Consider the following 56056-nt stretch of genomic DNA (forward strand, 5'->3'; position numbering starts at 1 on the left):
AGCCTGGAGGAGGAGGCCGAGGAGGGGCCGGGCGCCTGCATGGTCGCCTGCCGGGTCCGGGCCTCCGACGGGACGTGGCGGCCCGCCGAGTCGGTGGCGACCCGGCACGTGCGCGGCGACGACCTGCTCCTCGTCACCACCCGCGACATCAGCGACCAGGAGGCCCTGCGCAGCCAGGTCGCCCACCTCACCTTCCACGACGGCATCACCGGCCTGCCCAACCGGGCCTACTTCGAGGAGCGCACCCGGGAGGTGCTGGCCCGTCCCGGCGCGAGCAACGTCGCCGTGGTCTTCCTGGACCTGGACGGCTTCACCGCGGTGAACGACTCGGTCGGCCACGCCAGCGGCGACTACCTGCTCGGTCAGGCGGCCCGCAGGCTCCGCGCCGCCGTACGGGCCGACGACACCCTGGCGCGCTGGGGCGGCGACGAGTTCGCGGTGCTGCTCGAGGCGCCGGTCGACGCCCAGACAGCGGTCGACCTGGCCGAGCTGCTGGTCCGTACGGTCTCGTCCGAGCCGTTCCGGGTCGCCGACCGCGACGTCGCGCTCACCGCGAGCGTCGGGGTGGCCTTCTCCACCGCGGACGTCTCCTCCGCCGACCTGATCCGCAACGCCGACGTGGCGATGGCGAGGGCGAAGGAGCTGGGCGGGCGCAGGGTCGAGGTGTTCGCCGCGCACATGCACGCCGACGTGGTACGACGCCTGGAGCTCGCCGCCGACCTGCAGCGGGCGCTGCTGGAGAACCAGTTCGCGATCGAGTACCAGCCGGTGGTCGATCTGGCCACCTCGCGCGTCACCGCCGTCGAGGCGCTGGTGCGCTGGTGCCGGGGCGGCGAGTTCGTCCCGCCCGAGCAGTTCCTCGGCCCGGCGGAGGACACCGGCCTGATCGTGCCGCTGAGCGAGTGGATCCTGCGCGAGTCCTGCAGGGAGGTGGCCGCCTGGCGTGCCTCCTCCTGGGAGATCGGGCTCTCGCTGAACCTCTCGGCCCGGCAGATCATGGCGCCGCGCTTCGTGGAGACCGTCGAGGCGGTCCTGGCCGAGAGCGAGCTGCCGCCCAGTGCGCTCACCCTGGAGGTCATCGAGGAGATGCTGGTCGAGGACGCGGAGGAGACCATCACCCGGCTCTCCGAGCTGCGTGCCCTCGGCGTCCGGCTCGCCATCGATGACTTCGGCACCGGATACGCCTCGCTGGCGTTCCTGCGGCAGCTCCCGGTCGACATGATCAAGATCGACCCGTCCTTCGTGTCCGGGCTCGGCCGTGACGAGACGCTCACCCTGCTCACCCGCACGATCGTGCGGCTGGGGCACGACCTGGGGCTGATCGTGGTCGCCGAGGGCATCGAGCGGCCCGAGCAGCTGGAGTTGCTGCGCGAGATGGGCTGCACCCGCGGCCAGGGGTTCCTGGTGGCGCGCCCGATGGCCGCGCGCGGCGTCGACTCGCTGATCCGCACCAGCCTCTCCAGCCTCGGGTCTCCCGCGTGACCTCGCATCTCGGACTCTGAGATATGTGTCCCATGAATTTGACGCGGGGGTACTCCGTCGGCCATGGTGGAGCCATGCAGCTTCACCGTGGGATTCTCGTAGTACTTCGCCGGCGCGCGGGCCGATAGCGAATCACTACGACCTGCGCGCCGCCCCAGCTCCGCCGACCAGGCGGGATGGGGCATTTTTTATGCCATTAAGCATGTTCAGCCACAAGGAACGAGCCGATGACCGAACAGATGACAGGAGCCCAGGCCCTCGTGAGGGCGCTGGAGCTCGTCGGGGTCGACACCGTGTTCGGGATCCCGGGCGGCGCGATTCTCCCCGCCTACGATCCTCTCTACGACTCGACCAAGGTCCGGCACGTGCTAGTACGGCACGAGCAGGGTGCGGGGCATGCGGCTCAGGGCTACGCGCAGGCCACCGGCAAGGTCGGGGTGTGCATGGCCACGAGCGGCCCCGGCGCCACCAACCTGGTCACCCCGATCGCCGACGCCTACATGGACTCGGTCCCGATGGTCGCGATCACCGGTCAGGTGGCCAGCGCAGCCATTGGCACGGACGCCTTCCAGGAAGCCGACATCTCCGGCATCACCATGCCGATCACGAAGCACAACTTCCTGGTCATCGACCCGAACGAGATTCCCAGGACGATCGTGGAGGCCTTCCACATCGCCTCGACGGGGCGTCCCGGGCCGGTGCTGGTCGACATCGCCAAGGACACGCTCCAGGCGAAGATGACCTTCGAGTGGCCGGTCGCGATGCAGCTGCCCGGCTACCGTCCGGTGACACGGCCGCACTCCAAGCAGATCCGCGAGGCGGCGAAGCTGATCGCCGAGGCGAGGCGGCCCGTCCTCTACGTGGGCGGCGGCGTGCACCGGGCCGGGGCGTCGGGGGAGTTGCTGGAGTTCGCCGAGCTGACCGGCATCCCGGTGGTCACCACCCTGATGGCGCGGGGCACCTTCCCCGACAGCCACCCGCAGCACATGGGCATGCCCGGCATGCACGGCTCGGTCTCGGCGGTCGGCGCGCTGCAGAGGTCCGATCTGATCATCGGGCTCGGTGTCCGCTTCGACGACCGGGTCACCGGCCAGCTGTCCAGCTTCGCGCCGCACGCGAAGGTCGTCCACGCGGACATCGACCCGGCGGAGATCTCCAAGAACCGGCACGCGGACGTCCCGATCGTGGGCGACTGCAAGGAGGTCATCTCCGACCTGATCGCCGCGGTGCGCGGTGAGGGGCGCAAGGGCGACTACGCCGACTGGTGGACGGCGCTCAACGCCTACAAGGCGACCTATCCGCTGGGCTACACCGAGTTCGAGGACGGCTCCCTCGCCCCGCAGTACGTCATGGAGCGGCTGGGCGCGCTCGTCGGCCCGGACGCGATCTACACCGCGGGTGTCGGACAGCACCAGATGTGGGCCGCGCAGTTCATCGGCTACGAGAACCCCGGCACGTTCATCAACTCCGGCGGCGCGGGCACGATGGGCTTCGCCGTCCCGGCGGCGATGGGGGCCAAGATGGGCCGCCCCGACACCACGGTGTGGGCGATCGACGGCGACGGCTGCTTCCAGATGACCAACCAGGAGCTCGCCACCTGCACGATCGAGGGTGTGCCGATCAAGGTCGCGATCATCAACAACGGTAACCTTGGCATGGTCCGGCAGTGGCAGACGCTGTTCTACAACCAGCGTTACTCCAACACCGACCTGCAGACGGTCCGCCGCATCCCCGACTTCGTCAAGCTCGCCGAGGCCTACGGTTGCGTGGGGCTGCGGTGCGAACGCCCCGAGGACGTGGACGCGACGATCAAGAAGGCCATGGAGATCAACGACGTGCCGGTGGTCGTCGACTTCGTGGTGCACCAGGACGCCATGGTGTGGCCGATGGTCGCGGCAGGGACCAGCAACGATGACATCAAGTTCGCGCGCGACATGGCGCCGGTCTGGGACAGCGAGGACTAGGCATGAGCAGGCACACGCTCTCCGTGCTGGTGGAGAACAAGCCCGGCGTGCTCGCGCGCGTCGCGGCGCTGTTCAGCCGCAGGGGGTTCAACATCGACTCGCTCGCGGTCGGCCCGACCGAGCACGCGGACATCTCCAGGATGACCATCGTGGTCAACGTCGCCGACCTGCCGCTGGAACAGGTCACCAAGCAGCTCAACAAGCTCGTCAACGTGCTGAAGATCGTGGAGCTCGATCCGGCGCAGTCGGTGCAGCGCGAGCTCACGCTGATCAAGGTGCGGGCCGACGCCGACAACAGGTCCAGCGTGCTGGAGCTGGTCAACCTGTTCCGGGCACGCTGTGTCGACGTTTCCTCCGACGCGGTGACCATCGAGGTCACCGGCACTCCGGACAAGCTGCAGGCCTTCATCAAGGTCCTGGAGCCGTTCGGCATCAAGGAGCTCGTCCAGTCGGGCATGGTGGCCATCGGCCGCGGTGCCCGTTCCATCACCGACCGTTCTCTCCGGGCCCTGGACCGGACCGCGTAACGCGTACGAGAAACCCGAAAGGTTAAGCAAGTGACTGAGATCTTCTACGACGACCAGGCCGACCTGTCGATCATCCAGGGCCGGCACGTCGCCGTTCTGGGATACGGCAGCCAGGGCCACGCCCACGCGCTCTCGCTGCGCGACTCCGGCGTGGACGTGCGGGTCGGCCTGCCCGAGGGCTCCAAGAGCAAGGAGAAGGCGGAGGCCGACGGCCTGCGCGTTCTCACTCCCTCGGAGGCCGTCGAAGAGGCCGACCTGACCATGATCCTCGCGCCGGACCACATCCAGCGCCACCTGTACGCCGACCACGTGGCCCCGAACCTCGTCGAGGGCGACGCGCTCTTCTTCGGGCACGGCCTCAACATCCGCTACGGCCTCATCGAGGCGCCCGAGGGCGTGGACGTGGCCATGGTCGCTCCCAAGGGCCCCGGCCACCTCGTACGCCGCCAGTACACGGCGGGCCGCGGCGTGCCGTGTCTCGTCGCGGTCGAGAAGGACGCGAGCGGCAACGCCCTGGACCTCGCCCTGTCGTACGCCAAGGGCATCGGCGGCACCCGCGCCGGCGCGCTGAAGACGACCTTCAAGGAGGAGACCGAGACCGACCTGTTCGGTGAGCAGGCCGTGCTGTGCGGCGGCGTCTCCGAGCTGATCAAGGTCGGTTTCGAGACCCTGATCGAGGCGGGCTACCAGCCCGAGGTCGCCTACTTCGAGTGCCTGCACGAGATGAAGCTGATCGTCGACCTGATGTACGAGGGCGGCATCCACAAGATGTACTGGTCGGTCTCCGACACCGCCGAGTACGGCGGCTACTCCCGCGGCCCGCGCATCGTGACGCAGGAGACGAAGAAGGAGATGCAGCGCATCCTCGCCGAGATCCAGTCCGGCGAGTTCACCAAGGAGCTGGTGGACGAGTTCGACGGCGGCCAGAAGAAGTTCACCGCCTACCGCGACGAGCTGGCCGAGCACCCGATCGAGAAGACCGGCGCCAAGCTCCGTCCGATGATGAGCTGGCTCAAGTAGAGGTTCGGGTGACGGCGTTCATGTGACGGCGTTCATGTGACGGCGCCGAGCCGAAAGCAGCGGCCCGTGCCCCTGGTGACGAGAACTCGTCACCAGGGGCACGGGCCGTTTCACACCGGGTGCCTCGCGGTCCGGTTGTGCCTGATTCCTAGTGCTTGGCGAAGTTCTGGGTCCAGTAGATGCCCCGGGAGCTGTTCGCCACGCCCACGCCGAGGTGGGTGTAGGCGCAGTTCATGATGTTGGCCCGGTGCCCGGAGCTGTTCATCCAGGCGGTGACCACGTCGGCCGGGGTGCGCTGGCCCATCGCGATGTTCTCGGCCCAGGCGCGCATCGGGCTGAACCCGCTCGCCTTGATCCGGGCGGTCATGTCACGGCCGTCCTGCGAGGTGTGGCTGAAGTAGTTCTTGGCCGCCATGTCGTCCGAGTGGCCCTGCGCGGCCGAACGCAGCTGCGGGTCGGAGATGAGCGGGCCACAGCCGCCCTTCTGCCGCTCGACGTTGGTGAGGCGCACCACTTCCTCCGACAGGGAGGATCCCGGTGCGGAGCTGGGAGTGGAGCTGGGGGTGGGGGTGGGCTTGGTGGGGGTGGCGCTGGCCGACGGGGTCGGGGTCGGCCTGGGGGTGGTGGTAGTGGTCGGCGCGGGGGTGGGGGCCGGGGTGTCGGTGGGGGAGCAGCCGAGCCTGACGGGCTTGGAGCGGCCGCTGTTTCCCCGGTAGTCGGTGACGACGGCGTAGTAGACGCCGGGAGCGCAGCGCAGTCTCACCGTCACCCGTCCGTTGGTGCCCTTCCGGGACGCGCTCTTCACGATCGGGTCGGCCCCGGGAACGGCGCGCTTGACGCGGATGCGGACCAGGGCGGTGTCGTCGCAGCCGAGCCGCGCGGCGGAGGCCTGGATCCGTCCCGCCGCGGTGACGTACGGCTTGGCGGCGTACACACGGCACTCGGCCTGCGGAGCGGACGCGGCGTGAGCCGTGGCGATCGGCGTGCTGATGGCCGCCAGACTCCCGAGGCAGAGCAGTGCCGCCCCTAGCGGTCTGCGCATGTCGGTTCCTCCGGTTGGTTAGACGCTGGATGGCCCCCGCATTCTGTCGGTGACAGATCCGTCTTGTCAGCAAATTCCGGACATTTACTGTGAGTCCCAGGTAAACCAGAGTGATCGCATAGGCGTCTGGGGCCGATGGTGCTCCGGTCGGCGTCAGGGATGCCCGAGAGATGAAATTTCCCTCTATGGGCCACTTGAGCTGGATATATGCCGCATGAAGGGAGGTGGTCCCGCGGGGGTCATCCGGGCCGGACGGCGGTTTCGTCGCCGGGCTCTCCCGGACCGACAGGAGCCGAAATATTCTCGTCTTCCGGCGATCACGAGGTTCCGGGGCCTACCGGACGCACACTCGCTGCGATTGAATGTGGCATGGTCTCCCCGGCGCCCTCACCGGCCGTCGTCACCGTGTCGCGCGGCGTGCGCGTCGGCTACGGTGTCGGCTCGATCTGCACCGCGACCTTCTCCACGGTCCCCGGATTGCTGCTGCTGTTCTACATGACGAACGTGCTCGCGGTTCCCGCGTGGATCGCCGGCATCGTGGTCTTCCTGCCCAAGCTCTGGGACATGTTCATCAACCCCTGGGTGGGCCAGCGCTCCGACCGGACGGTCTCCCGCTTCGGCGCCCGCCGTCCCTGGCTGCTCATGGGCGCGGTCACCCTGCCGGTGACGTTCGCCCTCACCTTCGCGGGCCCCCCGCTCACCGGCCTCTCCGCCGCCCTGTACGTCGCCTTCTTCTACTTCCTCACCGCGACGGCCTACGCCTTCTACGAGGTCCCCTACAAGGCGATGCCCGCGGAGATGACCGACGACTACCACGAGCGTTCCTCGCTGCTGCAGTGGAAGATGGTCTTCGTCGGCCTGGGGATCCTGCTCTCCGGGGCGGTCGCGCCGGTGATCGCGGGCACCGAGGCCGCCGGCTACCGGACCATGGGGCTGGTCATCGGTGCCGTGCTGCTGCTGTCGATGCTCGGCGCCTTCTTCGGCACGGCCCGGGCCCCGATGGTCGCGCGGGCCGAGACGGAGCCGTCGATCGCCGCCCAGTTCGCCGCCGCCCGCTCGAACACGACGTTCATGGTGCTGCTCGGTCTGAGCTGCGCCCAGATGTTCGCCGCCGGAGCCATGCTCGCCGGAGCGCCGTACTTCGCTACCTACACGCTGGGCGACCCGGCGGCGACCACCACGCTCTTCCTGGGCATCGTCGGTCCGTTGCTGATCACCATGCCGCTCTGGGTCCGGCTGTCCAAGCGCTACGACAAGCGCGGCGCGATGATCCTGGCGTCGGCGCTGTTCATGGTGGGCGCCGTCGGGATGGCCTTCGCCGGTCCGCTCGGCTGGGCGTACGCGCACGCGTGCGTGTTCCTCGTCGGCGTCGGCTACGCCGGGTTGCAGCTGCTGCAGTTCTCGATGCTTTCCGACGTGATCGTCCACGACGCCCTGGTCACCGGCAAGCGCAGGGCCGGGGTGTTCACCGGGCTCTGGACGGCCGCCGAGACCGTGGTCTTCGCGTTCGGCGCGCTCGTGCTCGGCTGGTTGCTGGGCGCGACCGGATTCGTTGAGTCCGACCCCTCCACGCCGGTCGCCCAGCCCGAGTCGGCGACCACGGCGGCACTGTACGGCTCGACGCTGCTGCCCGCGATCCTGATGGGGCTCAGCATCCTGCTGACCATGCGCTACACCCTGACGGCGGCGAAGATCAAGGAAGCCCAGGAAGCCGGAGCGGCCAGGGGCCAGGAGGGTTGAGAGGATCCCCCTGCCTCTAGGGCGTGATCATCAGGAAGCCGCAGTCGCCGAAGGAGACGACGTCGCCCGGCCGGACCTTGGCCGGGCCGACCAGGCGCCAGTCGTTCAGGCGGGTGCCGTTCAGTGAGCCGAGGTCGACGAGGACCCAGCCCTCCTCGTCGCGGCGGAGCTCGGCGTGCACCCGGGAGACGGTCAGGTCGGCGAGGACCAGATCGCAGGACGACCCCCGGCCCACCACGTAGCGGGTCCTGCCGTCGCCAGGCAGCGCGAGCCGGGGCAGCCGTGGGCGCCGCCAGGCCGACTCCACCCGCTTGGTGAAGTCGGAGGCCGAGGCGACGGCCTCGGTGACCATGCGGCGAAACCGGCCGCGTTGCGGCAGATCGGCGACCAGATTGTCGAGCTCGCCCTGATTGCGTGCGCGCAGAGCCATGTCGACGCGGCCGAGGAAGGTGTCGTGCGACAGATGCCCCTCGACGGCACGGTCGCGCAGCTCGTTGATCGCGCGATCACGGTCCCCGTCGGAGGCACGGGCCGGGGGATGCGTCGAGCTCATCCTCCGAGTATCGGCCCCGAGGGCGGAGCCTGTCCAGAATATGCAGATCTCTTGCGCCATGAATACTGCGTATGCATACTCGGTATTCATGGCGATCCGACAGGGGCTTCTCGCCCTGCTGAGTCAGGGGCCTCGTTACGGCTACCAGTTGCGTGCCGAGTTCGAGGCGTCCACGGGGGCGACCTGGCCGCTCAACATCGGCCAGGTCTACACAACGCTCTCCCGCCTGGAACGCGACGGCCTGGTGAGCCCCGGCGAGCAGGACGAGCAGGGCCGGGTCGTCTACTCGATCACCGAGGCCGGTCTGGCCGAGATGGGGCGATGGTTCAGCACCCCCGTCGCCCAGTCGGACCGGCCTCGGGACGAGCTGGTCATCAAGCTCGCCCTGGCGGTCACCGCCACCACGGACGTGCGGCCGATCATCCAGGCCCAGCGCACCGCGACCATGCGCACGTTGCAGGCGTTCGTCCAGGCCAGGCGCGTGAGCGTGGAGAACCCCGCACAGCGGCTGGTGCTCGACTCGATGATCTTCCAGGCCGAGGCCGAGCAACGCTGGCTCGACCACTGCGAGGCCGTGCTCACGGCCTCCCCCCGGTCGCGAAGGTCCGCAGCCACGGAAAACCCGGACACGGAACACCCGAACGCAGAGGTCCCGGACGTGGAAGTCCCGGACGCGGGATCCCCACGCGTGTGACCTCCCGACGCGTGATCCCCAGACACAGGACCGAAGCGTGGTCCCCACACACAGGAGACGGACAGTTGACACCCTTACCAGGACCACGACCAGGGACCCGCGCGCCGGGGGTACCCAGATGACCTTCGAACCGGTCGTCCGGCTCGCGGACGTGACCCGCACGCACGGCGACGGGCCACAGAGCGTGACGGCACTGCGCGGGGTGAGCCTCGACGTCGGCGCCGGAGAACTCGTCGCGGTGATGGGCCCCTCGGGGTCAGGTAAGTCCACCCTGCTCAACCTCGCCGGGGGCCTCGACCTGCCCACCTCGGGCTCCGTGGTCGTGGAGGGCACGCCGCTGGCGAGTCTGCGGGCCGGGGAGCTGGCCGGGCTCCGGCGCAGGCACGTGGGTTACGTCTTCCAGGACCTCAACCTGATCCCGTCGCTCACCGCGCTGGAGAACGTGACCCTCCCGCGCGAGCTGGACGGGATCGCTTTCAAAAACGCCCGCCGCGAGGCGATGGAGGTGCTCGCCGAGGTCGGTCTGGGCGAGATCGCCGACCGCTTCCCGGAAGAGATCTCCGGCGGCCAGCGTCAGCGGGTCGCCATCGCCCGCGCGCTGGTGGGGGAGCGGCGGCTGATCCTGGCCGACGAGCCCACCGGCGCGCTCGACACCCCGACCGGCGACGACATCCTCCAGCTCCTGCGCACCCGCTGCGACGCGGGAGCCGCCGCGCTGCTCGTCACCCACGAACCCCGCTACGCCGCCTGGGCCGACCGGGTGGTCTTCCTGCGCGACGGCGAGATCGCCGACTCCACCGAGGTTCCCACGGAGAGCGCTCGATGAGCACGCGAACGGACACCCGGCTGCGCGACGGGAGGAACACGTGAACGCCATGCTCGCCGCGTTACGGATCTCCCGCAGGGACGCCCTGCGGGCCAGAGGCCGCAGCGCGCTGATCATGCTGATGATCGGCCTGCCCGTTCTCGTCCTCACCGGTTTCCTGACCCTGGCCGAGACCGCCGACATCAACCCCCGCGAGGGCCTCGCCGCGGAACTCGGCACGGCCGACGTCCTGATCCGGGCCTCCGGGGTACGAGGGGAGGTGAGGCAGGACATCAGAGGCCGAGCATGGTCGAGCAACGGGTCGCTCGGTGGTCCCACACGGCCCTGGACACAGGCCGAGGTGGGAGAGCTCCTCGAACCCGGAGGTCGGTTCCTCCCGATGAACGAGGGCAGCGTCGACTACCTGGCCGCCGACGGCCGCGACCACGTGGGCGGGCGCGAGGTGGACCTGCGAGACCCTCTGACAGCGGGAATGTACCGCCTGGTCGAGGGCCGCTTCCCGGCCTCCACTCAGGAGATCGCGGTGACTCCGAAGATGCTGGAGCGGGGAGCCCGCCTCGGTGCGAGGCTGGAGGTCACTCGGGCCGGGAAGCCGATGAGGGTCGTCGGCGTGGTCGAGCACCCGCACTGGTCCCGTAGTACGGAGATCGTCGGGCTCCCCGGCACCCTGCTCTTCGCCCAGCCGGGCACCCAGGGCACGAACTGGCTGGTCGACACCCCGGGACCGGTCACCGCGGCCGTCGTCCAGCGGTTGAACGCGGTCGGACTCGTGGTCCAGTCCCGCGCCGTCATCGAGAACCCGCCCGACCGCGACTGGCTCACGCCTTCGGGCAATGAGAACCGGCCCGTGGCGATCGGACTCGCCGGGGTCATGATCGTACTGGAGGTGGTGTTGCTCGCCGGCCCCGCCTTCGCGGTCGGCCTCCGCCGCCGCCGCAGGGAACTCGCGCTGATCGCCGCCCAGGGTGGCTCGCCGAGGCACCTGCGTCTGATCGTTCTCGCCGACGGGGTCGTTCTCGGCGGCGGGGCCGCGGCCCTCGGCCTGGTCCTCGGCGTGGGCCTGGCATCGCTCTCGGCCGCACTGGAGGGCGGTCGGCTGATCGGCGCGGTCGGTCCCCTGGAGATTCCCTGGGCTCCGATCGCGGGCGTCTCCCTGCTCGGCGCGGTAAGCGGGATCGTCGCCGCCCTGGTGCCCGCGGTGCAGGCGGCACGCCAGGACGCGGCGGCTGTGCTCGGCGAGCGCCGGAGCACGGTGCGCGACCGGGTGGGCCGCCCGGTGTTGGGCCTGATACTCCTCGCAGCCGGAGTCATGGCGACCGTCCTGTCCATCAGGTACGACGTGGTCTGGGTCTTCGCCGCCGCGGTCCTCAGCCAGTTGGGGCTGGTCGCGCTGGCGCCGAGGCTGGTCAGGAGCGCCGCCGCCCTGGCCACCCGGCTCCCGTTGCCCTTCCGGCTGGCCGCCCGCGACGCCTCCCGCCACCGTGGCCGCACCGCGTCCGCCGTCGCGGCGGTGATGACCGCCACGGCCACGGTCGTCGCGGCCGGCATCGCGGTGAACAGTGACTTCGCCCAGAGCCGGGACGCCTTCCAGGCGGCCGTTCCGACAGGAACCACGAGGATCGAGGGCAACGACCTCGACGACGATCGCTGGGCGAAGGTGAGGGCCACTGTCGAGCGGATCCTGCCGGGGGTGCCTCTGATCGAGGGCGTCAAGGTCCGGGACGCCGGAAACGTGGCAGGCGACCTGACCCTTCGAGAGACCGATGAGAACCAGAGGACGATCTTCTACGGAGACCTCCCCGTCGGGGACGAGCGGCTGCTGGTCCTCGTGCAGGGACGGCGCGACCCGGTGGCCTCGGCCGCGTTCGCCTCGGGAAAGGCGGTGGTGTTCGATCCGGAGCTGGTGCGGGACGGGAAACTCGTCATGACCCTGTACACCTATCGAGGCCAAGCCCCGGAGCATCGCGAGATCACCGTTCCCGCCGTCCTGGCCGAGGCCGCCGATCCCCGGCACGCCGTCGCGGTGCTGCCGATCATCGCCGTACGGGACGCCGGGCTGAAGACCGAGCCCCGCGTCCTGTACGTCGACCCGGCCGCACGCCGGCTCACCGAACGGCAGGGTGCTCAACTGGAGTGGGAGCTCACCGGGGTGGTGCCCGGGGCTTACCTTCGCATCGCCGTCGAGCGCGGATTCCAAGGCGACGTCGCCCCCTGGATGTGGTTGCTCCTGGGCGCGGCGCTCGTCCTGGTGCTGGGCGGTACGTTCGTCGCCACCGGGCTCGCTGCGGCGGACATGCGGCCTGATCTGACCACGATGGCCGCCGTCGGGGCGCCGCCCGGCACGCGCAGACTGGTTGTCGCGGGGCAGGCCGGATTCATCGCGGGGCTCGGCGCGCTGATCGGTGCGGTGGCCGGTGCCGTGACGGGAGTCGCCGCGACCTGGCCCATGACGACCCCGATGTACGAGGCCTCCCTGAGCCGGGTCGGTGAGTTCCCGTCTCTCCCGCTGGGGACGCCGACGCTCGAGATCCCCTGGCTCCTCCTGACGACCGTGGTGATCGGCTTGCCGGTGCTGGCGGCTCTGCTGGCGGGGGTGTTCACTCGCCCGAGGGTGACCCTGACTCGCAGGACCGGCTAGCGCCTCCTGTGGTCTCTCGCCGGTCCCGACCCGTGGGACCGGCGAACACGCGGTGTCCCGCGGCTCCGGAGTCAGTCGGTGACGTCGGCGCAGACCACGTGGGCGCCCAGCTCGACCATCCGCTGCTCGCTGCGCGCGTCGGCGACCCTCGCCATCAGGATCGGCGCCTCGCTCGCGGCGAGCTGTGGCAACCTGGCGCGCACCCCGCGATGGATGTCCCTGACCACGTCCTCGGCCGCCGACATGTGGACCTTCACATGCAGCATGATCCCCGGGGCGCCCGAGGAGGTACTGGCCTCGGAGATCCACACGTGGTGGACGAGCGGGTAGTCGACGAGCAGGTGTGAGATCGCGGCACGCAGCGCGGGCAGGATCGGGTGGTCGCATCGGCGGTATCCCGGGTCCACCATCTGCATCGGGCCCGACAGGTGCGGGCGAGGTGCCGGGATCCACGGCTGGGAGGGCGCTGCCGGCACCGGCGTTCTCTGCGGGCGCGCGGGCGCGGGACGCGAGACCGTGGCCATCGCCCCGGTCGCGTACGCCGTCGGCGCCGCGCTCGACAGCGCGGGCGTGGGGCCGCTGCGCGTCGAGAGCAGGTAGCGCTGGAGGTCCTCGATCGGCACGGCCGCGGCCGCCGGACCCGCCGCGTCGATCACGATCTCCCGCACGCCGGTGACGCGCTGGATGTCGAGGATGGTGTCGGCGTCGCACGCCGACAGCGAGTGGCTGCCGCGGTGCCGCGCGTAGGTGTCCGCCGAGGTGTATCCGAGCAGGACACGATCACCGGCCTGGGTCGTGCCGAGCACGACGGAGCGGTCGGGTCGCACGGCAACCAGGAGTCCCCATTCGGCCAGCGCCGCGAGCAGCCGGTGCGGGTCGCCGTGCTGCGCGAGTACGTTGCCGAGAGCGGGGTTCCCGATGCTCATATGAGGAACGATAGGTAGTGGACCACGGCTTATCAGGGTAATAGCGAAGTTTTCTTGGGATCAAGACCAACTTGAATTTTGGTGCATGAGATCTGTCAAGGACGGGTAATCGCCTCGTGGGTCGCGAGATCCCCTCACGTCCCACCCGTCTCCGGAGCCTCTCCGAGGGGTTTCCCGGTGGCGCGAAGCGTCTCGGATCGCGGGACACTCGTGAACGCGTTCACAAGCGCCGATAGACTACGTGAGGTCCGTGCACCCCTCACCGTCTAGTAAGGATCCAGCCTGTGAACAAGCCCGTCGTACTGGTCGCTGAGGAACTTTCCGAGGCTGGTCTCGCGGTTCTGGGCGCGGACTTCGAAGTCCGCCACACCGACGGCGCCGACCGCGCCCAGTTCCTGCCCGCCCTCGCCGACGTGGACGCGCTCATCGTGCGCAGCGCCACGCAGGTCGACGCCGAGGCGATCGCCAACGCTCCCAGGCTCCGCGTCGTCGCCCGCGCGGGCGTCGGCCTGGACAACGTCGATGTGGAGGCCGCCACCAAGGCCGGTGTCATGGTCGTCAACGCGCCGACCTCCAATATCACCAGCGCCGCCGAGCACACCGTCGCCCTCATCCTCGCCTCCGCCCGCAACGTCGCCCAGGCGCACTCCGCGCTCAAGGGCGGCGAGTGGAAGCGCTCGAAGTACACCGGGGTGGAGCTCGACGAGAAGGTCGTCGCGATCCTCGGCCTCGGCAAGATCGGCCAGCTGGTCGCGCAGCGCCTCCAGCCGTTCGGCGTCGAACTGATCGCCTACGACCCCTACCTGCAGCCGGCCCGCGCCGCGCAGATGGGCGTCCGGCTGGTCTCGCTCGAGGAGGCCCTGAGCGAGGCCGACTTCATCACGGTGCACCTGCCCAAGTCCAAGGAGACCATCGGTCTCATCGGCGACAGGGAGCTCCACGCGGTCAAGCCGAACGTGCGCCTCATCAACGTCGCCCGGGGCGGCATCATCGACGAGAACGCCCTCTACTCCGCGATCAAGGAGGGCCGCGTCGCCGGCGCCGGCATCGACGTGTTCCCCAAGGAGCCGGTCACCGACAGCCCGCTCTTCGAGCTCGACCAGGTCGTCGTCACCCCGCACCTGGGCGCCTCCACCCACGAGGCCCAGGAGAAGGCGGGCACCCAGGTCGCGCGCAGCGTGAAGCTCGCCCTCGCCGGGGAGTTCGTGCCGGACGCGGTCAACGTCCAGGGCGGTGCCGTCGCCGAGGACGTCAAGCCGGGCCTGCCGCTCGCCGAGAAGCTCGGCCGGGTGTTCACCGCCCTCGCGGGCGAGGTCGCCACCAAGCTCGACGTCGAGGTGCGCGGTGAGATCGCCTCCCACGACGTCCGCGTGCTGGAGCTGGCCGCGCTCAAGGGCGTCTTCACCGACGTGGTCGAGGACTCGGTCACCTACGTCAACGCCCCGCTGCTGGCCAAGGACCGGGGGGTGTCGGTCGAGCTGGTCACCAGCTCCGAGAGCCCCGACTGGCGCAACGTCGTGACGGTCCGCGGCGTCCTCGCCGACGGCCGCACGGTCTCGGTCTCCGGCACCCTGTCCGGGCCGAGGCAGATCACGAAGATCGTCGAGGTCAACGGCTACCAGATGGAGATCGAGCCCACCGACCACCTGTCGTTCTTCACCTACACCGACCGTCCCGGCATCGTCGGCGTGGTCGGCCGTATCCTCGGCGACCACTCGATCAACATCGCCTCGATGCAGGTGGCCCGGGACGCCAAGGGCGGCAAGGCGCTGATCGCCCTCACCGTCGACACCGCGATCCCGGCAGAGGTGATCGACCAGATCGGCGCGGAGATCGGCGCCGACAGCGGCCGCTCGGCCGACCTGGCCGACTAGCCCCGTTTCCCGCGCGTGCCGCGTCGTCGCGGGTCGGTGGCCCTTCCCGATCCAGGACGACATGCGATCACCCAGGACCGATCGGGGGACGTACGGGAAACACGACCGTGGTCCACCGATGTGGCCGCCGCCCCGATGATCGGGGCGGCGGCCACATCTCGTCTCAGCATATGAGAAGTGTGTACGCCGGGCGAGACGGCGTTTCCGTGGGCAGGTAACCTGGAATGAAATGCGCCAGGTTCTCGTAATTCCTACCTGCCGCGGCGAGGCCTGACAGGGGCAGGCCGGCGACTCGCCGCGGTGTCGTGGCGCTTGCCGGCTCCAAGCCCCCGTCGCCGGTCCGTGATCCGGACCCTCGACATCAGGCCTGGTCGGAGTCCCGACCGGAGACTTGACCACCTTCCTTGCTCGCGTGCGACCGAGACGAGATTCGCCATGTACGACATGTATCCCTGGAACCGTCCCGAGGAGACAGAGGACGAGGCCACCGACGCGCTCCAGACCGCTCTGGACCGCAGGGACAACGGTGGTGCCCCCACCCGCTGAACCCGTTCTCGCCGTCACCGGGGCCTCCACGGCCTCCCGGCGGCGATCCGCCGGCGTGTCTCATCCGCCGGGCACGACTTCGGTCGCGAGCTCGACCCGCTTGGCGAGCTGGACCCCCTGCGGGTCGGGGCGGACCGCGCCGACGAAGGAGGCGCGGCGCCAGGAGCTGAGTTTCTCCTCCTTGACGACGTCGCCGCTCTGCGGGGCGTGAACCATGTAGCCGGGCTTTGTGATCATGCCGACATGGCCGAGACCGCTGAAGAAGGCCAGGTCACCGGGCCTGAGATCCTTCCAGGCGATCTTCTTGGAGAAGGCGGCGTACTGGTCGTAGGTGACGCGGGGAAGTTTGATCCCGGCGGCGCCGTAGGCGCGGAGCATCAGGCCGGAGCAGTCGAAGCCGCCGTTGCCGGTGCCGCCCCAGACGTAGGGCGTTCCGCGCTTGGACATGGCCCACTGCACGGCCTTCTGCCAGGCGGGCCTGACGGCCATGGCCTTCAGTGTTTCCTTCAGCGTGGGGGTTTTGAGCGCCGCTGGCCCGGGGGCGGGGGGCGGGGAGGCGGCCAGCGCGGCGGTCGAGGTCGCGCACACCGCGGCGCCGGCGAGGATCAGGGAGGCGGAGATGGACAGGACGCGGGGGAGAACTGTGCCGGACAGGATGATTCCTTCCATAAGGCCGGCCGGGTGAGCTGTCGGGCTCGGGCCTGGAGGTCGCCCTACGACGCGAGAACGCGCTGATTCGCCCCAAGGGATCCGCCTGATGACGACCGGGGACGCGCTCCGGGGGAGGAGCGGTGTTCCCGGGGGTGCGGTAGATCCCGTAAAGAGTGGTTCCCCGGCTCCGTGCGGGCCCGGTAAGGGGATGGCCCGTACGGATTAGGCGGTGATGTGAATGGGAGGACCATAACGAAACCTCCCGAAACGGTCAATAGGGAGCAAAAAAGGACAAAACGATCAGAGGGTCTGTCGTGCGAACACGTCCGCAGAATGAGACCGGTGTTCAATCGCCGAGACGGACCGGTAAGGTGCCTGCATGGATTCGCGTAACATTCGCCTGGCGGTCATCCCCGGGGACGGAATCGGAGTCGAGGTCGTCGCCGAAGGGCTGAAGGTCCTCGAAGCGGTCGGCACGAAGGTGGAGACCACCACCTACGACCTCGGCGCCAAGCGCTACCACGAAACCGGCGAGACCCTGCCGGACCCGGTCCTCGACGAACTGCGCGGATACGACGCGATCCTGCTCGGCGCGGTCGGCGACCCCAGCGTGCCCCCGGGCATCCTGGAGCGCGACCTGCTCCTCAAGCTCCGCTTTCAGCTCGACCACTACGTGAACCTGCGCCCGGTCAAGCTCTTTCCCGGCGTCGAGACGCCGCTGGGCAGGTCCCGCCCCGAGGACATCGACATGATCGTCGTCCGTGAGGGCACCGAGGGGCCGTACGCCGGAGCGGGTGGCGTCATGCGCAGGGGCACGGCGCACGAGATCGCCACCCAGGAGTCGCTGAACACCGCCTACGGCGTCGAGCGCGTCGTGCGTTACGCCTTCGACAAGGCGCTCGGCCGCCCCCGCAAAAAGCTGACGCTGGTCCACAAGACCAACGTGCTCACCTACGCCGGCGACCTCTGGGCCCGCACCTTCGACCGCGTCGGCCTGGAATACCCCGAGGTCCAGACCGACTACTGCCACGTCGACGCGGCCTCGATGTTCTTCGTCAGCCAGCCGGAGCGCTTCGACGTGATCGTCACCGACAACCTCTTCGGTGACATCCTCACCGACATCGGCGCGGCGATCGCCGGCGGCATCGGCCTGGCGGCGAGCGGCAACGTCAACCCCGACCGCACCGCGCCGAGCATGTTCGAGCCGGTTCACGGCAGCGCCCCCGACATCGCGGGCCAGGGCAAGGCCGACCCGACCGCCACGATCCTGTCGGTCGCCATGCTCCTCGACCACCTCGGCATGACCGCCGAGGCCACCAGGGTCGAGCAGGCCGTCGCCGACGACCTGGTCGAGCGGACGGCCGGCCGGGCCGGCCGGACCACCCACGAGATCGGCGACGACATCACCGCCCGAGTAGCCGGCTGAGGAAGCCGCCTCCCTCGACCCCGACGCGCCTGGCGGCTCACCTGAGCCGCCAGGCGCGTTTTTGTTTCTCCAGCACTGCCGGTTTTCGGCATGGATGGAGTAGTTTCCCGTTACCCGGTCCGACGCAGAATGGACCCCAAGGGTAAGCCAGACCTCAAGAGAAGGATCCGTGCGATGACCACCGCTCAGAAGCTCAGCTTCGACGTGCAGCTCTCCGACCACGCTCGCACCGCGGCAGAGCGCGAGCAGGTAATGGCGAGCCCCGGGTTCGGTCAGGTCTTCACCGACCACATGATCTCGATCGACTACACCGAGGGGGAGGGCTGGCACGACGCCAGGCTCATGCCGTACGGCCCGCTCAGCCTCGACCCCGCGACGTCGGTCTTCCACTACGCGCAGGAGCTTTTCGAAGGGCTCAAGGCCTACCGCCAGGAGAACGGCGCGATCGTGACCTTCCGGCCGGAGGCGAACGCCGCCCGCTTCAACAGCTCCGCGCTGCGGATGGCCATGCCCGAACTGCCCGAGGAGACGTTCGTCGAGTCGCTGGAGCTGCTCGTCCAGACCGACCGCGAGTGGGTCCCGACCACGCCGGGGCACAGCCTCTATCTGCGCCCCTTCATGATCGCCACGCAGCCGGCGCTCGGTGTCAACTACCCGTCCAGGAGCTACAAGTACATGGTCATCGCCTCTCCGGCGGCGGCCTACTTCGGAGGCGGGCAGGCCGTGACGGTCTGGCTCTCCACCGAGTACACCCGCGCGGCCCCCGGCGGCACCGGCTTCGCCAAGTGCGGCGGCAACTACGCGGCGGCCTTCGTCGCCCAGCGCCAGGCCGTCGAGCAGGGCTGTGACCAGGTGGTCTGGCTGGATGCGGGCGAGCACCGCTACGTCGAGGAGATGGGCGGGATGAACCTGTTCTTCGTCTACGGAGACCGCCTGCTCACCCCGGCGCTCACCGGCACCCTCCTGCCCGGCATCACCCGTGACTCGATCCTCTCCCTCGCCTCCGACCTCGGCCTCCAGGCCGAGGAGGGGCGCCTGTCGGTCGAGGAGTGGCAGCAGGGCTGCGAGACGGGCGAGCTCACCGAGGTCTTCGCCTGCGGCACCGCCGCGGTCGTCACCCCGGTCGGCTCGGTCAAGGGCGCCGACCGCGCCTGGACGATCGGCGACGGCACCCAGGGGCCCGTCACCTCGAAGATCCGCGAGGAGCTCGTGGGGATCCAGTACGGGACCCGTCCCGACCCGCACAGCTGGGTCCACAAGATCTGCTGACCGCCTTCCACCGCCGTCGAGGGCGACGGAGCGTATGGCTGGGTCCACACGATCCGTTGCCCCCGTTTTCCACACGCGTCGTGTCGTCGCGGGTCAGCGGCCGTGTCCGATCCGGTGCGACGAGTGATCACTTCAGGTTGATCGAGGTCGCGCGCGGAGTGCAGGGCCGATCCCGTGCGGGAGAGGCCCGGTCGAGGCGTCCGGGGATCCCCGCTCGGCGGGGGCTCCGGCCTCCCGCCCCGGCCGGGCCTCCCGCCGAGTGGGCCTACCCTTCGGTCAGCTTGCCGGTGTCGATCGTGAGGTTCCAGGGAGCGGGGAGCTCAAGGGGCTCTCCAAGGGTCACCTGGTGTTGCCGCTGGTAGCCCCTCTCCCCGGGATGGCTGAGGAGCCGGGCGAGATTCTGGGTGGCGTCGATCACCAGATAGAGCGGAACCCCGGCGATCGCGCAGTTTTCCGGTTTGGTGACGTGGTCGTCGCTCCGACTACTGGGGGAGACCACCTCCACGACGAGCAGCGTCTCCTCCGCATAGACGTTCTCCTCGTCCCACATGCGGGGAGACTTCGGCAGGACAAGGAGATCGGGCCGATAACGATCTTTCTGGACGCCCAGGAAGAGCTTGACGTCGTATACGGGATGCCAGCCCTGTTCCGTGGCGAACGGGATGAGCTGGATCAACAACTGCAGGATGCTCTTGGCGTGGTTGAGTGTGGGCAACTCCCTCACCACGATCCGGCCGTTGATGATCTCGACCTTACGGTCGGGCCACTGGTCGCAGGTCCTCTGGTAGTGCGCTTCGAGCTCCTGATGGTTGGTGGACACGAGCTTCGCCTCGCGGCGTTCCAGGGTCTTGGCCATGAGGTCATCCTTCCCTCCGCGCGGGTGGGCGCAACGTGTTTGTCACATCACTTAAGGTAATCGGAAGAGTTTTCCTCCGCCCACGGTTCGGGAAAGTTTTCGTCAGTGCTTTCGAATCATGGTGAGGCCGTCGGCGATGGGAAGCATGATCGAGGTGACCCGCTCGTCGGCGCTCACCATGTCGTTGAACTCGCGGATGTGCCGCACGGTCTCGTCGTCCCTGGTGGGGTCGGCGACGTGCCCGCTCCACAGGGTGTTGTCGACGAGGATCACCCCGCCGGGGGCCAGGCGCGACATGAGGATCTCGTAGTAGACGGGATAGTTGACCTTGTCGGCGTCGATGAACGCCAGGTCGACGGCCGGGTGTTCGGGAAGCTCGCGCAGCCGCTCGGCCGCGGGCCCGATCCTCAGCTCGATGCGGTCGGCGACCTGTGCCTTCTCCCAGTGACTCCGGGCGACCGCCGTCCACTCCTCGCTCACGTCGAAGCAGGTGAGCCCGCCGCCGGGAGCGAGCCCTCTGGCGAGGCAGATGGAGGAGTAGCCGGTGAAGGTGCCCACCTCCACCGCGTTCCTGGCGCCGCAGAGCTGGGCGATCATGGTAAGGAAACGCCCCTGGTCGGGGGAGATCTGCATGGACGCGTTGTCGCCGGTCAGCTCGCGGGTCTCGACGGCGAGGGCGTCGAGGACGTCGTCGGGCTGGCTGGTGTGCGCGAGCAGATACTGCCCCACGGTGGGGTCGAGGTAAGTCGCCTTCATGGGGCCCATTCTCGCCGGTGCCGGACGGCGACGGGGGTGATTCCAGGCCGTGTCCCGGGCCGTTCGGGCACGCCGTAGGTCTCGGATCCTGAGATCAATGTGTCAGATGGTGTCGGCGTGTGGCAGACTCCGAAGCATCATGTTCTACGCTCTGCTCATTATCGGCAGGCGCGCCGGCTGAAAAGGGACACCGCCGGCGCGCAGACCTCTCACGTCCGTGAGGGGTCATTTTTGTTTCCAGAAGCCGAACGAGCGCGCGGCGAATCATCGAACCCGCGAAGGAGATTGACATGGCCGACGATCGTTTCCACGTGTACGACACCACTCTTCGTGACGGTGCCCAGCAGGAAGGGCTCAACCTCACGGTGGCCGACAAACTGGCCATCGCGCGTCACCTGGACGGTCTGGGCGTCGGCTTCATCGAGGGAGGCTGGCCGGGAGCCAACCCCAAGGACACGGAATTCTTCAGGCGCGCTCAAACAGAGCTCGACCTGAAGCACGCGCAGCTCGCCGCGTTCGGCGCGACCCGCCGGGCAGGTGTGAAGGCAGCCGACGACCCATTGGTGGCCGCGCTGCGCGAATCCGGCGCGCCGGTCGTAACCCTTGTCGCCAAGAGTCACGACCGGCACGTGGAGCTGGCCCTCCGCACGACCCTTCAGGAGAACCTCGCGATGATCCGCGACACGGTCTCCCACCTTCGTGCGGAGGGCCAGAGGGTCTTCCTCGACGCGGAACACTTCTTCGACGGTTACAAGTCCAACCCCGACTACGCGCTGGAGGTCCTGCGCACCGCCGCCGAGGCGGGAGCCTCTGTCATCGCGCTGTGCGACACCAACGGGGGCATGCTCCCCGACGAGCTGGCCGAGGTGGTGCACGCGGCCGTCGGGACGTCGGCGAGGATCGGCATCCACTGCCACGACGACACCGGCTGCGCGGTCGCCAACTCGCTGGCCGCGGTCAAGGCGGGCGCCACCCACGTGCAGGGCTGCGCCAACGGCTACGGCGAGCGGTCGGGCAACGCCAACCTCTTCACCGTGGTGGCGAACCTGCAGCTCAAGCGGGGATTCGACCTCGTGCCGAAGGAGGCGTTGGCCGACATGACCAGGATCGCCCACGCGATCACCGAGGTCACCAACGTCACCCCCAACTCCCACGCTCCCTACGTGGGCGTCTCCGCCTTCGCGCACAAGGCCGGGCTGCACGCCAGCGCGATCAAGGTCGATCCCAACCTCTACCAGCACATCGACCCCGCCGAGGTCGGCAACGACATGCGCATGCTCGTCTCCGACATGGCCGGGCGCGCCTCGGTCGAGCTCAAGGGGCGCGAGCTGGGTTACGAGCTGTCCTCCGACACCTCACGGGAGCTGGTGAACCGGGTCAAGGAGATGGAGTCGAAGGGCTACACCTTCGAGGCCGCCGACGCCTCCTTCGAGCTCCTGTTGCGCGACACCGTCGCGGGCGAGAGCAGGCGCCACTTCCAGGTCGAGTCCTGGAGGGTGATCGTCGAGCGGGCGCGAGGCGGCGAGGTCGTGAGCGAGGCCACCGTGAAGCTGCACGCCAAGGGGGAGCGGATCATCGCCACCGGCGAGGGCAACGGCCCGGTCAACGCCCTCGACCGGGCCGTGCGGCTGGGCCTGGAGCGGCTCTACCCCGAGCTGGCGGGGGTCGAGCTGATCGACTTCAAGGTGCGGATCCTGGAGGGTACGCACGGCACCGACGCCGTCACGCGCGTGCTGGTCACCTCCAGCGACGCGGCCGGGGAATGGTCCACGGTCGGCGTCGACGAGAACATCATCGAGGCCTCCTGGCAGGCGCTTGAGCAGGCGGTGACCTTCGGGCTCCTGCGCGCGGGCCACGCCGTCTGACAGCCGCCCCGCCACAGCCCTCGGGGGTGGCGGGCGCTGTCGGGAAAGGGCCGCCGGGAGACCTCCTCACGGTGAACGGGCGGGTGCCGGGAGGCACCCGCCCGTGTCGTCTCCGGCGAGGAGAGCCGTCAGGCTCGGCGGGAAGGCCGCCGGAGAGGACTCTTCTCGGGCGGGGGAGACCGTCAGGAGAGGTCGGCGCCGCGCACGCGGAAGCTCACCTGGCCCTCAGAGGTCTCCAGGCTGACCTTGCCGCCCGAGCAGGAGAGCGACGGACTGCCGGTGCCGGGCACCACCACGGTCAGCACGGCGTCGCCCGAGGCGGGCGAGACGACCGCGGGGGCGGGGTGCTTCAGCAGGTAGGAGGAGGAGACCCAGCCCTGGTAGGGGTTCTTCTGACCCTGGACCACCTTCAGTCCCGAGACCGGCTTGCAGGACGGCATCGAGACCTGGACGAGCGTCGCCTTCCAGCCCGTCTTGTCCTTCACCACGACCTGGCCGCCGCTGCTGGAGACGGTGGACAGTTCGTGGGAGAAGTGCCAGAGGTTGCGGACCTTCGAGCCCTTGGGAACCGTGTCCAGCACGGCCATCACGTCCTCGCGGTGGTTGACGAGCACCGAGCGGGTCCTGGGCACGCCGTAGGCCCTGTCGGTGAGCCGGTAACTCTGCCGGTCGGAGCCGATCGAGGACCTGCTCAGCGCGGTGGCGGTCTTGCCGCGGAATCTCGCCCCGGCCACCATCGAGGTGTTGTGGGCCTCGGGGGACATCGTCCAGTGGCGGTAGCCGCTGTTCTCGTAGGAGTCGAAGCCGGCGTCGACCAGGACGTTACGGCCCTGGGCGTAGTAGGTCACTCCCAGGTGGTCCTCGTGGCCGTGATACTTCATGCCGGGCCCGAAGCGGATGGAGTAGAACGCCGACTCGGGCTTGTCCCAGGCGGTGCGCCCGTAGACGTAGCCGCCCCGGAACACCCGTACGGCCTGCTTCGGGTGGCTGTAGCCGACCGGCCGCACGTCCGCGCCACCGTCACCGATCGGGACCATGAACCCGTCGGGCTGGGTGGAGTGGGAGATGAAGTCCTCCAGCGACTTCCAGCGCCTGGAGATGTCGGCGGGCACCTTCCGCTTGCAGGCCCTGATGTCGTCCATCGCGACCTTCAGGCGGTCGTAGACGTAGAGCGCGTAGCGCGGGGCTTGCTCGCGCAGCGCGCCCTGGGAGTCGACGTCGAGCTTCACGGTCTCGGTGAGCCGCCTGATCGCGAGGCTGGACCACTGGTCGCGGCCGTAGCGGCAGCCGATGCCGAGCAGCGCGATGTCCTGGTCGATCCCGTGGTTGTGGCCCTTCTCGTACAGCCTGGGGTCGGAGAGCATCTTCGCGTGCTCGGCCAGGCTGCCGGAGAGCCACGACCCGCCGACGTGCTTGCTGAGGCAGACCAGGGCGGGGGCGCGCAGCGCGATCGGGTGCTCCTGCCAGGCGTACGGGCTGGTCTTCGCGCCGCCGCGGGGGTTGTCCGCCACCCAGTCCTTCGCGATCTCGACGGCCCGCGCCAGGTAGGCCTCGTTGCCGTTCGTCTCGTAGTCGGCGACGAGACGGCCCATCCAGCGCAGCGAGTGGAAGACCATGCTCCACGAGCGGTTGCGGTAGGGATCGGTACGCCAGTTGACGTCCTTGCCGATCTTCACCGGGTCCAGGGCGAGAAAGGCGAGCTCGCCGTTCATGATGTCCGCCCCCGTCGGGGTGGCGGGGAGCCAGTCGCCCTGGCACTCGGTGGTGCGTTTCGCCTCCCTCGCCTCCGCGGTACCGGCTGTGACGCCGCAGGTCATCAGGAGGATGAGGGAGAGAGCGAGTGCTTGTGTGCGGCGGCGCACGCCAGTTCCTTCCGGGCCGAACGGGGGAGGTGGATCATGCTTCCGAATCCCACCAAACCGGTCAAGCTGGGGTGGTCGCTTCCGGAACATCGTTAGCAACTAGATGCGGGTCTCCCAGTTTCCTCACAGCCGTCACGCGATTCACAGAGGTCACAGCGTTGGCCGGTCGGTGCGGTCGGTGCGGTCGGTGCCGCTCGTGTCGCCGCGCCGCGTCCGGTGTCGCCTGCGCCGCTCTTCACCCTCACGGTGCGGTCGGTGAACCCGCGCTCGTACCGTGGCGTGATTCCATCGGTCGATGGCCCTGCGACCACTCGCGCGGGTCCTCGCGTTTCGGCAGGCTCGGGGCATGAGACTCGCCGACATCGTCATCCCCGGCACACCGGCCGCACGTGGCGCGCTGGAGGTGGCGACCGCCTACTGTTCGCCCGCCCTGCTCAACCACTCCGTCCGCGCCTACCTGTGGGCGGCGGCCTACGGCGCGATGAACGGCATCGCCTTCGACGACGAGCTGCTGTACGTCGCCTCGATGATGCACGACATCGGCCTCGTGAGGGAGTTCGACAGCCACACCGTGCCGTTCGAGGAGGCGGGGGGCCACGTCGCGTGGGTCTTCGCCGCCGGGGCCGGGTGGCCCGTGGAGCGCCGCGTGCGCGCGTCGGAGATCGTCGTACGCCACATGTGGGACAAGGTCGACCCCGAGCAGGACCCCGAGGGACATCTTCTCGAACTGTCCACCGGGCTCGACATCTCCGGGCGGGGAGTGGAGAACTTCCCCGCGGAGCTCCGCGCCGAGGTGCTGGAACGCCACCCTCGGCTGGGCCTCGGCCCGGAGTTCACCGCGTGCTTCGTCGACCAGGCCGCGCGCAAGCCGGACAGCCTGGCCGGGCGGTTCGTCCGCGCGGGGGTCGCCGAGCGCATCGCCGCCAACCCCCTTGACCACTGAGGACTCCCCGCCGGTCCCCTGAGTACCGCCGTCCGAGCCGCTGAAGAACTTCCGGTTCAAGGGCGGCCGGAGGGCTTCTTCGCCAACCGCTGAGGTGCTCCGGACTCGGGCCGGTCAGGGGTGCCCCGAACCGTCCGAGGGGACCGCTGAGGACTCCCCGCCGGGAGTCCTCCTCGCCCCCGTCAGGCTCCCGATGCGGGACCGGTGCTCTGGACGACCTCGAAGGACCACAGCTCGGCTCCGGTGGCGGCCGGCCCCTGCCCGTGGCCGTGTCCCTGGGCCGGACCCGCGCCCTGGCCGTGCCCGTGTCCCTGGGCCGTGCCGGGGGCGTCGCCCTGCCCCGGCCCCTCACCGGCCTCGGCGGCTGCCTGGGCGTGGCCCCGCTGGAAGGCCTGGCTCTCGGTCCAGCGTTTGAAGTCCTCCTCGGAGCGCCAGCGGGTGTAGACCAGGTACCGGTCGCCGCCGTCCACGGGGCGAAGCAGCTCGAACCACTCGAATCCGTCCGCGGACTCGACGATCCCCGCCCGCCCGGAGAAGCGGCGTTCCAGCTGCTCGCGCATCTCCTCGGGCACCGTCAGCACGTTTATCTTCACGACCGAAGGCACATCGTCTCCTCGAAGCGTTGGTTTCGCCGATCACTCTATGATCGGCGCTCCGTCACGTGGGTCAGACGACGGTCCTTGAGCGGCGCGGCGCGTTCTCCAGGCTCACCCGGGCGACGGTGGGCATGTGCTCGGTCTCCAGGGCCTGGCGCATGTGCGGGATGACCACCCCGCCCAGCTGCTCGCGGACCGCGCTCATCGGCGCGTCCTCGGCGACCGTCATCCGCATCCGTACGGCCGGGTGCTCGCTCGTACCGACCATGGCGGCGGTGGCGTTGATGATCGCGGGGTGCGTGCCCGCCTCGGCGGCCGCCGCGTCGGTCACGCTGCCCGTGTCGACCTCGGTCACCCCGCCGGGACCGCCATCCAGCCGCATGCCGCCCAGCTTCCCGCGGCGTCCCTGCGCGAACAGCCAGTGCAGGCCGAACAGCGCGAGCACGATGCCCGCCGCCGCGATCAGCCACCACATCCACGGGTCGTAGGTGGCGAACGGCTGGCGTACCAGGCTGTCCACGAGCGGGCTGTCCGCGGGGGCCACCGTCCGCGGAAACGCTCCCGCGCCCCGTGCGATCGCGAGGGCACTGAGGACCATCAGCGCCAGTCCCACGATCAGCAGTCCCAACCGGTTACCCCGGGCGGTCTTGTCGTCCATGAGGCTCACTTCTCTCGCAGATGCACGTGGACGGGATACTTCCAGACGGGGGAGAGCGCGGTGATCCGCATGTTCACGGCCTCCCGTACGGCGTCGGCCAGCCCGCGGGTGTCCCGCATGCCGCTGTCGGCCGCGACGTGCACGGCCTTCCCGTGCAGCCGTACCCGGGCGTGCTCGACCCCCTGCACCTGTTCGGCCGCGTGAGCCAGCGACCGGGCGAAGCCCCGGCGCCGCATGCCGATGACCAGATCCTTGTCCCCGGTCCTCACCGGGATCAGCGTGGGCCTCCCGGGGATGATCGCGAGCAGCACCAGCAGCAGGCCGAGCAGGCCGACCAGGCCCGCGCCCGCCATCATTCGCGGGTCGCTCCACGGTGTCGACGTCGCCCAGGCCAGGATCCGGTCGTACGGCACCAGGCGGAGTGGGCGGCCCAGCAGCGCGGAGACGACCTCCAGCGCGAGGAGGAGGCCGATCACGGTCATCAGGACGGCCGTGATGACCGAGGGGAGCACCCGGCGCGGGCGGAAGGCCCTGATCGCCGCGCGGTCCGCGGAGGAGTTCTTCGCCACCGTGCCGTACGTCGGAGGCGCAGGTTCCGTCGCGCCGTACATCGGCGCGGTCGGCATGGTGGTGCCGTACGCCGGCGTGGTGGGTTCGGTGGTGCCGTATGTCGGTGATGTGGTGGGTTCCGCGTCGCCGTACGCCCGTGGTGTGCCGGTGTCGTACTCCGGCGGTACGGCCGGTCGCGCATGGGGCGGGGGCGTCTCGCCGGTCGGTTCCGCGCCTGGGACCGGCTCCGCCGGGTCGGGTACCTGCCTGGCCATCATCGCTCCTCACGTAGCGGGACGATGTCCTCGGTGTTCGAGGTGGGGTCGTCGGCGGGCGTCGCGGCCCCTCCCGAAGGGCCGGCGACGGCCTGCCCGGTGTCGCGCGCCGGGTTCGCCGGGTTCTCCGCCGAGCGTTCCAGCGGTGGCTCCTGCGGGTTCTCCGGGGTCCCCAGGTTCTCCGGCGAGCGTTCCGGTGAGCGCTCCCGCGGGTTCTCTCCGGCCGGTACGGCGTCCGGGACCCGCGAGGTCTCGCGGTCGCCGCGGGCGGGAGCCACGCCGGTGACGTTGACGTCGATGTGGCCGACGTCCTTGCCGGTGAGGGTCATGACCCGTTCGGCGACGTGACGCCTGACCTCCTCGGCCACCTCACGGATCGGGGCCGGATACTCGACCGTCACGTCGATCTGGAGCGTCGCGAGTTCGGCGTCGAGGGTGGCGTGGGTGCCGCCGCGAAAGAACAGCGGCTTCCACTCGCCGACCTCCCGTACCCGTGGCACCTCTCCGGCCGCGTGGGCCGCGATGCGCGACACCACCTGGTCGGATATCTCGGTCCTGCCGCGTCGCTCGGCCGGTACGCCCCGCCATGACGGCTGGGCGGGCACGGCGGGCAGCCCGGACCGCCCGGTTTCGCCGGGAACGGGATCCTCTCGCCCTGCGGGCGGCGCGGTCGTTCCCGAGGACGCGGGCCGGTGCTCGACGGGGGTGTTCATCGCCGTCTCGCCGCCAGCCGGGAGAGGTCGACCTCTCCGGTCTCCACGAAGCGACCGATGAGGAGTCCGACGGCGCCCAGTACGAGCACCAGCAGGAACGCGCCGAGGCCGCCGAAGGCCGCGGCGAAGCCCAGAAGGACACCGACGATCATGCCGACTACGGACCACACTGGGAAACTGCTCATCTCAAACCTCCGATATGGACGTTTACCGGCCGATCGCCCACCATCGGGGCGACCGCCGCTCGCACCGCGTCGGCGATCTCCGGAATCGGGCGCCCCAGCCTGACGACGACCGAGACCTCCACCTCGTTCTCGCGCAGCGCGACACCCGGGAACCGTTCGCCGGGCAGATAGGTCGCCACGGTCCCGAACGGCCCGCCCGACAGATCCGCGACGTCGGGGCAGCGCAGTACGGCCTCGGCGATCCGGTGGGCGAGGCCGGCCGTCTCGCGGGCCGGCGCCTCCTGCTCACGGGTGGCGACCGCCCCGCGCGGCGGGCCCGTGGCCTCCCGGCCCTGACCGGCCGTCTCGCGGGCCGGGGCCTCCTGCCTGCGTGTGGGCGCGGCCTTCTGCCGGGGTATGGCAGGCGGCCTGCGGGACGGATCCTCGGGCCGGTGAGCCGGCATGGCCGTCGCGGGTGTCGGGATGCCAGGCCTTCGCGCCTCCGGTCCGTGTGCCTCTCTGGGTGCCTCCGATTCACGCGCTTCCGGTCCGTGCGCGGGATCCTCCGGCCCGCGCGTGGGCTCTGTCGTTCCTCGTCCGGGTTTCCCGTGCCCGGGCGCGGACGTCTCGCGGCCGGGATCCACCGGTGCCGGGGGCGTGATGATCTCGCGGCCCGGGTCCTTCGGCTCGCGACCCGGTCCCGTCGCACCGCCTTCCGGGCCTCTCACCGGACGCGGGGCTCCGACTCGGACGCCTCCTCCGAGGAGTCCCTGTCCTGGCCGGGCATGCGGACGTCGGAGACCTTGATGTTGACCTCGGTGACCTCGAGGCCGGTCATACGCTCGACCGCCGTGATCACGTTGCGGCGTACGGCGGCGGCCAGGTCGGGGATCGCGATCCCGTACTCGACGACCACTTCCAGGTCGGCGGCGGCCTGCCGCTCGCCCACCTCGACCGATACGCCCTGGGTGGCGCTCCGGTCGGCGCCGACCATGCCGCGTACCGCGCCGAGAGCGCGTGCCGGGCCCGCTCCCATGTTGTGCACGCCAGGGATCTCCCTGGCCGCGAGGCCCGCGATCTTCGCGACGACCCCGCTGTCGATGGTGGTGGTCCCCTTCGGTGTGACCAGGCCACTCTGGGATCCGGGACTGTCGGTGCGTGCCCGGGGCACCGTGGCCTCGTCGCCCTTGGGCCTGTTCACCGTGCTGGCTTCAGTCACGTCCGTTCCTTCCCCCGAGGGAAGACCCTTCTGGCCCCCCGATGCTTCTGTGGCGGTCATACCCCCCGTATAGGCATAAATCAGGACATAGTGTTTCTTGGAGCAAAGATGGCAATATCCGGGAAATCGGATCTACAGGTACATATGGCGTCGGCCTCCGGGTGGTGAGACGGGGCGGCCCCGGTACGGTCCGGCGGGATCCGGAGCCCGACTAGCCTTGTCGTGTGCGTATAGCGAGGTTCTCCACAGGAGACGGTGTCGGGTTCGGGGTGGTCGAAGGCGGCCCAGGGGAGGAGTTCATCTCCGGGATCTCGGGTCACCCGTTCGGGCCGATCCAGTTCACCGGCGAGCGATACTCGCTCTCCCAGGTCAGGCTGGTCGCACCCATGCTGCCCAGCAAGGTCGTCGCGATCGGCAGAAACTACGCCGACCACGCCAAGGAGATGGGCAACGAGGTCCCCGACGAGCCGCTCGTCTTCCTCAAGCCGTCGACCTCGGTGATCGGCTCGGGGGAGGCGATCGCCTATCCGACGACCCTCTCCCAGCGGGTCGACTACGAGGGGGAGCTGGCGGTGGTGATCGGCAGGCTCTGCCGTGAGGTGCCCCGCGAACGGGCGCACGAGGTCATCTTCGGCTACACCTGCGCCAACGACGTCACGGCGAGGGACCTGCAGAAGAAGGACGTCCAGTTCACCCGGGCCAAGGGCTTCGACACCTTCTGTCCCCTCGGCCCGTGGATCCAGACCGAGCTCGACCCGAATGACGTCGGCATCGTCACGTCGGTGAACGGCGAGGTCAAGCAGAGTTCCCGCACCTCCAAGCTCATGTACGACATCCCCGCGCTGATCGCCCACGTGAGCGCGGTCATGACCCTGATCCCCGGTGACGTCATCCTCACCGGGACCCCGGAAGGGGTCGGCCCGCTCAGCGTCGGCGACGAGGTCAGCGTTTTCATCGAAGGAATCGGCACTCTCAGCAACCGGGTGGTCTCCCGTGATTAGGGTTCGTTTCGCCCCCTCGCCGACCGGCATGTTCCATGTCGGCGGCGCCCGCTCCGCGCTGTTCAACTGGGCCCTGGCCGAGCAGACCGGCGGAAAATTCGTGCTGCGCATCGAGGACACCGACGCCGCGCGCAACCGGCCGGAATGGACCGAGGGCATCATCTCGGCGCTCGCCTGGATCGGTGTCAACGACGACAGCCAGGCCTTCGAGGGCCCCTACTTCCAGTCGTCGTACGAGGAGCAGCACCGCGAGGCAGTGGCCAAGCTCGTCGCCGGCGGCCGGGCCTACTACTGCACCTGCACCCGCGACGAGGTGAAGGCGCGCACCGGCTCCGAGCACCAGGGCTACGACGGCTTCTGCCGCGACCGTGGCCTGAGCGAGGGCGCGGTCCGCTTCCGCACCCCCGACGAGGGTGTCACCGTGATCCAGGACCTGGTCCGCGGCACCGTCGAGTTCCCCAACAACGCGATGGAGGACTTCGTCGTCGCGCGTGGCGACGGCTCCCCGCTGTTCGTGCTGGCCAACGTCGTCGACGACGTCGAGATGCGGATCAGCCACGTGGTCCGCGCCGAGGAGCACCTGTCCAACACGCCCAAGCAGCAGCTGCTCTGGGAGGCGCTCGGCGTCGCTCCGCCCACCTGGGCGCACGTGCCGGTCATCGTCAACGAGAAGCGCCAGAAGCTGTCCAAGCGACGTGACAAGGTCGCCCTGGAGTCCTACCGCGAGGAGGGCTACCTGGCCGAGGCGATGGTCAACTACCTGATGCTGCTCGGCTGGGGCCCCGGCGACGACCGGGAGATCATGCCCTGGTCGGAGATGGTGCCGTTGTTCAGGCTGGAGGACGTCAACCCCTCCCCGGCGTTCTTCGACGAGAAGAAGCTCCGCGCGTTCAACGGCGAGTACATCCGGGCGCTGCCTCTGGAGGAGTTCGTCGCCCGATGCGAGCCGTGGCTGGAGCCCGGCTGGGACCGCGAGACCTTCGCCAAGGTCGCCGAGCTCGCCCAGACCCGCATCGCGGTCCTGTCCGAGATCACGGCGAACGTCGACTTCCTCTTCCTCGACGAGCCCGTCTTCGACCAGGCGTCGTGGGACAAGGCGATGAAGAACTCCGCCGCGGAGATCCTCACCGGCTATCTCGCCCGTATGGAGACGGTCGACATGGATCCCGAGTCGCTGAAGACCGCGCTGGAGGAGGTCGGCCTCGAACAGGGCCTCAAGCTCGGCAAGGCCCAGGCTCCCGTACGCGTCGCCGTCACCGGCCGGACCGTGGGCCTGCCGCTGTTCGAGTCGATCGAGGTCCTCGGCCGTGAGCGCTCCATCGAGCGTCTGCGCGCCGCCCTCGCGAGGCTCCAGGCCTGATCGGGCTTCGCGGGCCTCGGACGGGCTTTCACACCCGATCGGATGCCTTGAGGGATCCGGAGGAGAAAGGGGCCCCAGGCCCGGCCGGGCCCGGGGCCCTGGAAAGGCTTCCGGCCTGCAGGGCCTGCAGGGCCCTGCAAAGGCTGACGGCCCGCCCCGGTCTCTGCCCGGGGCGGGCCGTCGCTTTTTCTCGCCGCTTCCCCGTGACCGCGGTCACGGGGAAGGATCTCAGGACGGGGAGCCCGAGGGACGTCCCCGTTCCGTGCCCCGCCCGGCGAGCTCGTCCCAGAAGCCGAGGTTGTGGGCCGAGGCGCGGTCGAAGGGCTTGATACCGCCCCGTCCCGGGGACAGCTCCTGCACGTACGGTGTGCCGTGTCCGGGACGCACGCGCTTCCAGGCGGGCAGTCCCGGTCGGTTCGGGTCGCCGACGGCCGCGAACCGCGACCAGTAGTCGATCATCGTGTCCCCGAGTCGCCGCTGCGCGGGGGTGAGCGGGGCGGACTCCCAGCCGACCCCGAAGAGGAACGACAGCTCGGAGCCGTGCGAGGCGAGCGGCCTGACCCCGTTGGGCAACGGGAAGAGCACGGGCGCCGTACGGTCGGTGAACTCGTAGGAGAAGGTCGGCACGTGCCGGGCGAGCAGCAGGTCGGTGTCGCGCGCAGGCCACGCCCAGTCGAGATCGCTCATGATGGCCGAGACCGCCTGGAGGGGCGAGTCGCCGTGGGCGCTCAGCGGGTAACGAGCCAGGATGTCGGGTCCCGCGGCGCCGTACCTGTCGTTGACGGCGGTCTCGTACTCGGCGGCCGTCATCGGCGGGAATATCAGCGAGGTGAACAGCGTGCCCTCGTCCCGGGTGATGCCCGTCAGTACCGGCACCCGGTGGAATCGGCCCTCCTGGAACACCTTCGCGGGATCCTCGGGCAGCACCGCGTTGCCGTACCCCGGCAGTGGGAGGGGATCCCGGGCGAGCAGGTCGGCCACCGGCCTGCCCCGCAGGCAGGCGAGCGCGGTCGCCGGGTCGGCGCACCCCAGCCCGGTGGCGAGGAACTGTCCGTAGCCCTCGTGGGAGGCTCGGGGCACCCAGAGCGGCACGTCCAGGACCGGCCTCAGCGGAGTCCCCTCGAAGCCTCCCGCGCCGCACGGGGAGCTCTGGGCGATCGCCCGGTGGAACAGCCCGGCCGCCGTGGGGGAGGCGAGCTGCGCGCACACCGAGTGCGACCCCGCGGACTCACCGGCCAGGGTGACGTTGCGCGGGTCGCCGCCGAAGGCCGCCGCGTTGCGCCGCACCCAGCGCAGGGCCGCCTGCTGGTCCTCGATCCCGAACGCCCCCGAGTTCTCAAGCCCGGGATACCCGAAGAACCCGAAGATCCCCAACCGGTAGTTCACCGTCACCACCACGACGTCGCCCCGCACGGCCAGCCTGCGGGCGTCGTAGTCGCTGCCGGCCCCCTTCGTCAGGCTCCCGCCGTGCAGCCACACCATGACCGGCTTGAGGCGTTTCCCGCCGCTCGACGCCGGCGTGGTCACGTTGAGGTAGAGGCAGTCCTCCGCCTCGCTTCCCGGCAGTCCCCAGACGTCGGCGGTCTGCGCGCACCGGTTGCCGGGCGCGGTGGCGTCGCGCACCCCCTGCCACGGGGTGACGGCCCGCGGTGATCGCCAGCGCAGCTCTCCGACCGGGGGCGCGGCGTACGGGATGCCCTGGAAGAGCCGGTGATCTCCGGCCTTCACCCCCTTCACCCAACCGGCGTCGGTGCGCACCTTCACATCCCCGCCGGGCCCGCCCGTACCGGCGGTGGAGGTCGAGACGGCGGGAGTGGTCCGCGGTGTCCGTGCCGTCTCCTGCTGTGCCGTCGCCGGGGTCGCCGTTCCCAGCAGCAGGGCGCCCGCCAGGCCGGCGACGAGCACGGCGCCCGTCCTTCGCTGTAGTCGTCTCATGGCGTCCACGATGCCCGCCGCCCGCTTTCCGGCGCATTGGGTCTGTGGTCCCGGCCGGGGTGTGGGAAGCCACACCCCGGCGCTGCACCGAAGCGTAAACCGGCAGGTCATCGCCTCGGAGGCCGCTCGAAGACCCCGGGTGCCCCTCTGAGGAAACCTCCGCGACGCGGACACCGCACGGGGTGAGAGGGCCGGCGGGCGGAGCTTCCCGGAGGACCGGTTACGGGACCAGCAGCCCGCGGCGCTTCAGCAGGGGCTCGATGCGCGGGTCGCTCCCACGGAAGTCACGGAAGGCGTCCATCACGTCCCGCGAACCGCCGACCGACAGCAGGGTGGAGCGGAAGTGATCGCCGTTCTCGCGTTCCAGGCCGCCGTTCTCCTTGAACCAGTCGACGCTCTCGGCGTCGAGCACCTCACTCCAGATGTAGGAGTAGTAGCCGGCGCTGTAGCCGCCCACCCCGCTGAAGAAGATGTGGGCGAAGTAGTTGGTCCGGTAGCGGGGTCTGACCAGCTCGAAGGCGATCCCGTTGCGCTCCAGGGCCGCGTTCTCGAACGCCTCCGCGTCCGCGGCGTTCTTGATGGGCGCGCCCGCCGCCAGCTTGTGCCAGGACCAGTCGAGCAGCGTCGCCGCGAGGTACTCGACGGTGGCGAAGCCCTGGTTGAACTTCTCCGCGGCCCTCATCTTCTCCAGGAGCTCGGCGGGCACGGGCTCGCCGGTCTCGTGGTGCCTGGCGAAGTTGGCGAGGATCGACGGCCAGGTGGCCCACATCTCGTTGACCTGCGAGGGATACTCCACGAAGTCGCGCGGCACCGCCGTGCCGGAGACCCGGGGGAAGCGCACGTCGGAGAAGAGGCCGTGCAGGGCGTGGCCGAACTCGTGGAAGGCGGTGTTGACCTCGTCGAACGTGAGCAGCGTCGGCCCCTCGGCGGGCTTGGTGATGTTGAGGTTGTTCATCACCACGGGCCGCGTGCCGAACAGGTGCGACTGGTCGACCAGGGCGTTCATCCAGGCGCCGCCGCGTTTGGTGGGCCGGGCGTACGGGTCGAACAGGAAGAGCCCGAGCGGCGAGCCGTCGGCCTCGAACACCTCGAAGACCCGCACGTCCGGGTGGTATCCGGCCAGGTCGTCCCGCTCGGAGAAGACGACCCCGTACAGCTCGCCCGCCGCGTGGAAGACGCCGTCGCGCAGCACCCGGTCCAACTCGAAGTACGGACGCAGGTCGGCGCCGTCGAAGTCGTACCTGGCCTTGCGCACCCGCTCCGCGTAGAAGGACCAGTCCCACGGCTCGATGGGGAAACCGGCCTCCTCGCTGAGCGCCTCGGCCTCCCGGCGGGCGTTGGCCACCGCGGGTCCCACCAGCTTGCCGAGCATCTCCTCGACGGCCTCGGTGGTCTTGGCCGTCTGGTCGGCGACGGAGTAGGCGGCGTGGCTGGGGTAGCCGAGCAGCGCCGCCCGCTCGGCGCGGAGCGTCGCCATCCTGGCCGCCAGCTCGAAGTTCTCGGGAGCCCGGCCCGTGGACAGCTCGTACAGCCTCCTGCGGGTCTCCCTGTCGGTCAGCTCCGCGAGGACGGGGTGGTTGGTGTGGTTGAACAGCGCCAGGACGTACGAGCCGTCCTTCTCGATCGCCTTGATCGCGCTCTCGGAGAGCCCGTCCAGCAGCTTGACGTCCTCGACGACGAGCGCGGAGTCCGTGGAGGCGGCGAGAAGGTTCTGGGTGAAGGTCGTGGAGAGCTTGGTCAGCTCCTCGTTGAGCTCCCTGAGACGCCCCTGGTCGGCCTCGGACAGGTCGGCTCCCGACCTGACGAAGTCGACGCGGTATTTCTCCAGCAGCCACGCCTCCTCCGCGTCGTCGGTGGTGATCTGCTTGATCCGGGCGTACAGGGAGCGGTTCAGCCGGATGGAGTCGGCGTGCTGGGTGAGCCTGGGGGAGATCTGGGTCTCGATCTCCCGGATGCCGTCGGTCGCGTCCGAGGCGGAAAGAGTGGAGAAAACGACCACGGTCCGATGGAGGACGCGTCCCGAGCGCTCCAGGGCCTCGATCGTGTTGGCGAACGTCGGGGCCTCCGGGTTCTCGATGATCTCCCGCACCTCACGCAGCTGGTCGGCCATGCCACGCTCGAAGGCGGGAAGGTAGTGCTCCTCCCTGACCAGAGCGAACGGCGGCAGCCCGTAGGGCAGCTCGCTGGGGGTGAAGAACGGGTTGTCGGTCAAGGTACGAACTCCTCACATGCGGCTGGGTCTCCCCAGCAGCGTTACACGGTGGACCTTCGTGGCGACAGCCCGGTGATACCGCGATTGGGCCTCCGGCAATCGTTTTGGTCTTGACCCCCAACCTGGGCTATTCTTTCGGAGTCGCCAGCGAGGCCCGCAAGGGAGTCCAGCGCGGTGGGGTATGGTGTAATTGGCAACACGGCTGATTCTGGTTCAGTTGTTCTAGGTTCGAGTCCTGGTACCCCAGCTGCATCTTCTCAGGAAGATGTTGCGGATTCGGTCCCCTCCGAGTCCGATGACAGTGTGTAGGGTCCCGTCGTCTAGTGGCCTAGGACGCCGCCCTCTCAAGGCGGTAGCGCCGGTTCGAATCCGGTCGGGACTACCACTGTCTCTCGCAAGGCTCCGTCGTCTAGTGGCCTAGGACGCCGCCCTCTCAAGGCGGTAGCGCCGGTTCGAATCCGGTCGGGGCTACATCGCGAACCCCGGAAGCAACGGCTTCCGGGGTTTTTGCATTTCCGGATTTCTTGAATTTCCTGTGCGCCCGCTCGCGAGCGGGCACGGCGACCATCTCGCCGCCCGACTCGATTCACCTCACGGATTCCCGGACCCGCTCCCGGACCATGGTCATCCGGGCCTCGGGACACGGAGTCGGCCCCTGAGGGCTTTGGGAGCCGTGCAGAACGAGAGGGGGCTCCAGGCTCTGAACAGAGCCTGGAGCCCCCTCTCCGGGAACGTGGGGCTAGTTCTGCCCGGAGCGGGCCTTGAAGAGGGCCCGCTTGGCGGCCTTGCCCACCTGCTTGTCCGGGTGTGCCTTGCCGATCGCCTCCAGCAGCTCCTCAAGGTGCGGGTGCGGCACCTTCCAGATCACTTCGAGCAGGCTGACGAGATTCGGCACGTTGCCGATGTCGTCAAGGCTGCTGACGAACTCCGGGCGGCCGAGACCCGCGGAGATGGTCAGCATGTCGAGGATGAGCCAGTGGGTGTCGGACTGGGTGGGCGTGGGGGCGTCCTCGACGCCCAGCTGGGCGAGGTGGGTGGCCGCATACGGGCGCAGGGACGGCTCGTCGAGAGCCTCCCGCCACGCGGGCACGGCCACGTCGCCGAGCGAGCCGACCATGCTGGCCGCCTGGACCCGGATCAGCGCGTCCGCGTCGTCCTCGGCCGCGGCCTCCAGCAGGTCCCTGGCGGCCTGCTCGGGGGCGCGCAGCTCCATCCAGGCCGCGAACTCGGCGTCCGCCTCCTCCTCGGGAAGCTCGGCGCCGAAGGAGAGCAGGTCGAGAGCCGTCATCGCGTCGATGGCCGGCCGGGCGTCCAGCTCGATGTCGGCGTCGTCCACGAGGTGGACCACGCCTTCCATGCCGAGCGGCGTGAGCCGCACCTGGTCGTGCTCGACCTCGACCATGCCGTATCCGATCAGCCAGTCGAGCACGGGGTTGAGCGGGTCGCCGTACTGCGCGGTGGCGGCGGCCCAGGCGTCGGCGCCCAGGTCGTCGTACTCGGCGGCGGCCTCGGCCAGCTCGGTGCGCAGCTCGGCCAGCGGCTTCGAGCCCGTCGCCAGCAGCACCCGGACCAGCAGTGCCCTGGTCAGCCCGGACAGGGCGATCGTGGCCTCCTCGTCCTCCAGCTCGGGGTCGCCGTAGTCGATGGACTGCAGGCCCGCCATCCACGCGTCGAGGGCGTCGTCGTCCTCCTCGAAGGGCCACTCCGCGGTGTCGGCGTCGACACTCACGGTGTCCTCCCCCTCGGGCTGGAGGAAGTCGAGGTCGATCGCGAGGTTCCAGATGTTCCAGAGCGCGGGGACGGAGTCGGCGAGCGAGGCGCCGGGCTTCTCCGGGACCGGAAGCCCAAGGACCGCGAGGGCCTCGGTGATCTCGGTGTCGGTGAGCAGGCTCGTCTCGCCCACCCGGCGCTCGGAGCCGACCCAGACCGCGAGGTCGCGGGCCTTGGTGATCAGGTTCGCCTTACGGGTGGCCGCGGCCAGCTCGCTGTCGGGCCGGAGCCTGATCGTCGGCAGCTCGGAGAGCTCGTCGGCGAACGGCTCGAAGTCGCCGAGCCCTTCGGACTCCTCCTCGTCGTACTCCTCGTCCTCGTCCTCCTCGATGACGAGCTCCTCCATCGCGTCGACGAAATCGTCTTCGAGGCGGTCGAGCTCGGAGAGCAGGTCGCTCAGCGAGGCCGAGCCCTTGGCAAGGCGGTCGGACTCCGACAGGAAGGTCAGGTAGGCGCGGATCGCGGGCACCATGCCGTCGGCGGCGGCGTCGGGGTCCTCGACGACCTGGGGCATCCGATCGAGGAGCACCGTGCGCAGGTCGGACTGCTTCCACCGGCCGACGTCGTCGGAGGCGATCAGGCGGTGCCACAGGGCGACGGAGCCCACCAGGTTGGAATCGCTGCCGGGCGCGTTCTCACGCGCCCAGAGGATGAAGTTTTGGAGCAGGGGACGCAGTTCAGCCGCGGCTGCCTCGATGCGATCTGTCACCTTCCCAGCCTAGGGGGCCGCGGGGGTGCTCGCCTCCTCATATCGCCCGCCGACCGGCGGGTGTCCACCGGCGCGCGGCCCGGGCACCCGGATCGCGGGCCTCCGGCCCCGCGATCCGGCCGTCGAGGGCGGAAACCGCCCTCACCGCGGCGAGCGGCGGTGATCCGCTCGCCCTCAGTTGGCGCGGCGCATCGACTCGGTGATCCGCTCGGCGGCGGTGACCACGGGGGCGGCGTGGAGGCGGCCGGGGGTGCGGGTCAGGCGCTCGATCGGGCCGGAGACCGAGACGGCGGCGACCACCTTGCCACCCGCGCCCCTGATCGGCGCCGAGACGCTGGCCACACCCTGCTCGCGCTCGCCGACGCTGTGTGCCCAGCCCCTGCGCCGTACGCTCGCCAGCGTGGCGGCGGTGAACTTGGCCCCGCGCAGTCCTCGGTGCAGACGGTCGGGCTCCTCCCAGGCGAGCAGGATCTGCGCGGCGGAACCGGCGAGCATCGGCAGGGCCGAGCCGACGGGCACGGTGTCGCGCAGTCCGCTGGCGCGCTCGGCGGCGGCCACGCAGACCCGCTCGTCACCCTGGCGGCGGTAGAGCTGGGCGCTCTCGCCGGTCAGGTCCCTCAGCTGGGTGAGAATCGGGGAGGCGACGGCGAGCAGCCGGTCCTCGCCGGCGGCCGTGGACAACTCGGACAGGCGCGGGCCCAGCACGAACCTGCCCTGTGTGTCGCGGGAGACGATGCGGTGGTGCTCCAGCGCGACGGCGAGCCGATGGGCGGTCGGCCGGGCCAGGCCGGTGGCCTGAACGAGCTGGGCGAGGGACGCCGGTCCCGCTTCGAGGGCATTGAGCACGAGGACGGCCTTGTCCAGTACGCCGACTCCGCTAGAGTTGTCCATACACCGATACTGCAGTCTCGACATATGAGAAAGCAAGTGGGAGTGGGACAGCCGATCGCAAGGAGGCGACATGGGCCGCACGCTCGCGGAGAAGGTATGGGAGCAGCACGTTGTACGACGTGCCGAGGGAGAACCCGACCTGCTCTACATCGACCTGCACCTCATTCACGAGGTGACGAGCCCGCAGGCGTTCGACGGCCTGCGCATGGCCAACCGCCCCATCCGGCGTCCCGAGCTCACCATCGCCACCGAGGACCACAACGTCCCGACCGTGCGTGGTCCCATCGACGACCCGGTGTCGCGGGTGCAGGTCGAGACGCTGCGCAAGAACTGCGCGGAGTTCGGCGTCCGGCTGTATCCGATGGGCGACGCGGGGCAGGGCGTGGTCCACATCATCGGCCCGCAGTTCGGTCTGACCCAGCCCGGCATGACGATCGTGTGTGGTGATTCTCACACCTCCACCCACGGCGCCTTCGGCGGCATCGCGTTCGGCATCGGCACCTCCGAGGTCGAGCACGTGCTGGCCACCCAGACGCTGCCCGCCTACCGGCCGAAGACGATGGCGATCGAGGTCTCCGGCGAGCTGCCGACCGGCGTCACGGCGAAGGACCTGATCCTCGCGATCATCGCCAAGATCGGCACCGGCGGCGGCCAGGGCTACATCGTGGAATACCGCGGTGAGGCGATCCGCAGGCTCTCCATGGAGGGCCGGATGACCGTCTGCAACATGTCCATCGAGGCGGGCGCCCGCGCGGGCCTGATCGCTCCCGACGAGACCACCTTCGAATACCTCAAGGGCCGTCCCCACGCGCCCTCCGGCGCCGACTGGGACGCCGCGGTCGCGTACTGGAAGACGCTGGTGACCGACGAGGACGCCGTCTTCGACACCGTCGTGGAGATCGACGCCTCGACGCTCACCCCGTTCGTCACCTGGGGCACCAACCCTGGCCAGGGGGCCCCGCTGGGGACGTCCGTGCCGCGCCCGGAGGACACCGGCGACCCGGCCGCCGCCGCCCGCGCCCTGGAGTACATGGGCCTGACCGCGGGCACCCCGCTCCGCGAGGTCCAGGTCGACACGGTCTTCGTGGGCTCCTGCACCAACGGGCGCCTGGAGGACCTGCGCGCCGCGGCCGACGTGCTGCGCGGGCGCCAGGTCGTCACGCGCACGCTGATCGTGCCCGGCTCGATGCTGGTCAAGCTCCAGGCCGAGCAGGAGGGGCTGCACGAGGTCTTCAAGAACGCGGGCGCCGAATGGCGCGAGGCGGGCTGTTCCATGTGCCTGGGCATGAACCCCGACACCCTCGCCCCCGGCGAGCGCAGCGCCTCGACCTCCAACCGCAACTTCGAGGGGCGTCAGGGCAAGGGCGGCCGTACGCACCTCGTGTCCCCGCAGGTCGCCGCCGCGACCGCCGTCACCGGCAAACTCACCGCGCCTGCCGATCTGCCCGCCGACCTGCCCGCCGGCCTGTAAGGAGTCCTCGCGATGGAAGCGTTCGTCACCCACACCGGCCGGGCCGTGCCGCTGCGCCGCAGCAACGTGGACACCGACCAGATCATCCCCGCCGTCTGGCTCAAGCAGGTCAGCCGGACCGGTTTCGAGAAGGGCCTGTTCTCCGCCTGGCGCGAGGACCCCGACTTCGTCCTGAACAACCCCGCCCACGAGGGCGCCACGATCCTGCTCGCCGGACCCGACTTCGGCACCGGCTCCTCCCGCGAACACGCGGTCTGGGCCCTGCAGCAGTACGGCTTCCGCGTCGTGATCGCGGCCCGGTTCGCCGACATCTTCCGTAATAATTCCACCAAGATGGGCCTGCTCCCGGTCGTCCTGCCCGGCGAGACCGTCGAGGCCCTGCAGGCCGCGGTGGAGGCGGACCCCACCCTGGAGATCACCGTGGACCTGGCGGAGCGCCAGGTCCGCTGGGGCGGGGAGAGCGTCGCGTTCGAGATCGACGACTACACGCGCTGGCGGCTCATGGAGGGCCTGGACGACATCGGGCTGACCCTGCGCAACGCCGATGCCATCGGGACATACGAGAATGGTCGGCAGCCATGGCTGCCGACGACCGTCTGACGCGTTCAGAACACGAGCTGGCGTGGCGGCTGCGCGAGGCGCACCGCCACGTCCGGTCTCTGCCCGTCCCCGCCGAGGAGAGAAAACGTCTCGCCCGGCGTCTTCTCGCCATCTGCGATATGGCCAAACGCGACCTCGAACACGCCGCCGGGCGTCTTGATTTGTTCCTTCTCAGTATTGATGTCGTGGTTTCGGATACGCCGAGCACTGGAAACATTGCGGAAGGTGATTGAGTCATACGGCTCCGTCCCCTAATTTCAAGCGGGCAAGGGGTTTCTCGTCGTGATCGTTGATGAGAGATCTGTGATGAGACCCCTCGCCGTGACAAATCGGGTGAGACGGGTTTTCTGCCTCGTGACCCACTCCCGGACATCGGTAAGCAGGGGGAGCAACCTTAATGAACAAAAAGGAACTCGTCGACGCCATCGCGGATCGGGTGGGCGACAAGAAGACGGCCACCGAGGCCGTGAACGCGGTGCTTGACGCCATCCAGACCGCCGTCGCGAGTGGCGACAAGGTCTCGATCACGGGGTTCGGCGCCTTCGAGATGGTGCACAAGCCGGCCCGCACCGCCCGCAACCCCTCCACGGGTGCCGAGATTCACGTCGCCGAGAGCTGGGGGCCGAAGTTCCGGCCTGGCTCCGACTTCAAGGAACTCGTCAACAACGGCGGCAAGAAGTCGGCGAAGAAGCGGTAGGTCCCGGGCACGGGCGCCCGGACTCCCGTCACGGGAGTCCGGGCGCCCGGCTTTTGCGCCGGGCGGCCCGGGCGCCCGAGAGTTTTCCCGAAGCCCCGTCCTCGTCGTCCTCGTCTTCGCGACCGATTCGCGACCGGGCCGCGAGGGTCGTCCTTCCGGACTATCCGGGCAGCGGAAAGGTCGAGAGGGTGACGTAGGTGACGTCGTCGCCGTCCATCACGAGGTTGACCCGCTGGCCCGACCTGAGCAGCCGCAGCGGCCCCGCGTCGAACGCCGCCGCCCCGAACGGGATCTGGGTCCCGTCGTCCAGGAAGACCGACCCCGACCGGGTCGCCGGATCGAAGTCCCGCACCGTCGCCTGCATCCGTCCAGCCTAACCGTCGTCCCGGTTCGACGCCGAGATCCTCCGCGCCATCGCCAGCGTGCGGGGGCCGACGCCGAGGGCGAGCGCGAGACGCAGGTCGTCCGGGGTGTCCACGTCGTGGCGGACCGACTCCACGTCCTGTACGGAGAGCTCCTTCGCGCCGCGCCGCAGGTGCCGCTCCCGCGACTCGCCGCCGAATCCCGGCGTGAACGGCACCGTGGGCCGTACGCCGTAGAAGGTGGTGCCGATCTCGGCGGCGTCGGGCAGGAACACCTGGTCGAACTCCGCGGCGGCGATCAGCACGCGGGCCAGCTCCGCAGGCCGCAGGGCGGGAAGGTCGGCCTGCAGGGCGCCCACGGGGTCGCCGGGCGCGAGCCGCGCCGCCTCCAGGGCCCCGTGCCGCAGGGCGGCGTTCAGCCCCGCCTCCGGATCGCCGACCACGTGCGCGCCGACCTCGCCGAGCGCCTCGGCGGCCACCGGGTCGCCCGTCACCACGATCACCCGTGCGACGAGCGAGCAGCTCAGCGCCGCCTCGACGGTGTCGCAGGCGATCGCCACGGCCAGCGCGGCCCGGTGCGGGCCCGCCGCGGCCGACAGGCGGGTCTTGGCGGCGACCAGCGTCTTGACCGGGACGACCAGGGTCCAGCCGGAGCTCTCCGAAGCAGACATAGCCTTAAGCATCCCGCCTCGACATCCCCCGGAGCGAACCGGGAGACTGAGGCGCACCCCGCTCGGATGGAGGAGCCCATGAGACGCCCCGGATGGCCTTCGCGATTCTGGGTGGCCTTCGCCGTCGTCATCGTCAAGCCGATCTCGTGGCTCCTGGTCAAGAAGGACTGGCGTCGCAGCGACCGCCTCCCCGGGACGGGCGGGATCATCATGGTGACCAACCATCTGTCGTGGCTGGACCCCATCCTCGTCGCGCACTTCCTCTACAACCACGGCCGCTGGCCGGTGATCCTCGCCAAGTCGGGTCTCTTCTCCGTACCGCTCGTCGGTCACCTGGTGAAGGTCATGCAGGCCATCCCGGTCTACCGGGGGAGCGCCGACGCGGCGCGCTCGCTGGAGGAGTCGAAGCGGCGGCTCGCCGCCGGGGCGTGCGTGATGTTCTACCCGGAGGGCACCTGCACCCGCGACCCGGACTTCTGGCCGATGGAGGGCAAGACCGGCGCGGCCAGGCTCGCGCTGGCGACCGGCGCGACGGTGATCCCCGTCGCCCACTGGGGAGCCCAGGAGATCCTGCCGTACGGCGCGAAGAGGCCCCGCCTGCTGCCGCGCAAGACGTTCAGTGTGCAGACGGGGCCGCCGGTCGACCTGTCGAAGTACGCGGGACGCGAGGGGGAGCCACCCTCCGCCGACGTCCTGCGCGAGGCGACCGCCGACATCATGGCGGCGATCACGGCCCAGCTGGCCGAGATTCGCGGGGAGAAGGCACCCGAGACGCCGTTCAGGCGACCGTCCGACAACTGACTTCGGCGTACGGTGTTGACATCCCCCCTCCGTAGGGGGAGGGGGTTCCCACGGTCGCCCGTGAGAGTTCCTGATTCACCACCGGTCGCCCGCCAGGAGAAATCCCTTGAGGTCCTACAGCAACTCCGCAGGCGTTTCGCCTTCCCGCCGTCCGGAGGGTGAGGACGCCGCAGGTCACCCCCGTGGTGACCTGGTCATCGCCGGACCCGGTGCGGAGCCGTACGGCGCCGCGCGCCTCCTCGCCCGCCCCGAGGCGGAGGTTTCCACGCCCGAGGAGAACCGATGACCAAGGCGGCCGTGTTCGGCACGGGCTCGTGGGGGACGACCTTCGGCATGATCCTCGCCGGGGCGGGCACCCGGACGACGCTGTGGGGACGCAAGCCGGAGATCGTCGAGGCGATCGACCGGCGGCACGAGAACCCCGACTACCTGCCGGGCGCGGTGCTGCCCGAGACCCTGCGCGCCACCGTCGACCCCGCCGAGGCCCTCGAAGGCGCCGACTTCGTGGTGCTCGCGGTGCCCTCCCAGACCCTGCGGGAGAACCTGACCCGCTGGAAACCGCACCTGCCGCCCGGCGCGGTGCTGGTCAGCCTGATGAAGGGCATCGAGCTGGGCACCACCAAGCGGATGAGCGAGGTGATCCGCGAGGTCGCCGAGGTGCCCGAGGAACGCGTCGCGGTGGTGTCGGGACCCAACCTGGCCGGTGAGATCGTCAGGGGCCAGCCGGCCGCCACCGTGGTCGCCTGCACGGACGAGCGGGCGATGGAGCGACTTCAGGAGGCCTGCTACCTGCCGCCCTGGTTTCGCCCGTACACCAACCCCGACGTCATCGGGGTCGAGCTCGGCGGGGCCGTCAAGAACGTGATCGCCCTGGCGGTCGGCATCTCGGCGGGGATGGGGCTCGGCGACAACGTCGGGGCGATGCTGATGACGCGCGGCCTGGCCGAGATCTCCCGGCTCGGCGCGGCGCTCGGCGCGGACCCGCACACCTTCGCGGGCCTCGCGGGCATGGGTGATCTGGTGGCGACCTGTACCTCCCCATTGTCGAGGAACCGTACTTTCGGTGAGAATCTTGGGCGAGGCATGACGCTGACCGAGGTCATCGCCGCCACGAAACAGACCGCCGAGGGGGTCAAATCCTGCGAGTCGGTGCTCGAACTGGCGAGAAAACACGATGTGGAGATGCCGATCACCGAGGTGGTGGTGGCCGTCGTCCACGACGCGATGCCCCCCAGCGAGGCCGCGGTGCTGCTGATGTCGCGGACTCCCAAGCCGGAACGGTACGGCCTGTGAACGGACGGCGTGGTCGATGAACAGACGGATGCGCAGACGCAAGGGCGAGAACACCCGGTCGGTGCACCTGCCCGCTCCCGAGCCGCCGCCGCAGGCCCCGCTCGGCCCTCCCGTGTGGCGCAGTTCCGCGTGGCACTTCGGTGACTCCGCCGAGTACGCCGAGGCGTTCGACGACAAAAGCCCCGGATACGCCTACGGCCTGGCCGACAACCCCACCACGGCCTCCTTCGCCTCGGCGGTGGCCTCCCTGGAGGGCGCCGCGGCGCCCGAGGACGTGGCGGGCCAGGCGTTCGCCTCGGGGATGGCCGCGGTCAACGCGGTCCTGATGACGTTCCTGCGCGCGGGCGCGCACATCGTGGCCCCCACCCCGCTGTACGGCGGGACCCACTCGCTGATCACGAACGTGCTGGCCAGGTTCGGGGTCGGCGCGGACTTCGTCGGCTACGGCGAGCTGTCCCGGGTGCGGGCGGCGATCAAACCCAACACGAAGATCATCTACGCGGAGACGCTGTCCAACCCCACCATGGCCGTCTCCGACATCCGGGGCCTCTACCGGATCGCCCGCGCCGCCGGGGCGCTGCTGGTGGTCGACTCCACCTTCGCGACCCCGATCGTGTGCCGTCCCCTCGAACACGGCGCCGACCTGGTGATCCACTCCGCGACCAAGTATCTCGGCGGCCACGACGACTGCGCCGGAGGTGTGGCGGTGGGCCGTCCCGACCTCATCGCCCAGCTGCGCGAGGTCAGGATCGACACCGGGGGCACCCTTTCCCCCGACGACGCGTTCCTGCTCCGCCGAGGTCTGGAGACCCTGACGCTGCGGGTCCGCCGGATGTGCTCCACCGCGATGGTCTTCGCCGCCGCCGTGGCCAAGCATCCCGCCGTGCGCCGGGTCGACTACCCGGGACTGCCGGGACACCCCGGCCACCAGCTCGCCAGGCACCTGTTCGACTCAGGCCCCGAGGGCACGAGATACGGCGCCTGCGTGACGATCACCCCGCGCGGCGGCTACGACGCGGGGGTGGCCCTCGCCGACGCGCTCAAACTCGTCCCGATCGCCACCTCCGCCGGAGGGACACGCACCAAGGCCGCGCACGTGGCCTCGGCCGCCCACGGGCGGCTCGGTGAGGGATCCGGGGTCGACGCGGCGGCGGTCCGCTTCTCCATCGGGCTGGAGGACGCCGAGGATCTGATCATGGACGTGACCAAGGCGCTCGACTCATTACCCACATCGGGTAGGTAGGCGCGTCTAACAGCTGGATTGCCCCCTAACAGGGGGTAGATTCGGTCATCATGAGTGAGCAGCACGAACCTCTACCGAGGGTCGCCGTCGTCTTCGGCGGTCGCAATTCCGAGCACGCCGTCTCCATTCTCGGGGCGGGAAGCGTGCTGGAGGCCATCGACAGATCCAAGTACGAGGTGGTCCCCATCGGGATCGCCCAGGACGGCCGGTGGGTGCTCGCCTCGGGGGAGCAGCGCTACGAGATCGACAGCGGTGAGCTGCCCGCCGTCGACGCGGCGGGGGCGACCCTCGCGCTCGCGGCCTCGACGGCGGGCGGCGGCTCGCTGGTGGCGCACGACCCCGGCAGCATTCCCGTCGAGCTCGGCCAGGTCGACGTCGTCTTTCCCGTGATGCACGGCCCCTTCGCCGAGGACGGCACGATCCAGGGGCTGCTGGAGATGGCGGGGGTCCGCTACGTCGGCTCCGGGGTGCTGGCGAGCTCGGTCGGCATGGACAAGTCCTACATGAAGCTGGTGCTCGCCGCCGCGGGCCTGCCCGTCGGCCCGTACGTCACGATCCGCGACCGCGACTGGCGGACCGACCGCGGCCGGGTCCTCAAGGAAGTCCAGGAGCTCGGCTGGCCGGTCTTCGTCAAGCCCGCGCGCGCCGGGTCCAGCCAGGGCATCTCCAAGGCCGCCAACCTGGAGGAGCTGGAGCGGGCGATCGAGTTCGCCCGCGAGCACGACCCCAAGGTGCTGGTCGAGGCCGCCGTCACGGGCCGCGAGATCGAGTGCGCGGTGCTGGAGTCGCCGGGCGACGAGGCGCCCAGGGCGAGCCTGCCCGGCGAGGTGCTGGTCCACGGCGACCACGAGTTCTTCGACTTCGAGGCCAAGTACCTCGGGGACGACATGTCGCTGTCCGTGCCCGCCGACATCCCCCAGGAGACCGCGGAGGAGCTGCGTGCGATGGCCGTCCGCGCCTTCGAGGCGCTGGGCTGCGAGGGCCTGTCCCGGGTCGACTTCTTCCTCACCCCCGACGGGCGGTTGATCGTCAACGAGATCAACACCATGCCGGGGTTCACCTCGATGTCGGTCGCGCCGCAGCTGTGGGCCGCCACCGGGGTGCCCTACGCCGAGCTGGTCGACCGGCTGATCCGGCTCGCGCTCGAACGCTCACCCGGTCTGCGGTAGGGCGCTCTTGATGGGGGCCGCGAGATCGATCAGCACGTTCTGCGGGGTGTGCTCCCGCGCGATCGTCACCTCGACGTAGGCCTCCCTGCCGATCGCGGTGAACAGCGTCGGCCTGGCCGGGTCGGCGTACCACGCCACCCCGTCGATCTCGGGCACCTGGTCGGTCGGTGACATCGTCACCGGTCGCGGCACCCCGCAGCGCAGCGCGATGCGCGCCTCCCCCCACACGGCGACGTAGGGGGAGGCGGGGGTGGACTCCGTACGGTCCGCGCCGTCGAGCGTGCGCGGGAGCCGCTCGGCGAGCGCCTGGCAGGCGGCGGCGGCCGGCCCCTCGGGGGTCGGAGGCTCGACCCGGACGGCGCCGCCGCAGCCCGCCAGGATCAGCAGGGCGCAGGCGCACGCCGTCCGGCGGGCGAACCGCAGTGGCATGTCACGTTCCATGGGTCGGATGCGGGAGCCGGGAACCCGGACGTGAGACCGGGCACCGGCTCGATTCGCGAACTCAGATGTGGACGATGGGACACGTCAGCGTACGCGTGATCCCCTCCACACCCTGGATCTGGGCCACCACGAGCTTCCCCAGCTCGTCGACGTTGCGGGCCTCGGCGCGCACGATGACGTCGTACGGCCCGGTGACGTCCTCCGCCTGGGTGACACCTGAGATACCGGAGATCTCCGACGCCACGTTCGCGGCCTTGCCGACCTCGGTCTGGATAAGGATGTAGGCCTGCACCATAGCGACCTCCCGGGCGATTGGATCAGTGCCGAAGGGCCACCGTACCCTGTGATGAACGGGAGGTGTGTCATCACAGTCGGAGATCTCGGCGAATTCGGGGTTGTTGCACGTATTGCCGGACGTTTGCCACGAGGTAGGGCCGTGTTGCTCGGTCCTGGGGACGACGCCGCGGTGGTGAGCGCTCCCGACGGACGGGTCGTGGTCACGACCGACCTGTTGATTGAGGGTAGGCACTTCCGCCGCGATTGGTCCAGTGGCTACGACATCGGCCGCAAGGCCGCCGCGCAGAATCTCTCCGACGTCGTGGCGATGGGGGCCGATCCCACCGGTCTCGTCGTCGGTCTCGGACTGCCCGCCGACGCCACCACCGGCTGGCTGGACGACCTCACCGACGGCTTCCGCGACGAGTGTGATCTCGTCGGCGCCGCGGTGGCGGGCGGCGACATCACCCGCTGCGACCTCGTCGTGGTCGCCGTCACCGCTCTCGGCGACCTGGGCGGCCGGGCACCGGTCACGCGCTCGGGGGCCCGTCCCGGTGACGTGGTCGCCTTCGCGGGCCGCCTCGGGTACGCCGCGGCCGGGCTCGCGCTGCTTCGCGCGGGATCGACGGGACCGACGGAGTTGATCGACGCCCACCGCCGCCCGCTGCCCCCCTACGCACGCGGCCCGGAGGCCGCCGCGCTCGGCGCGACCGCGATGCTCGACGTGAGCGACGGCCTGCTCCAGGATCTCGGCCACGTGGCGGCGGCGGCCGGGACCGCGCTCGTCCTCGACCCGGAGGCGTTCGCCGTCCCGCCGGTGATGCGGGAGGCCGCCCGGCTGCTCGGCGTCGATCCGCTGGAGTGGATTCTCTCCGGCGGCGACGACCACGCCCTCGCCGCGACCTTCCCCGCTCACCTGGGGCTCCCGGAGGGCTGGAACGTGGTGGGTCACGTCGTCGAGGGGGAAGGTGTGCAGGTCAAGGGCCTTCTGCTTGATCACGGAGGCTGGGATCACTTCCGGGAGTGACATGTACCACTTCCTGTGATGTTTGTGAAAATTGCGACAAACGGTTATCTAACTGGTATGAAGATGGGCGGTCGAGATTCCCTCGAGAAAGGGGCCACATGGGCCGCCACGGCGCGAACGGGGAAGAGGCTCTCCCGAACCGGGGTAAACGCAGGCCGGAGCCCACTCCGGAACCGGGTCCCAGGGACGAGCCGCTCGGGCGCCGGCTCCGTCCCGAGGAGTCGGTGAGTGCCGAGACCCGGACGGGTTTCCTGGGATCGGGATGGACCTCGGAGTCCGAGCCGTCCGACACGGCAGCGACGTCAGCGACCTCCACCGCGCTCGACCCGTGGCCCGAGGACGAAGAGGGAACCGGCGGACGGGTCAGGAAGGCGCTGTTGATCGTCGCCGCGGTGGCCGTGGTGCTGGGCGGGACCGTGGTCGGCGTCCGGGCCCTGGCCGGTTCGGAGAGCCCCGCCGACTGCCCGCCCGCCGGTTGCGTCGCGGCGTCGAACCAGCCGCTACCGGAGGCGGACGACACCGGCCTCGCCGAGGAGCCCACCGAGGAACCGACGCCGGAGGACGAGCCCGCGGAGACGGGCGACGAGACTCCGGAGCCCGAGGACGAGAAGGCGAGGCCCACGGCCGCACCTGACCGGCCCTCCCCCCGCAGGGGAGACGGGGGCACCACCTCCACCCCCCGGCCCACGCCGACGCCGAAGGCCACCCGCGCGCCCCTGGACGTCGACACCCGGCCCGACGACTCGTCGCTCACCGACGAGCCCAGCTCCGCCCCCGAGCCCCTCGTCGTCGGCGAACAGACGCCGGCCCCCGCCGAGCAGCCCCTGAGCAGCGCCGGACCCGATCCCGCGCCCAGTGAGACGACCTTCGTCGCGCCCCCGTCCGCAGGGGGCGCCGCGATCACGGTCGGTGCCGGCGTGGTGCGGGAGAGGTCGCGGACCTACACCGTCGAACTCGTGGTCGCCGCGAACGAGAACGTCGCGAACCTGACGGTGAGCCTGCCGGTCAGCGGTGAGATCTCCTCGGTGCGGGGAGCCGGCTGGGAGCAGGTCGACGGCGACCTGGTGATCGAGTCGCGCAAAAGCCTGCGGGCCGGTGAGAGATTCGTCGTCACCTTCACCGCGAGCGGGGACGCGGAGATCCCGGCGAGCTGCTGGAGCGACCAGGGAGAGTGCTCCGTCGCCTGACCGGGGGGTCGCTCACGACACAGCCCTCCAAACCGCCCACACGGCCCCAATGAAGCCGTAGGCGGTCAAGGATCCTGTTTCCCTCCGTAAACCGGCAGAGAGCCGCTCGGCGGGCTCTGGAGCGGCGAGAACCTCCGGGGGGAGGCGTCCCTGCCTCGGGAAGCGGCGTCGAGAGGTCCCGCGCCGGGGACGGGGAAGGCCAGGGGAGCGCTTCGCGGCCGGAGCGACGCCGCGTGGACGACGAGGGGCTCGGGGGCGGGCTCGTCGGTGGGCGACGAGTCATCGGGCCGGACGTCGACGTCCAGAGGCACGCGGGTGGACGACGCCGGTTGGATGCGACTGGTTGGATGGGAAACATGACCGTTTTGACTCCCCCTCGCGTGCTGACCGTCGCCGGCTCCGACTCCGGAGGCGGCGCGGGCATCCAGGCCGACCTGAAGACCATGCTGGCCCTCGGCGTACACGGCATGAGTGTGATCGCCGCGGTGACCGCGCAGAACTCGATGGGCGTGCAGGGCTACTGGGAGCTTCCTCCCGAGGCGGTACGTGCCCAGCTCGACTCGGTGCTCGGTGACATCGGGGCACAGGCGGTCAAGACCGGCATGCTCGCCTCACCCGTACTCGTGGAGACGGTGGCCGAAGTGCTGGCGAGGCTGGACGTGCCCGTCGTGGTCGACCCCGTCGGGGTCTCCAAGCACGGCGACGCGCTCCTCGCCCCCGAGGCCGTGGAGACGGTGAAGTCGCGCCTGCTGCCCACGGCCACGGTGGTCACCCCCAACCTGTGGGAGGTCCTGCAGCTCACCGGGATGAAGGTCGAGGACGAGGCCGACCTGCGCCGGGCCGCGGACGCGGTCCTGGAGTTCGGGCCGAGGTGGGCGCTCATCAAGGGAGGCCACCTGCCGGGCGCCCCGATCGACCTGCTGACCGACGGCACCCGGGAGTTCCGCTTCGGCGCGGAGCGCCACGACAACCGGCACACCCACGGCACGGGCTGCACGCTGGCCTCCGCGATCGCCTCCCACCTCGCCCTCGGCGAGGACGTCCCGGCCGCCGTGGAGAAGGCGAAGGCGTACGTCACCGGCGCGATCGCGCACGGTTTCCCGCTGGGAGCGGGCATCGGTCCCGTGGACCACGCCTGGCGGCTGCGCGTCTCCCCCTGACCCTCACGGACCCCCACGCCCTTTCACGCGGGGACGACCTCGGAAGCGGGGCGGCTTCCGGGGCGGGGCGTTCCCCGAACGGGCGGGCCTGGATCGGAGGGACCTCGTGAACGGGAGGGAAACCCTCGGGGAACGACGAAGCCCGCCGCCCTGTCGAGAGGGCGGCGGGCTTCGCGAAGATCTGGCTAGCGGGTGACCTTGCCGGCCTTGATGCAGGAGGTGCACACGTTCAGCCGCTTCGGCGTGCCGTTCACCACTGCGCGCACGGGCTGGATGTTGGGGTTCCAGCGGCGGCGGGTGCGGCGGTGCGAGTGGGAGACGTTGTTGCCGAAGGTCGGCTTCTTAGCGCAAACGTCGCAGACGGAAGCCACGGTTCGCTCCTTATATCAGTCGAGAGGCTCGATCCGCCGCACTGGCGGCGATCATCGGGCACGCCGGGACGGCCGGCTGGCCACACGAGGATATCCGATGTCCGGCCCTGCACGCGAACGCGACCCGCGGCGAACGGTCGAACGGGGATAATCTCCGGAGGCAACCGTAGCGCATCACGGGACGAGCGCGAGCAGAAGCGGGTTTCGCGCCGGGACATCGGCCGCTTTCCGATCTCCAGGGGGCGGTCGGCGCGTTCCAGGACGGGCGTGAGCAGGTGTGGGAGAGCAGGAGGGCAGGAATGCTGCAGATTCTCGACCCGCCCGCGGTGCGCAGGTGGTCACGGCTCGCGGCGGAGACACTGGGAAGGGCCCGTGAGGAGATCGACGCGCTCAACGTCTTCCCCGTACCCGACGGCGACACCGGCACCAACCTGCACCTGACCATGCTCTCCGCCGCGGAGGCGCTCGACGGGCTGCCCGCCGACGCCGGTGCCGAGGCCACCTGGCGGGTGTTCGCGCAGGGGGCGCTGCTCGGCGCCCGGGGAAACTCGGGGGTGATCGTCAGCCAGGCGCTGCGCGGCCTCGCCGAGGTGCTCAGGGAGGCCGAGGGACGCGGCGCGGACCTCGGGCGGGGCCTGGTCAGAGCCGCCGAGCTCGCCCGGGCCGCGGTCTCCAGGCCGGTCGAGGGCACGATCCTGAGCGTCCTGGCGGCCGTGGCGACGGCGGTGCGCGACGGGCGGGAGGACCTCGCCTCGGTCGCGAGGAGAGCGGCGGGGGAGGCGCGCTCCGCGCTCGGCCGTACCACCGGGCAACTCGACGTGCTGGCCCGCGGTGGGGTGGTCGACGCGGGCGGCGCCGGTCTGACGATCATCCTGGAGAGCCTCGCCGCCGTCGTCACCGACTCCTACACCGGGCGGGTGGACATCCCGGCTCCGGCACACCGGGTCGTCCCCGAGACCGTGGCGCGGGCGGGGGAGGACGGAGACGGGCCCGGCTACGAGGTCATATATCTGCTGGACGCCGGCCAGGAGGAGGTAGCCGCGCTGCGCGAGGAGCTCGACGCGCTCGGCGACTCGCTGGTGATCGTGGGCGGGGACGGCCTGTGGAACGTCCACGTCCACGTGAACGACGCCGGCGCGGCGATCGAGGCGGCGACGAGGCTGGGCCGCCCCCACCGGATCAAGGTGACGTACCTGGTCGGCTCGGGCAGGATCCATCCGGCCGCGCGGGGCAGGGGCGTGGTCGCGGTGGCCGCGGGACCCGCGCTGGCGGCGGTGTTCGAGGAGGCCGGGGCCGTGGTCGTCCGGCGCGAGCCCGGATCGAGCCCTCCGCTGGCGACGGTGCTCGCCGCCATCCGCGAGGCGGGCTCCGAGGTCGTGGTCCTGCCCAACGACAGCGGGACGCGCGAGGTCGCGGCCGCCGCGGCGGAGGTCGCGAGGGAGGAGGGCCTGGTGGTCGGCGTGCTCCCGACCAGGGCCTCGGTGCAGGGCCTGTCGGCGCTCGCCGTCCACGACCCGCTGCGTCGCTTCGACGACGACGTGGTGGCGATGACCGAGGCCGCCGCGCACACCCGCCACGGGCACGTCTGGGTGGCCGACCGCGAGGTGATGACGAGCGCGGGCCTGACCTCGCCCGGCGACGTCCTGGGGGTGGTCGACGGCGACGCCGCGCTGATCGGCACGGACCTGGTGGCGACCGCGCTGGAGGTCGTACGCCGCATGGTCTCGTCGAGCAGTGAGCTGGTGACCGTCCTGGAGGGGGCCGACGCGCCGGAAGGGCTCGCCCGCGCCGTGGCCGAGCATCTGGCCGAGACCAGGCCGGACATCGAGGTGGTCCGCTACGAGGGCGGGCAGGGCGGCTACCCGCTGCTCATCGGCGTGGAGTGAGACGGCGCCGGGTGCCCGGGTACGTCGTGGCGGGTGAATTCTGTCGCCTCGACACGGTAGAAAACGGGGGTGACGAGCTTCGACGAGCCGCTGGCGAAGGCGCTTGACCCCAAGACGGCCAAGCTGCTGGAGAGCGTTCTCGACCTGCGCACCGTCGGCGACCTGCTGCGGCACTACCCGCGGCGCTACGCCGAACGGGGCGAGCTGACCGATCTCGACGATCTTCGGGTCGACGACCACGTCACCGTGGTGGGAGAGGTCACCAGGGCCATGCGCAGGCCGATGCGCAACAAGGGCGGCACCTGGCTGGAGGTCGAGGTCGCCGACGCCCGGGGCAGCAAGATCTATCTCTCGTTCTTCGGCAAGACGTCCCATATCGCGGAGACGCGGCTGAAGCCGGGCAGGCGCGGCATGTTCGCGGGGAAGGTCGGCGCCTTCGGCCAGGGCGAGAAGCGCAAGTGGCAGCTCTCCCACCCCGAGTTCGAGATGATCGAGGAGAGCGAGGCGGGCGCGGAGGAGTTCGCCGCCGCGCTCGTGCCGATCTACCCGGCGGGCAAGGACGTGACGCCCTGGGCGATCCGCAGGGCGCTGGGCGTCGTCCTCGACACGATGGGCGAGCTCGACGACTCGCTCCCCGCGGAGCTGCGCGCCCGGCACCGGCTCCCCGGCCTGTCGGAGGCGCTGCTCGCGATCCACCGCCCTCGCGACCACGCCGACGTGGCCAGGGCGCGCAAACGGCTCAGGTTCGACGAGGCGTTCCTGCTCCAGGCGGTGCTGCTGCAGCGCCGGATGGCCGCGGCCTCCTGGCCCGCCACGCCCCGGCCCGCGATCTCGGGCGGGCTGCTCGCCGACTTCGACCGGCGGCTGCCGTTCGAGCTCACCGAGGGGCAGCGCGAGGTGGGCGAGGAGATCGCGGCCGACCTGGCGCTGCCCCACCCCATGCACCGGTTGCTCCAGGGTGAGGTCGGCGCGGGCAAGACCATCGTCGCGCTGCGGGCGATGCTCCAGGTGGTCGACGCCGGGGGGCAGGCCGTGCTGCTGGCCCCCACCGAGGTGCTCGCGCAGCAGCATCACCGGTCGATCTCGGCCATGCTCGGAGACCTGGCCACCGGCGGCATGTTCGGCGGCACCGCGGTCGCCCTGCTGACCGGCTCTCTGGGCGCCGCGGCCCGCCGTTCGGCCATGCTCGACGCGGCCTCCGGCGCGGCGGGCATCGTCGTCGGCACCCACGCGGTCCTGCAGGAGCGCGTCCAGTTCGCCGACCTCGGCCTGGTCGTGGTCGACGAGCAGCACCGGTTCGGCGTCGAGCAGCGCGACGCGCTCCGCGAGAAGGCCGGGGGCGGCCGCCCGCACGTGCTCGTGATGACCGCCACGCCCATCCCGCGCACCGTCGCGATGACCGTCTTCGGCGACCTCACGGTCTCCACGCTCTCCCAGCTGCCCTCCGGCCGTGCCCCGATCACCACTCACGTGGTCCCCGCCGCGGAGAAGCCGCACTTCCTCGACCGGGCCTGGACGCGGCTGCGCGAGGAGATCGAGCTGGGCCGCCAGGCATACGTCGTGTGCCCGCGCATCGGCGACCTGGAGGGCGACGAGGGCGACATGTCGAAGGCCGACGACGAGCGCAGACCGCCGCTCGCGGTGCTCGACGTGGCCGAGACGCTCTCCGACGGGCCGCTGCACGGGCTGCGTACGGAGGTGCTGCACGGCAAGCTGCCGCCCGAGGAGAAGGAGGCGGTGATGAAGGCCTTCACCAGGGGGGAGATCGACGTGCTGGTGGCGACCACGGTCATCGAGGTCGGCGTCGACGTCCCCAACTCCTCGGTCATGGTCATCATGGACGCCGACCGCTTCGGCGTCTCCCAGCTCCACCAGCTCCGCGGCCGGGT

The 56056-nt window shown here is 70.2% G+C and carries 50 protein-coding genes, 3 tRNA genes, 1 pseudogene and 1 riboswitch (2 of these 55 running past the window's edge); of the genes and pseudogenes, 31 read left to right on the forward strand and 23 right to left on the reverse strand.

Annotated features, from left to right (window positions below; translation table 11 throughout):
- From AB0B96_RS16525 to ilvC, 4 genes and pseudogenes are all read left to right on the forward strand, one after another.
- Positions 1 to 1482: the 3' portion of a GGDEF domain-containing protein gene (locus AB0B96_RS16525; protein WP_362899441.1), read on the forward strand. It extends 1179 nt beyond the left edge of the window; 1482 of the gene's 2661 nt are visible here — the last part of the coding sequence; its start codon lies beyond the left edge, outside the window; its stop codon occupies positions 1480 to 1482.
- Between the two features lie 224 nt (positions 1483 to 1706).
- Positions 1707 to 3446: pseudogene (locus tag AB0B96_RS16530) on the forward strand (acetolactate synthase large subunit); the annotation flags it as partial.
- A gap of 2 nt (positions 3447 to 3448) precedes the next feature.
- The gene (ilvN, locus tag AB0B96_RS16535; protein WP_350947623.1) at positions 3449 to 3973 is read left to right on the forward strand and encodes an acetolactate synthase small subunit; all 525 of its coding nucleotides are present in this window, start codon (positions 3449 to 3451) and stop codon (positions 3971 to 3973) included.
- Positions 3974 to 4012: 39 nt separating this feature from the next.
- Positions 4013 to 4993, forward strand: a complete 981-nt coding sequence (gene ilvC, locus AB0B96_RS16540; protein WP_362899664.1) for a ketol-acid reductoisomerase — start codon at positions 4013 to 4015, stop codon at positions 4991 to 4993.
- 148 nt (positions 4994 to 5141) lie between these two features.
- On the opposite strand, the gene AB0B96_RS16545 is transcribed toward ilvC, so the two are convergent.
- On the reverse strand, positions 5142 to 6035 hold the full coding sequence (locus AB0B96_RS16545; protein WP_362899444.1) for a CAP domain-containing protein: 894 nt from the start codon (positions 6033 to 6035) through the stop codon (positions 5142 to 5144).
- A 369-nt stretch (positions 6036 to 6404) separates the two neighbouring features.
- Between AB0B96_RS16545 and AB0B96_RS16550 the strand changes: the two genes are divergently transcribed.
- Positions 6405 to 7775, forward strand: coding sequence for an MFS transporter (locus tag AB0B96_RS16550; RefSeq protein WP_362899446.1), 1371 nt, complete (start codon positions 6405 to 6407; stop codon positions 7773 to 7775).
- A gap of 16 nt (positions 7776 to 7791) precedes the next feature.
- Here the strand turns inward: AB0B96_RS16550 and AB0B96_RS16555 are convergent, their stop codons facing one another.
- Entirely contained in the window at positions 7792 to 8328 is a 537-nt protein-coding gene (locus tag AB0B96_RS16555) for a DUF1707 and FHA domain-containing protein (protein WP_350947626.1), read from the reverse strand.
- Positions 8329 to 8416: 88 nt separating this feature from the next.
- On the opposite strand from AB0B96_RS16555, the gene AB0B96_RS16560 reads away from it, so the two are divergent.
- The 3 genes from AB0B96_RS16560 (at position 8417) to AB0B96_RS16570 (ending at position 12486) form a co-directional block, all read left to right on the forward strand.
- The gene (locus AB0B96_RS16560) at positions 8417 to 9022 is read left to right on the forward strand and encodes a PadR family transcriptional regulator (RefSeq protein WP_362899448.1); all 606 of its coding nucleotides are present in this window, start codon (positions 8417 to 8419) and stop codon (positions 9020 to 9022) included.
- Positions 9023 to 9140: 118 nt separating this feature from the next.
- Entirely contained in the window at positions 9141 to 9848 is a 708-nt protein-coding gene (locus AB0B96_RS16565; protein WP_362899450.1) for an ABC transporter ATP-binding protein, read from the forward strand.
- A 49-nt stretch (positions 9849 to 9897) separates the two neighbouring features.
- The gene (locus AB0B96_RS16570) at positions 9898 to 12486 is read left to right on the forward strand and encodes an FtsX-like permease family protein (RefSeq protein ID WP_362899666.1); all 2589 of its coding nucleotides are present in this window, start codon (positions 9898 to 9900) and stop codon (positions 12484 to 12486) included.
- Positions 12487 to 12557: 71 nt separating this feature from the next.
- Here AB0B96_RS16570 and AB0B96_RS16575 read toward each other — a convergent pair whose 3' ends face one another.
- Positions 12558 to 13412 carry a hypothetical protein gene (locus tag AB0B96_RS16575; RefSeq protein WP_350947629.1) on the reverse strand — a complete coding sequence of 285 codons (855 nt, stop codon included), beginning with the start codon at positions 13410 to 13412 and terminating at the stop codon, positions 12558 to 12560.
- Positions 13413 to 13696: 284 nt separating this feature from the next.
- Between AB0B96_RS16575 and serA the strand changes: the two genes are divergently transcribed.
- A complete protein-coding gene (gene serA, locus AB0B96_RS16580) occupies positions 13697 to 15286 on the forward strand; it encodes a phosphoglycerate dehydrogenase (RefSeq protein ID WP_350947630.1) in 1590 nt (529 codons plus the stop codon).
- A 606-nt stretch (positions 15287 to 15892) separates the two neighbouring features.
- On the opposite strand, the gene AB0B96_RS16585 is transcribed toward serA, so the two are convergent.
- Entirely contained in the window at positions 15893 to 16501 is a 609-nt protein-coding gene (locus AB0B96_RS16585; protein WP_362899453.1) for a C40 family peptidase, read from the reverse strand.
- Positions 16489 to 16707, reverse strand: a riboswitch (cyclic di-AMP (ydaO/yuaA leader). (Overlaps the previous gene by 13 nt.)
- A 155-nt stretch (positions 16708 to 16862) precedes the next feature.
- Here AB0B96_RS16585 and AB0B96_RS16590 point away from each other — a divergent pair.
- Entirely contained in the window at positions 16863 to 17909 is a 1047-nt protein-coding gene (locus tag AB0B96_RS16590; protein ID WP_362899455.1) for a 3-isopropylmalate dehydrogenase, read from the forward strand.
- A gap of 174 nt (positions 17910 to 18083) precedes the next feature.
- On the forward strand, positions 18084 to 19178 hold the full coding sequence (locus AB0B96_RS16595; RefSeq protein WP_362507801.1) for a branched-chain amino acid aminotransferase: 1095 nt from the start codon (positions 18084 to 18086) through the stop codon (positions 19176 to 19178).
- A 265-nt stretch (positions 19179 to 19443) separates the two neighbouring features.
- On the opposite strand, the gene AB0B96_RS16600 is transcribed toward AB0B96_RS16595, so the two are convergent.
- Together AB0B96_RS16600 and AB0B96_RS16605 are read right to left on the reverse strand one after the other, a co-directional pair.
- Entirely contained in the window at positions 19444 to 20034 is a 591-nt protein-coding gene (locus AB0B96_RS16600; RefSeq protein WP_362899457.1) for a Uma2 family endonuclease, read from the reverse strand.
- A gap of 102 nt (positions 20035 to 20136) precedes the next feature.
- Positions 20137 to 20790 carry an O-methyltransferase gene (locus AB0B96_RS16605; protein ID WP_362899459.1) on the reverse strand — a complete coding sequence of 218 codons (654 nt, stop codon included), beginning with the start codon at positions 20788 to 20790 and terminating at the stop codon, positions 20137 to 20139.
- Between the two features lie 290 nt (positions 20791 to 21080).
- Between AB0B96_RS16605 and cimA the strand changes: the two genes are divergently transcribed.
- The gene (gene cimA, locus AB0B96_RS16610) at positions 21081 to 22655 is read left to right on the forward strand and encodes a citramalate synthase (RefSeq protein ID WP_362507810.1); all 1575 of its coding nucleotides are present in this window, start codon (positions 21081 to 21083) and stop codon (positions 22653 to 22655) included.
- 182 nt (positions 22656 to 22837) lie between these two features.
- Here the strand turns inward: cimA and AB0B96_RS16615 are convergent, their stop codons facing one another.
- A complete protein-coding gene (locus AB0B96_RS16615) occupies positions 22838 to 24517 on the reverse strand; it encodes a heparinase II/III family protein (RefSeq protein ID WP_362899461.1) in 1680 nt (559 codons plus the stop codon).
- A gap of 346 nt (positions 24518 to 24863) precedes the next feature.
- Between AB0B96_RS16615 and AB0B96_RS16620 the strand changes: the two genes are divergently transcribed.
- Positions 24864 to 25460, forward strand: coding sequence for an HD domain-containing protein (locus AB0B96_RS16620; RefSeq protein ID WP_362899463.1), 597 nt, complete (start codon positions 24864 to 24866; stop codon positions 25458 to 25460).
- A 182-nt stretch (positions 25461 to 25642) separates the two neighbouring features.
- Here AB0B96_RS16620 and AB0B96_RS16625 read toward each other — a convergent pair whose 3' ends face one another.
- The 7 genes from AB0B96_RS16625 to AB0B96_RS16655 form a co-directional block, all read right to left on the reverse strand.
- A complete protein-coding gene (locus tag AB0B96_RS16625; RefSeq protein ID WP_362899465.1) occupies positions 25643 to 26065 on the reverse strand; it encodes an antibiotic biosynthesis monooxygenase in 423 nt (140 codons plus the stop codon).
- A gap of 61 nt (positions 26066 to 26126) precedes the next feature.
- Positions 26127 to 26714: a hypothetical protein gene (locus tag AB0B96_RS16630; RefSeq protein WP_350947640.1), complete on the reverse strand. Its 588-nt coding sequence runs from the start codon at positions 26712 to 26714 to the stop codon at positions 26127 to 26129.
- Between the two features lie 5 nt (positions 26715 to 26719).
- A complete protein-coding gene (locus AB0B96_RS16635; protein WP_362899467.1) occupies positions 26720 to 27538 on the reverse strand; it encodes a DUF6286 domain-containing protein in 819 nt (272 codons plus the stop codon).
- Complete coding sequence (locus tag AB0B96_RS16640; protein WP_362899469.1) at positions 27538 to 28251, reverse strand: Asp23/Gls24 family envelope stress response protein; 714 nt, start codon at positions 28249 to 28251, stop codon at positions 27538 to 27540. Before AB0B96_RS16640 ends, AB0B96_RS16635 begins: the two co-directional genes overlap by 1 nt.
- On the reverse strand, positions 28248 to 28436 hold the full coding sequence (locus AB0B96_RS16645; protein ID WP_362899472.1) for a hypothetical protein: 189 nt from the start codon (positions 28434 to 28436) through the stop codon (positions 28248 to 28250). The genes AB0B96_RS16640 and AB0B96_RS16645 overlap by 4 nt, the downstream gene beginning before the upstream one ends.
- Positions 28433 to 28879, reverse strand: a complete 447-nt coding sequence (locus AB0B96_RS16650) for a hypothetical protein (protein ID WP_362899474.1) — start codon at positions 28877 to 28879, stop codon at positions 28433 to 28435. Before AB0B96_RS16650 ends, AB0B96_RS16645 begins: the two co-directional genes overlap by 4 nt.
- A gap of 260 nt (positions 28880 to 29139) precedes the next feature.
- Complete coding sequence (locus AB0B96_RS16655; RefSeq protein WP_350947651.1) at positions 29140 to 29544, reverse strand: Asp23/Gls24 family envelope stress response protein; 405 nt, start codon at positions 29542 to 29544, stop codon at positions 29140 to 29142.
- A 314-nt stretch (positions 29545 to 29858) separates the two neighbouring features.
- Between AB0B96_RS16655 and AB0B96_RS16660 the strand changes: the two genes are divergently transcribed.
- Complete coding sequence (locus AB0B96_RS16660; RefSeq protein ID WP_362899476.1) at positions 29859 to 30635, forward strand: fumarylacetoacetate hydrolase family protein; 777 nt, start codon at positions 29859 to 29861, stop codon at positions 30633 to 30635.
- Between the two features lie 28 nt (positions 30636 to 30663).
- Positions 30664 to 31995 carry a glutamate--tRNA ligase gene (gene gltX, locus AB0B96_RS16665; protein ID WP_362899668.1) on the forward strand — a complete coding sequence of 444 codons (1332 nt, stop codon included), beginning with the start codon at positions 30664 to 30666 and terminating at the stop codon, positions 31993 to 31995.
- Positions 31996 to 32223: 228 nt separating this feature from the next.
- On the opposite strand, the gene AB0B96_RS16670 is transcribed toward gltX, so the two are convergent.
- Positions 32224 to 33930 carry a carboxylesterase family protein gene (locus AB0B96_RS16670; RefSeq protein ID WP_362899478.1) on the reverse strand — a complete coding sequence of 569 codons (1707 nt, stop codon included), beginning with the start codon at positions 33928 to 33930 and terminating at the stop codon, positions 32224 to 32226.
- Between the two features lie 220 nt (positions 33931 to 34150).
- Positions 34151 to 36142, reverse strand: a complete 1992-nt coding sequence (locus AB0B96_RS16675; protein ID WP_362899480.1) for a M3 family metallopeptidase — start codon at positions 36140 to 36142, stop codon at positions 34151 to 34153.
- Positions 36143 to 36317: 175 nt separating this feature from the next.
- Between AB0B96_RS16675 and AB0B96_RS16680 the strand changes: the two genes are divergently transcribed.
- The 3 genes from AB0B96_RS16680 to AB0B96_RS16690 all read left to right on the forward strand — a co-directional run bounded on the left by AB0B96_RS16680 (position 36318) and on the right by AB0B96_RS16690 (position 36613).
- A tRNA-Gln gene (locus AB0B96_RS16680) sits at positions 36318 to 36389 on the forward strand.
- A 62-nt stretch (positions 36390 to 36451) separates the two neighbouring features.
- Positions 36452 to 36527 (forward strand) — tRNA-Glu (locus tag AB0B96_RS16685).
- A gap of 13 nt (positions 36528 to 36540) precedes the next feature.
- Positions 36541 to 36613, forward strand: a tRNA-Glu gene (locus tag AB0B96_RS16690).
- Positions 36614 to 36881: 268 nt separating this feature from the next.
- Here AB0B96_RS16690 and AB0B96_RS16695 read toward each other — a convergent pair.
- Both AB0B96_RS16695 and AB0B96_RS16700 read right to left on the reverse strand, forming a co-directional pair.
- On the reverse strand, positions 36882 to 38621 hold the full coding sequence (locus AB0B96_RS16695; RefSeq protein ID WP_362899482.1) for a hypothetical protein: 1740 nt from the start codon (positions 38619 to 38621) through the stop codon (positions 36882 to 36884).
- A gap of 174 nt (positions 38622 to 38795) precedes the next feature.
- Positions 38796 to 39512, reverse strand: coding sequence for an IclR family transcriptional regulator (locus AB0B96_RS16700; RefSeq protein ID WP_350949369.1), 717 nt, complete (start codon positions 39510 to 39512; stop codon positions 38796 to 38798).
- A gap of 70 nt (positions 39513 to 39582) precedes the next feature.
- Here AB0B96_RS16700 and leuC point away from each other — a divergent pair, with 70 nt between their 5' ends.
- The 4 genes from leuC to AB0B96_RS16720 all read left to right on the forward strand — a co-directional run bounded on the left by leuC (position 39583) and on the right by AB0B96_RS16720 (position 42280).
- Positions 39583 to 40983 (forward strand): 3-isopropylmalate dehydratase large subunit, encoded by a 1401-nt coding sequence (leuC, locus tag AB0B96_RS16705; RefSeq protein WP_362899484.1) that lies wholly within the window; start codon positions 39583 to 39585, stop codon positions 40981 to 40983.
- Between the two features lie 12 nt (positions 40984 to 40995).
- Positions 40996 to 41583 carry a 3-isopropylmalate dehydratase small subunit gene (gene leuD / locus AB0B96_RS16710; RefSeq protein WP_350949367.1) on the forward strand — a complete coding sequence of 196 codons (588 nt, stop codon included), beginning with the start codon at positions 40996 to 40998 and terminating at the stop codon, positions 41581 to 41583.
- The gene (locus AB0B96_RS16715; RefSeq protein WP_350949366.1) at positions 41562 to 41816 is read left to right on the forward strand and encodes a hypothetical protein; all 255 of its coding nucleotides are present in this window, start codon (positions 41562 to 41564) and stop codon (positions 41814 to 41816) included. Before leuD ends, AB0B96_RS16715 begins: the two co-directional genes overlap by 22 nt.
- 164 nt (positions 41817 to 41980) lie before the next feature.
- Positions 41981 to 42280: an HU family DNA-binding protein gene (locus AB0B96_RS16720; protein WP_350949365.1), complete on the forward strand. Its 300-nt coding sequence runs from the start codon at positions 41981 to 41983 to the stop codon at positions 42278 to 42280.
- A 160-nt stretch (positions 42281 to 42440) separates the two neighbouring features.
- Here the strand turns inward: AB0B96_RS16720 and AB0B96_RS16725 are convergent, their stop codons facing one another.
- Both AB0B96_RS16725 and cofC read right to left on the reverse strand, forming a co-directional pair.
- Positions 42441 to 42644: a hypothetical protein gene (locus AB0B96_RS16725; RefSeq protein ID WP_350949364.1), complete on the reverse strand. Its 204-nt coding sequence runs from the start codon at positions 42642 to 42644 to the stop codon at positions 42441 to 42443.
- Between the two features lie 9 nt (positions 42645 to 42653).
- Entirely contained in the window at positions 42654 to 43325 is a 672-nt protein-coding gene (gene cofC / locus AB0B96_RS16730) for a 2-phospho-L-lactate guanylyltransferase (protein ID WP_362899488.1), read from the reverse strand.
- A 66-nt stretch (positions 43326 to 43391) separates the two neighbouring features.
- On the opposite strand from cofC, the gene AB0B96_RS16735 reads away from it, so the two are divergent.
- The 4 genes from AB0B96_RS16735 (at position 43392) to AB0B96_RS16750 (ending at position 47819) form a co-directional block, all read left to right on the forward strand.
- Entirely contained in the window at positions 43392 to 44114 is a 723-nt protein-coding gene (locus AB0B96_RS16735; RefSeq protein ID WP_362899490.1) for a lysophospholipid acyltransferase family protein, read from the forward strand.
- Positions 44115 to 44396: 282 nt separating this feature from the next.
- Complete coding sequence (locus tag AB0B96_RS16740; protein WP_350949360.1) at positions 44397 to 45407, forward strand: NAD(P)H-dependent glycerol-3-phosphate dehydrogenase; 1011 nt, start codon at positions 44397 to 44399, stop codon at positions 45405 to 45407.
- A gap of 28 nt (positions 45408 to 45435) precedes the next feature.
- The gene (locus AB0B96_RS16745) at positions 45436 to 46650 is read left to right on the forward strand and encodes an aminotransferase class I/II-fold pyridoxal phosphate-dependent enzyme (protein WP_362899492.1); all 1215 of its coding nucleotides are present in this window, start codon (positions 45436 to 45438) and stop codon (positions 46648 to 46650) included.
- Positions 46651 to 46700: 50 nt separating this feature from the next.
- Positions 46701 to 47819, forward strand: a complete 1119-nt coding sequence (locus tag AB0B96_RS16750) for a D-alanine--D-alanine ligase family protein (protein WP_362899493.1) — start codon at positions 46701 to 46703, stop codon at positions 47817 to 47819.
- On the opposite strand, the gene AB0B96_RS16755 is transcribed toward AB0B96_RS16750, so the two are convergent.
- The gene (locus tag AB0B96_RS16755) at positions 47802 to 48248 is read right to left on the reverse strand and encodes a DUF3515 family protein (protein ID WP_350949357.1); all 447 of its coding nucleotides are present in this window, start codon (positions 48246 to 48248) and stop codon (positions 47802 to 47804) included. The two genes, AB0B96_RS16750 and AB0B96_RS16755, sit on opposite strands and share 18 nt — an antisense overlap.
- 73 nt (positions 48249 to 48321) lie before the next feature.
- A complete protein-coding gene (locus AB0B96_RS16760; protein WP_350949356.1) occupies positions 48322 to 48555 on the reverse strand; it encodes an Lrp/AsnC ligand binding domain-containing protein in 234 nt (77 codons plus the stop codon).
- A gap of 51 nt (positions 48556 to 48606) precedes the next feature.
- On the opposite strand from AB0B96_RS16760, the gene AB0B96_RS16765 reads away from it, so the two are divergent.
- From AB0B96_RS16765 to thiD, 3 genes are all read left to right on the forward strand, one after another.
- Positions 48607 to 49563 carry a thiamine-phosphate kinase gene (locus tag AB0B96_RS16765; RefSeq protein WP_350949355.1) on the forward strand — a complete coding sequence of 319 codons (957 nt, stop codon included), beginning with the start codon at positions 48607 to 48609 and terminating at the stop codon, positions 49561 to 49563.
- Positions 49564 to 49787: 224 nt separating this feature from the next.
- Positions 49788 to 50750: a hypothetical protein gene (locus AB0B96_RS16770; protein WP_362899496.1), complete on the forward strand. Its 963-nt coding sequence runs from the start codon at positions 49788 to 49790 to the stop codon at positions 50748 to 50750.
- 347 nt (positions 50751 to 51097) lie between these two features.
- Positions 51098 to 51910 carry a bifunctional hydroxymethylpyrimidine kinase/phosphomethylpyrimidine kinase gene (gene thiD, locus AB0B96_RS16775; RefSeq protein WP_350949353.1) on the forward strand — a complete coding sequence of 271 codons (813 nt, stop codon included), beginning with the start codon at positions 51098 to 51100 and terminating at the stop codon, positions 51908 to 51910.
- A 185-nt stretch (positions 51911 to 52095) separates the two neighbouring features.
- Here the strand turns inward: thiD and rpmB are convergent, their stop codons facing one another.
- The gene (rpmB, locus tag AB0B96_RS16780; protein ID WP_012894387.1) at positions 52096 to 52281 is read right to left on the reverse strand and encodes a 50S ribosomal protein L28; all 186 of its coding nucleotides are present in this window, start codon (positions 52279 to 52281) and stop codon (positions 52096 to 52098) included.
- A gap of 299 nt (positions 52282 to 52580) precedes the next feature.
- On the opposite strand from rpmB, the gene AB0B96_RS16785 reads away from it, so the two are divergent.
- Positions 52581 to 54167, forward strand: coding sequence for a DAK2 domain-containing protein (locus AB0B96_RS16785; RefSeq protein WP_362899498.1), 1587 nt, complete (start codon positions 52581 to 52583; stop codon positions 54165 to 54167).
- A 69-nt stretch (positions 54168 to 54236) separates the two neighbouring features.
- On the forward strand, positions 54237 to 56056 hold the 5' portion of the coding sequence (recG, locus tag AB0B96_RS16790; RefSeq protein WP_362899500.1) for an ATP-dependent DNA helicase RecG. It continues 352 nt past the right edge of the window; the window shows 1820 of its 2172 coding nt (coding positions 1–1820); the start codon lies at positions 54237 to 54239; the stop codon falls past the right edge of the window.

Source organism: Streptosporangium sp. NPDC049046, assembly GCF_040649155.1.
In the GTDB taxonomy this organism is placed as follows: Bacteria; Actinomycetota; Actinomycetes; order Streptosporangiales; family Streptosporangiaceae; genus Streptosporangium.

Coding starts and splice junctions, on each gene's coding strand:
- AB0B96_RS16735 (WP_362899490.1), top strand. CDS start 43,392: ATGAGACGCCCCGGATGGCCTTCGCGATTCTGGGTGGCCTTCGCCGTC.
- AB0B96_RS16635 (WP_362899467.1), bottom strand. CDS start 27,538: ATGGCCAGGCAGGTACCCGACCCGGCGGAGCCGGTCCCAGGCGCGGAA.
- AB0B96_RS16745 (WP_362899492.1), top strand. CDS start 45,436: ATGCGCAGACGCAAGGGCGAGAACACCCGGTCGGTGCACCTGCCCGCT.
- ilvN (WP_350947623.1), top strand. CDS start 3,449: ATGAGCAGGCACACGCTCTCCGTGCTGGTGGAGAACAAGCCCGGCGTG.
- thiD (WP_350949353.1), top strand. CDS start 51,098: ATGGGAAACATGACCGTTTTGACTCCCCCTCGCGTGCTGACCGTCGCC.
- AB0B96_RS16620 (WP_362899463.1), top strand. CDS start 24,864: ATGAGACTCGCCGACATCGTCATCCCCGGCACACCGGCCGCACGTGGC.
- AB0B96_RS16630 (WP_350947640.1), bottom strand. CDS start 26,714: ATGGACGACAAGACCGCCCGGGGTAACCGGTTGGGACTGCTGATCGTG.
- AB0B96_RS16565 (WP_362899450.1), top strand. CDS start 9,141: ATGACCTTCGAACCGGTCGTCCGGCTCGCGGACGTGACCCGCACGCAC.
- AB0B96_RS16750 (WP_362899493.1), top strand. CDS start 46,701: ATGAGTGAGCAGCACGAACCTCTACCGAGGGTCGCCGTCGTCTTCGGC.
- AB0B96_RS16700 (WP_350949369.1), bottom strand. CDS start 39,512: ATGGACAACTCTAGCGGAGTCGGCGTACTGGACAAGGCCGTCCTCGTG.
- AB0B96_RS16650 (WP_362899474.1), bottom strand. CDS start 28,879: ATGCCGGCTCACCGGCCCGAGGATCCGTCCCGCAGGCCGCCTGCCATA.
- AB0B96_RS16785 (WP_362899498.1), top strand. CDS start 52,581: ATGCTGCAGATTCTCGACCCGCCCGCGGTGCGCAGGTGGTCACGGCTC.
- AB0B96_RS16595 (WP_362507801.1), top strand. CDS start 18,084: ATGACCACCGCTCAGAAGCTCAGCTTCGACGTGCAGCTCTCCGACCAC.
- AB0B96_RS16640 (WP_362899469.1), bottom strand. CDS start 28,251: ATGAACACCCCCGTCGAGCACCGGCCCGCGTCCTCGGGAACGACCGCG.
- AB0B96_RS16600 (WP_362899457.1), bottom strand. CDS start 20,034: ATGGCCAAGACCCTGGAACGCCGCGAGGCGAAGCTCGTGTCCACCAAC.
- cimA (WP_362507810.1), top strand. CDS start 21,081: ATGGCCGACGATCGTTTCCACGTGTACGACACCACTCTTCGTGACGGT.
- AB0B96_RS16720 (WP_350949365.1), top strand. CDS start 41,981: ATGAACAAAAAGGAACTCGTCGACGCCATCGCGGATCGGGTGGGCGAC.
- AB0B96_RS16585 (WP_362899453.1), bottom strand. CDS start 16,501: ATGGAAGGAATCATCCTGTCCGGCACAGTTCTCCCCCGCGTCCTGTCC.
- AB0B96_RS16670 (WP_362899478.1), bottom strand. CDS start 33,930: ATGAGACGACTACAGCGAAGGACGGGCGCCGTGCTCGTCGCCGGCCTG.
- leuD (WP_350949367.1), top strand. CDS start 40,996: ATGGAAGCGTTCGTCACCCACACCGGCCGGGCCGTGCCGCTGCGCCGC.
- AB0B96_RS16725 (WP_350949364.1), bottom strand. CDS start 42,644: ATGCAGGCGACGGTGCGGGACTTCGATCCGGCGACCCGGTCGGGGTCG.
- AB0B96_RS16715 (WP_350949366.1), top strand. CDS start 41,562: ATGGCTGCCGACGACCGTCTGACGCGTTCAGAACACGAGCTGGCGTGG.
- AB0B96_RS16605 (WP_362899459.1), bottom strand. CDS start 20,790: ATGAAGGCGACTTACCTCGACCCCACCGTGGGGCAGTATCTGCTCGCG.
- AB0B96_RS16760 (WP_350949356.1), bottom strand. CDS start 48,555: ATGGTGCAGGCCTACATCCTTATCCAGACCGAGGTCGGCAAGGCCGCG.
- leuC (WP_362899484.1), top strand. CDS start 39,583: ATGGGCCGCACGCTCGCGGAGAAGGTATGGGAGCAGCACGTTGTACGA.
- AB0B96_RS16590 (WP_362899455.1), top strand. CDS start 16,863: ATGGATTCGCGTAACATTCGCCTGGCGGTCATCCCCGGGGACGGAATC.
- gltX (WP_362899668.1), top strand. CDS start 30,664: ATGTTCCATGTCGGCGGCGCCCGCTCCGCGCTGTTCAACTGGGCCCTG.
- AB0B96_RS16550 (WP_362899446.1), top strand. CDS start 6,405: ATGGTCTCCCCGGCGCCCTCACCGGCCGTCGTCACCGTGTCGCGCGGC.
- AB0B96_RS16755 (WP_350949357.1), bottom strand. CDS start 48,248: ATGCCACTGCGGTTCGCCCGCCGGACGGCGTGCGCCTGCGCCCTGCTG.
- AB0B96_RS16575 (WP_350947629.1), bottom strand. CDS start 13,412: ATGAGCATCGGGAACCCCGCTCTCGGCAACGTACTCGCGCAGCACGGC.
- AB0B96_RS16545 (WP_362899444.1), bottom strand. CDS start 6,035: ATGCGCAGACCGCTAGGGGCGGCACTGCTCTGCCTCGGGAGTCTGGCG.
- AB0B96_RS16560 (WP_362899448.1), top strand. CDS start 8,417: ATGGCGATCCGACAGGGGCTTCTCGCCCTGCTGAGTCAGGGGCCTCGT.
- AB0B96_RS16740 (WP_350949360.1), top strand. CDS start 44,397: ATGACCAAGGCGGCCGTGTTCGGCACGGGCTCGTGGGGGACGACCTTC.
- AB0B96_RS16570 (WP_362899666.1), top strand. CDS start 9,898: ATGCTCGCCGCGTTACGGATCTCCCGCAGGGACGCCCTGCGGGCCAGA.
- AB0B96_RS16765 (WP_350949355.1), top strand. CDS start 48,607: ATGAACGGGAGGTGTGTCATCACAGTCGGAGATCTCGGCGAATTCGGG.
- AB0B96_RS16645 (WP_362899472.1), bottom strand. CDS start 28,436: ATGAGCAGTTTCCCAGTGTGGTCCGTAGTCGGCATGATCGTCGGTGTC.
- AB0B96_RS16555 (WP_350947626.1), bottom strand. CDS start 8,328: ATGAGCTCGACGCATCCCCCGGCCCGTGCCTCCGACGGGGACCGTGAT.
- cofC (WP_362899488.1), bottom strand. CDS start 43,325: ATGCTTAAGGCTATGTCTGCTTCGGAGAGCTCCGGCTGGACCCTGGTC.